53 protein-coding genes and 1 pseudogene (1 of these 54 cut by a window edge) are annotated in these 55,714 nt (G+C 72.0%); 29 read left to right on the top strand and 25 right to left on the bottom strand.

The genetic code is table 11. From position 1 onward, the window contains the following. The coding region (locus tag IO36_RS44525; RefSeq protein WP_280923728.1) for a biotin carboxylase N-terminal domain-containing protein at nt 1-99 on the bottom strand (99 nt) is incomplete at its 3' end. Between the two features lie 351 nt (nt 100-450). On the opposite strand from IO36_RS44525, the gene IO36_RS49345 reads away from it, so the two are divergent. Further along, the gene (locus IO36_RS49345; protein WP_425535535.1) at nt 451-1,131 is read left to right on the top strand and encodes a hypothetical protein; all 681 of its coding nucleotides are present in this window, start codon (nt 451-453) and stop codon (nt 1,129-1,131) included. A gap of 141 nt (nt 1,132-1,272) precedes the next feature. On the opposite strand, the gene IO36_RS15725 is transcribed toward IO36_RS49345, so the two are convergent. The 5 genes from IO36_RS15725 to IO36_RS15740 form a co-directional block, all read right to left on the bottom strand. After that, entirely contained in the window at nt 1,273-1,893 is a 621-nt protein-coding gene (locus IO36_RS15725) for a Maf family protein (RefSeq protein WP_037620505.1), read from the bottom strand. A gap of 66 nt (nt 1,894-1,959) precedes the next feature. Continuing rightward, nucleotides 1,960-2,088, bottom strand: coding sequence for a morphogenic membrane protein MmpB (gene mmpB / locus IO36_RS48935; RefSeq protein ID WP_280923726.1), 129 nt, complete (start codon nt 2,086-2,088; stop codon nt 1,960-1,962). Nucleotides 2,089-2,175: 87 nt separating this feature from the next. Beyond that, the gene (locus tag IO36_RS43130) at nt 2,176-5,511 is read right to left on the bottom strand and encodes an AfsR/SARP family transcriptional regulator (protein WP_051900551.1); all 3,336 of its coding nucleotides are present in this window, start codon (nt 5,509-5,511) and stop codon (nt 2,176-2,178) included. A 205-nt stretch (nt 5,512-5,716) separates the two neighbouring features. Then, nucleotides 5,717-5,926, bottom strand: coding sequence for an acyl-CoA carboxylase epsilon subunit (locus IO36_RS15735; protein ID WP_037620507.1), 210 nt, complete (start codon nt 5,924-5,926; stop codon nt 5,717-5,719). A gap of 31 nt (nt 5,927-5,957) precedes the next feature. Then, entirely contained in the window at nt 5,958-7,550 is a 1,593-nt protein-coding gene (locus tag IO36_RS15740) for an acyl-CoA carboxylase subunit beta (protein WP_037620511.1), read from the bottom strand. A gap of 164 nt (nt 7,551-7,714) precedes the next feature. Between IO36_RS15740 and IO36_RS15745 the strand changes: the two genes are divergently transcribed. Together IO36_RS15745 and IO36_RS15750 are read left to right on the top strand one after the other, a co-directional pair. Further along, nucleotides 7,715-8,584, top strand: a complete 870-nt coding sequence (locus tag IO36_RS15745) for a biotin--[acetyl-CoA-carboxylase] ligase (RefSeq protein WP_037620513.1) — start codon at nt 7,715-7,717, stop codon at nt 8,582-8,584. A 185-nt stretch (nt 8,585-8,769) separates the two neighbouring features. Continuing rightward, a complete protein-coding gene (locus IO36_RS15750; protein ID WP_037620514.1) occupies nt 8,770-10,164 on the top strand; it encodes an adenylate/guanylate cyclase domain-containing protein in 1,395 nt (464 codons plus the stop codon). Nucleotides 10,165-10,195: 31 nt separating this feature from the next. On the opposite strand, the gene IO36_RS48170 is transcribed toward IO36_RS15750, so the two are convergent. Then, the gene (locus IO36_RS48170) at nt 10,196-12,451 is read right to left on the bottom strand and encodes a hypothetical protein (protein WP_051900554.1); all 2,256 of its coding nucleotides are present in this window, start codon (nt 12,449-12,451) and stop codon (nt 10,196-10,198) included. Nucleotides 12,452-12,922: 471 nt separating this feature from the next. Here IO36_RS48170 and IO36_RS15765 point away from each other — a divergent pair, with 471 nt between their 5' ends. The 5 genes from IO36_RS15765 to IO36_RS15785 all read left to right on the top strand — a co-directional run bounded on the left by IO36_RS15765 (nt 12,923) and on the right by IO36_RS15785 (nt 19,103). Further along, nucleotides 12,923-13,762 carry an enoyl-CoA hydratase/isomerase family protein gene (locus tag IO36_RS15765; protein ID WP_051900556.1) on the top strand — a complete coding sequence of 280 codons (840 nt, stop codon included), beginning with the start codon at nt 12,923-12,925 and terminating at the stop codon, nt 13,760-13,762. An 85-nt stretch (nt 13,763-13,847) separates the two neighbouring features. After that, the gene (locus IO36_RS15770; protein WP_037620518.1) at nt 13,848-15,002 is read left to right on the top strand and encodes a GGDEF domain-containing protein; all 1,155 of its coding nucleotides are present in this window, start codon (nt 13,848-13,850) and stop codon (nt 15,000-15,002) included. A 210-nt stretch (nt 15,003-15,212) separates the two neighbouring features. Next, entirely contained in the window at nt 15,213-16,751 is a 1,539-nt protein-coding gene (gene hutH / locus IO36_RS15775; RefSeq protein WP_037620520.1) for a histidine ammonia-lyase, read from the top strand. Between the two features lie 221 nt (nt 16,752-16,972). Beyond that, nucleotides 16,973-17,176, top strand: coding sequence for a cold-shock protein (locus tag IO36_RS15780; RefSeq protein WP_037620522.1), 204 nt, complete (start codon nt 16,973-16,975; stop codon nt 17,174-17,176). 133 nt (nt 17,177-17,309) lie between these two features. Next, the gene (locus IO36_RS15785; protein ID WP_037620523.1) at nt 17,310-19,103 is read left to right on the top strand and encodes a DEAD/DEAH box helicase; all 1,794 of its coding nucleotides are present in this window, start codon (nt 17,310-17,312) and stop codon (nt 19,101-19,103) included. 82 nt (nt 19,104-19,185) lie between these two features. Here IO36_RS15785 and IO36_RS15790 read toward each other — a convergent pair whose 3' ends face one another. After that, nucleotides 19,186-19,938, bottom strand: a complete 753-nt coding sequence (locus IO36_RS15790) for a DUF2625 family protein (protein ID WP_037620525.1) — start codon at nt 19,936-19,938, stop codon at nt 19,186-19,188. Nucleotides 19,939-19,987: 49 nt separating this feature from the next. Then, nucleotides 19,988-20,398, bottom strand: coding sequence for a hypothetical protein (locus IO36_RS15795; RefSeq protein ID WP_078943232.1), 411 nt, complete (start codon nt 20,396-20,398; stop codon nt 19,988-19,990). 110 nt (nt 20,399-20,508) lie between these two features. Between IO36_RS15795 and IO36_RS15800 the strand changes: the two genes are divergently transcribed. From IO36_RS15800 to IO36_RS15820, 5 genes are all read left to right on the top strand, one after another. Then, on the top strand, nt 20,509-20,853 hold the full coding sequence (locus tag IO36_RS15800) for a hypothetical protein (RefSeq protein ID WP_037620529.1): 345 nt from the start codon (nt 20,509-20,511) through the stop codon (nt 20,851-20,853). 234 nt (nt 20,854-21,087) lie between these two features. Beyond that, nucleotides 21,088-22,356: a L,D-transpeptidase gene (locus IO36_RS15805; protein ID WP_037620531.1), complete on the top strand. Its 1,269-nt coding sequence runs from the start codon at nt 21,088-21,090 to the stop codon at nt 22,354-22,356. A gap of 245 nt (nt 22,357-22,601) precedes the next feature. After that, on the top strand, nt 22,602-24,056 hold the full coding sequence (locus IO36_RS15810; protein ID WP_037620532.1) for an ABC transporter permease: 1,455 nt from the start codon (nt 22,602-22,604) through the stop codon (nt 24,054-24,056). Between the two features lie 41 nt (nt 24,057-24,097). Continuing rightward, nucleotides 24,098-24,781 (top strand): ABC transporter ATP-binding protein, encoded by a 684-nt coding sequence (locus IO36_RS15815; protein WP_037620535.1) that lies wholly within the window; start codon nt 24,098-24,100, stop codon nt 24,779-24,781. Between the two features lie 121 nt (nt 24,782-24,902). Next, complete coding sequence (locus tag IO36_RS15820; RefSeq protein WP_037620538.1) at nt 24,903-25,673, top strand: group II truncated hemoglobin; 771 nt, start codon at nt 24,903-24,905, stop codon at nt 25,671-25,673. A 108-nt stretch (nt 25,674-25,781) separates the two neighbouring features. Here IO36_RS15820 and IO36_RS15825 read toward each other — a convergent pair whose 3' ends face one another. Continuing rightward, nucleotides 25,782-26,696, bottom strand: a complete 915-nt coding sequence (locus IO36_RS15825) for a helix-turn-helix domain-containing protein (RefSeq protein WP_037620540.1) — start codon at nt 26,694-26,696, stop codon at nt 25,782-25,784. Nucleotides 26,697-26,869: 173 nt separating this feature from the next. On the opposite strand from IO36_RS15825, the gene IO36_RS15830 reads away from it, so the two are divergent. Beyond that, complete coding sequence (locus tag IO36_RS15830) at nt 26,870-27,910, top strand: NAD(P)-dependent alcohol dehydrogenase (protein ID WP_037620542.1); 1,041 nt, start codon at nt 26,870-26,872, stop codon at nt 27,908-27,910. 105 nt (nt 27,911-28,015) lie between these two features. On the opposite strand, the gene IO36_RS15835 is transcribed toward IO36_RS15830, so the two are convergent. Then, nucleotides 28,016-29,248 (bottom strand): serine hydrolase domain-containing protein, encoded by a 1,233-nt coding sequence (locus tag IO36_RS15835; RefSeq protein WP_037620545.1) that lies wholly within the window; start codon nt 29,246-29,248, stop codon nt 28,016-28,018. A gap of 424 nt (nt 29,249-29,672) precedes the next feature. On the opposite strand from IO36_RS15835, the gene IO36_RS15840 reads away from it, so the two are divergent. Then, a complete protein-coding gene (locus IO36_RS15840) occupies nt 29,673-30,173 on the top strand; it encodes a hypothetical protein (RefSeq protein ID WP_037620546.1) in 501 nt (166 codons plus the stop codon). A gap of 142 nt (nt 30,174-30,315) precedes the next feature. Here the strand turns inward: IO36_RS15840 and IO36_RS15845 are convergent, their stop codons facing one another. Both IO36_RS15845 and IO36_RS15850 read right to left on the bottom strand, forming a co-directional pair. Continuing rightward, the gene (locus IO36_RS15845; RefSeq protein ID WP_037620548.1) at nt 30,316-30,885 is read right to left on the bottom strand and encodes a DUF4232 domain-containing protein; all 570 of its coding nucleotides are present in this window, start codon (nt 30,883-30,885) and stop codon (nt 30,316-30,318) included. A gap of 514 nt (nt 30,886-31,399) precedes the next feature. Continuing rightward, nucleotides 31,400-32,872 (bottom strand): hypothetical protein, encoded by a 1,473-nt coding sequence (locus IO36_RS15850; RefSeq protein WP_037620726.1) that lies wholly within the window; start codon nt 32,870-32,872, stop codon nt 31,400-31,402. A 197-nt stretch (nt 32,873-33,069) separates the two neighbouring features. Here IO36_RS15850 and IO36_RS43140 point away from each other — a divergent pair, with 197 nt between their 5' ends. The 3 genes from IO36_RS43140 (at nt 33,070) to IO36_RS15870 (ending at nt 34,966) form a co-directional block, all read left to right on the top strand. After that, nucleotides 33,070-33,918 carry a tetratricopeptide repeat protein gene (locus IO36_RS43140; protein WP_051900557.1) on the top strand — a complete coding sequence of 283 codons (849 nt, stop codon included), beginning with the start codon at nt 33,070-33,072 and terminating at the stop codon, nt 33,916-33,918. A 147-nt stretch (nt 33,919-34,065) separates the two neighbouring features. Then, a complete protein-coding gene (locus IO36_RS15865) occupies nt 34,066-34,371 on the top strand; it encodes a hypothetical protein (protein ID WP_245173312.1) in 306 nt (101 codons plus the stop codon). A gap of 310 nt (nt 34,372-34,681) precedes the next feature. After that, nucleotides 34,682-34,966: a hypothetical protein gene (locus IO36_RS15870; RefSeq protein ID WP_037620550.1), complete on the top strand. Its 285-nt coding sequence runs from the start codon at nt 34,682-34,684 to the stop codon at nt 34,964-34,966. 193 nt (nt 34,967-35,159) lie between these two features. Here the strand turns inward: IO36_RS15870 and IO36_RS15875 are convergent, their stop codons facing one another. Both IO36_RS15875 and IO36_RS15880 read right to left on the bottom strand, forming a co-directional pair. Beyond that, nucleotides 35,160-35,801 carry a DUF3885 domain-containing protein gene (locus IO36_RS15875; RefSeq protein WP_425535536.1) on the bottom strand — a complete coding sequence of 214 codons (642 nt, stop codon included), beginning with the start codon at nt 35,799-35,801 and terminating at the stop codon, nt 35,160-35,162. Nucleotides 35,802-35,949: 148 nt separating this feature from the next. Then, nucleotides 35,950-36,543 (bottom strand): DUF4291 domain-containing protein, encoded by a 594-nt coding sequence (locus IO36_RS15880; RefSeq protein ID WP_037620556.1) that lies wholly within the window; start codon nt 36,541-36,543, stop codon nt 35,950-35,952. Nucleotides 36,544-36,668: 125 nt separating this feature from the next. On the opposite strand from IO36_RS15880, the gene IO36_RS15885 reads away from it, so the two are divergent. From IO36_RS15885 to IO36_RS15890, 3 genes are read left to right on the top strand one after another with little or no spacing between them, the layout of a single operon-like run. Continuing rightward, nucleotides 36,669-37,370 carry a hypothetical protein gene (locus tag IO36_RS15885; protein ID WP_037620558.1) on the top strand — a complete coding sequence of 234 codons (702 nt, stop codon included), beginning with the start codon at nt 36,669-36,671 and terminating at the stop codon, nt 37,368-37,370. Then, complete coding sequence (locus tag IO36_RS48175) at nt 37,301-37,480, top strand: DUF4291 family protein (RefSeq protein ID WP_245173316.1); 180 nt, start codon at nt 37,301-37,303, stop codon at nt 37,478-37,480. The genes IO36_RS15885 and IO36_RS48175 overlap by 70 nt, the downstream gene beginning before the upstream one ends. After that, entirely contained in the window at nt 37,462-37,605 is a 144-nt protein-coding gene (locus IO36_RS15890; protein ID WP_425535537.1) for a hypothetical protein, read from the top strand. The genes IO36_RS48175 and IO36_RS15890 overlap by 19 nt, the downstream gene beginning before the upstream one ends. A 60-nt stretch (nt 37,606-37,665) precedes the next feature. Here IO36_RS15890 and IO36_RS15895 read toward each other — a convergent pair whose 3' ends face one another. From IO36_RS15895 to IO36_RS15905, 4 genes and pseudogenes are all read right to left on the bottom strand, one after another. After that, on the bottom strand, nt 37,666-38,070 hold the full coding sequence (locus IO36_RS15895; protein ID WP_037620559.1) for an Imm50 family immunity protein: 405 nt from the start codon (nt 38,068-38,070) through the stop codon (nt 37,666-37,668). Beyond that, nucleotides 38,060-38,185 (bottom strand): hypothetical protein, encoded by a 126-nt coding sequence (locus tag IO36_RS48940; protein ID WP_280923729.1) that lies wholly within the window; start codon nt 38,183-38,185, stop codon nt 38,060-38,062. The genes IO36_RS15895 and IO36_RS48940 overlap by 11 nt, the downstream gene beginning before the upstream one ends. Nucleotides 38,186-38,251: 66 nt before the next feature. Then, nucleotides 38,252-38,557 (bottom strand): annotated as a pseudogene (locus tag IO36_RS48180) (Imm50 family immunity protein); the annotation flags it as partial. An 11-nt stretch (nt 38,558-38,568) separates the two neighbouring features. Then, nucleotides 38,569-39,687, bottom strand: coding sequence for a hypothetical protein (locus tag IO36_RS15905; protein ID WP_037620564.1), 1,119 nt, complete (start codon nt 39,685-39,687; stop codon nt 38,569-38,571). Nucleotides 39,688-40,196: 509 nt separating this feature from the next. Between IO36_RS15905 and IO36_RS15910 the strand changes: the two genes are divergently transcribed. Continuing rightward, a complete protein-coding gene (locus tag IO36_RS15910) occupies nt 40,197-41,351 on the top strand; it encodes a cystathionine gamma-synthase (protein WP_037620566.1) in 1,155 nt (384 codons plus the stop codon). A 157-nt stretch (nt 41,352-41,508) separates the two neighbouring features. On the opposite strand, the gene IO36_RS48185 is transcribed toward IO36_RS15910, so the two are convergent. The 3 genes from IO36_RS48185 to IO36_RS15925 all read right to left on the bottom strand — a co-directional run bounded on the left by IO36_RS48185 (nt 41,509) and on the right by IO36_RS15925 (nt 42,997). After that, the gene (locus IO36_RS48185; RefSeq protein WP_037620568.1) at nt 41,509-41,760 is read right to left on the bottom strand and encodes a hypothetical protein; all 252 of its coding nucleotides are present in this window, start codon (nt 41,758-41,760) and stop codon (nt 41,509-41,511) included. Next, nucleotides 41,757-42,254 carry a sigma factor-like helix-turn-helix DNA-binding protein gene (locus IO36_RS48190; RefSeq protein WP_037620569.1) on the bottom strand — a complete coding sequence of 166 codons (498 nt, stop codon included), beginning with the start codon at nt 42,252-42,254 and terminating at the stop codon, nt 41,757-41,759. Before IO36_RS48190 ends, IO36_RS48185 begins: the two co-directional genes overlap by 4 nt. 236 nt (nt 42,255-42,490) lie before the next feature. After that, nucleotides 42,491-42,997, bottom strand: a complete 507-nt coding sequence (locus IO36_RS15925) for a MarR family winged helix-turn-helix transcriptional regulator (RefSeq protein ID WP_209441217.1) — start codon at nt 42,995-42,997, stop codon at nt 42,491-42,493. A 165-nt stretch (nt 42,998-43,162) separates the two neighbouring features. On the opposite strand from IO36_RS15925, the gene ilvA reads away from it, so the two are divergent. The 3 genes from ilvA to IO36_RS15940 all read left to right on the top strand — a co-directional run bounded on the left by ilvA (nt 43,163) and on the right by IO36_RS15940 (nt 46,512). Continuing rightward, nucleotides 43,163-44,392, top strand: a complete 1,230-nt coding sequence (gene ilvA, locus IO36_RS15930) for a threonine ammonia-lyase (RefSeq protein WP_037620737.1) — start codon at nt 43,163-43,165, stop codon at nt 44,390-44,392. 261 nt (nt 44,393-44,653) lie between these two features. Next, nucleotides 44,654-45,658, top strand: coding sequence for a daunorubicin resistance protein DrrA family ABC transporter ATP-binding protein (locus IO36_RS15935; RefSeq protein WP_037620571.1), 1,005 nt, complete (start codon nt 44,654-44,656; stop codon nt 45,656-45,658). Then, the gene (locus IO36_RS15940) at nt 45,655-46,512 is read left to right on the top strand and encodes an ABC transporter permease (RefSeq protein WP_037620573.1); all 858 of its coding nucleotides are present in this window, start codon (nt 45,655-45,657) and stop codon (nt 46,510-46,512) included. Before IO36_RS15935 ends, IO36_RS15940 begins: the two co-directional genes overlap by 4 nt. A 114-nt stretch (nt 46,513-46,626) precedes the next feature. Here IO36_RS15940 and greA read toward each other — a convergent pair whose 3' ends face one another. Continuing rightward, the gene (greA, locus tag IO36_RS15945) at nt 46,627-47,124 is read right to left on the bottom strand and encodes a transcription elongation factor GreA (protein ID WP_037620575.1); all 498 of its coding nucleotides are present in this window, start codon (nt 47,122-47,124) and stop codon (nt 46,627-46,629) included. 210 nt (nt 47,125-47,334) lie between these two features. Further along, nucleotides 47,335-47,736, bottom strand: coding sequence for a DUF4307 domain-containing protein (locus IO36_RS15950; protein WP_037620577.1), 402 nt, complete (start codon nt 47,734-47,736; stop codon nt 47,335-47,337). A 173-nt stretch (nt 47,737-47,909) separates the two neighbouring features. Between IO36_RS15950 and mca the strand changes: the two genes are divergently transcribed. Continuing rightward, on the top strand, nt 47,910-48,770 hold the full coding sequence (mca, locus tag IO36_RS15955; RefSeq protein WP_037620578.1) for a mycothiol conjugate amidase Mca: 861 nt from the start codon (nt 47,910-47,912) through the stop codon (nt 48,768-48,770). After that, nucleotides 48,763-49,020: a hypothetical protein gene (locus IO36_RS15960; RefSeq protein WP_209441211.1), complete on the top strand. Its 258-nt coding sequence runs from the start codon at nt 48,763-48,765 to the stop codon at nt 49,018-49,020. Before mca ends, IO36_RS15960 begins: the two co-directional genes overlap by 8 nt. Nucleotides 49,021-49,285: 265 nt before the next feature. Here IO36_RS15960 and IO36_RS15965 read toward each other — a convergent pair whose 3' ends face one another. Beyond that, nucleotides 49,286-52,480: a tetratricopeptide repeat protein gene (locus IO36_RS15965; protein ID WP_037620582.1), complete on the bottom strand. Its 3,195-nt coding sequence runs from the start codon at nt 52,478-52,480 to the stop codon at nt 49,286-49,288. 203 nt (nt 52,481-52,683) lie between these two features. On the opposite strand from IO36_RS15965, the gene IO36_RS15970 reads away from it, so the two are divergent. Both IO36_RS15970 and IO36_RS15975 read left to right on the top strand, forming a co-directional pair. After that, entirely contained in the window at nt 52,684-54,720 is a 2,037-nt protein-coding gene (locus IO36_RS15970) for a thioredoxin domain-containing protein (RefSeq protein WP_037620584.1), read from the top strand. 183 nt (nt 54,721-54,903) lie between these two features. Beyond that, nucleotides 54,904-55,714: the 5' portion of a glycosyltransferase gene (locus IO36_RS15975; RefSeq protein ID WP_037620586.1), read on the top strand. The gene runs 452 nt beyond the window's last position; the window shows 811 of its 1,263 coding nt (coding positions 1-811); it begins with the start codon at nt 54,904-54,906; the stop codon falls past the right edge of the window.

A 55,714-nucleotide genomic window follows, 5' to 3' on the forward strand; every position in this document is an offset into this window, starting at 1 on the left:
TTCCGCATACACGGCAACGCTCGCGATCCCGGCATCCCGACATGCTCGGGCCACGCGGACAGCGATTTCGCCACGGTTGGCGATGAGCACCTTGCGCACGATGGCTCCCTCCTTGAAAACAAGCCGAGTTTAGGGACAGCCAACACGACGTTTCGAGCTGTCCCCAGTGGTGAGCTTGCCCACACGGAGCGTGATACGAGGCTCGCCCTACCCGCGAAAACCCTTGTCGTGCCAAGGCACGCGGGAATCCTTCCCTGAACCCTAGCCCTCCTGTGTGGCCAAGGTCTCTGTGACTCCGTGCTGCGGCCCACAACGATTCTTTGTTGAGTCCCTACGAATGGCCCAACGATTCTTTGCCCTCGACGGAACCCTTGTCCCGGGGTTTACCCGTTAGTAGCGTTCGGGATGTCTGGAACGTACTAGGGGTAACAGGGGAAGTGGGTGGGGCCGGTGGTGCGCAGACCGCTGGTGTGGGTGGCGGCGATCGTGCTCTTCGTGGAGGCGATCGGTATCGCCCTCCTCAACTGGTTCCTCGGCATGGTCGTCGACCGCCAGGACATGTCGATGGCGGGGCTCGACTCCGACATGATGGCGCGGTCGTCGAAGATCGGCGGGCTGGTTTTCGGCCTCTATTTCCTGGCCTGCGCCGTGTCGGCCCTGCTGGTCGCGATCCGGCAGCGTCCCCCGGGGCTCCTCGGGCGTGTCGTGCTGATCAGCGCAGCCGTGGTCCACGCCCTGCTCGGCGCGTTCACGGTGGGCCTGGTGGGCTGGAAGGCCTTCGCGTTCATGATGGTCGTCTTCGCGCTCATCGTGTTCACCCTCCTGGCGTACGACCGCAGGGAGACGGGCCCGGTCGACGCCGCGCCGGAGACCGGCGGGGCCGGTGACGGCGAGGGCGATGCCGTCGGCACGGGCGACCCGGCCGCGCCCGAAGACGGGGAGCGGATCGACTCCGACGCCGGTGTGCCCGCCGGGAGTGTCGACCTGGGGAAGGGCCCTGGCCCGCAGGAGGCCGGGGCGGGCGGCGTGGAGAGCGCGAACGCCGGGACGCCGAGCGCCGACGCGGAGGAGCGGGCGGCCGTCGCGGACGAGGGCGTGCCCGCGGGAGAGGCCGTCGTCGCGGTGTCGTAGTCCGCTGCCGATCAAGGGCCCCGCCGGCCGCTCGTGCGGCCGCGGGGCTCTTCGGCGCGCCGTCCGGGCGGTGTCGTACGGACGTTCCCCGAGTGGCCGGGTGGCGGGCGGACGTGACCCGGCGCCCCGGCCCGCGGTCGCTCATCCCTCCCGGGGTGTCCACAACTCCGTGATGCCGACGCCCAGTTCGGCGAGCAGTCGGCGCACCAGCGGCAGCGAGATGCCGATCACGTTGCCGTGGTCGCCCTCGATGCCCTCTATGAACGGGGCCGAACGGCCGTCCAGGGTGAACGCGCCCGCCACGTGCAGGGGTTCGCCCGAGGCGACGTACGCCGCGATCTCCGCGTCGGTCGGTTCGCCGAAGCGGACCACGGTCGAGGCGATCGCGGACTCCCAGCGCTTCTGGGCCGTGTCCCAGACGCAGTGACCCGTCTGGAGGGTGCCCGCGCGACCGCGCATCGCCTTCCAGCGCGCGGTGGCCTCCTCGGAGTCCGCGGGCTTGCCGAGGGCCTGGCCGTCCAGGTCCAGCACCGAGTCGCAGCCGATCACGATCGCGCCCTGGACCTCGGGCCGCGCCGCCACGACGGAGGCCTTGGCCTCGGCCAGCGCGAGGGCGAGCTCGGCGGGAGTGGGGGCGGTGACGGCGTCCTCGTCGACCCCGCTGACGATCACCTCGGGGGCGAGCCCGGCCTGCCGCAGCAGATTGAGCCGGGCGGGGGACTGCGAGGCGAGGACGAGACGGCGGCGCGGCTGATCGGTCATGGCATCAGGGTATCGGCGCCGATCGGCCCGTGCCTCGGCTGCCGTTCACCCGGCACCGGGTGCGGTTCAGCAGATCCACGCCAGGGTCATCGCGACCACCATGGCCAGCGCCAGGAGAACGCCCAGGCGTCGCAACATGTCCTGCATGTCACGCATGTCCTCGGGGGGTTCGTTCTCGGGGTCGGACCACAGCATGCTCCCGATCGTGCGACGGCCGGGAGCCGGGGCGCCTGAGTATGCGTACTCAACTTGCGGGCGTCCTGTGAAGACGGCCCTGAGGGATCACCGTGCGCCGTCCAGGACGGCGACGCCGTCGAGGCCCTCCCGGACCCGCCGGGGCAGCGCGTGGGCCCGTACGAGGGCGAGGCAGGCCTCCCGGCAGCGCCGGGCGGCCTCTGTGTCCCCGAAGTGGTGGTGGGCCCGGGCGGCCGCCGCCAGACAGTCGGCCTCGCCCCCGTGGTCGCCGACCCCGCGCCGCAGGGCCAGGGCCTCGTCCAGCGCGGCGAAGGCCTGCTCCCGCAGGCCCAGTTCCCTCAGCGCGGCACCGTACCGCGTCAGGGCCGTGGCGAGGGCCGTCGGGCGGGCCAGGCTCCGCAGCAACGGGATGCGCCGGCGGTGCCGTTCGGCCGCGCCCGCGAAGTCCCCGGCCAGGTGCAGCGCGTCGGCGATCCTGCCGTGCACGAGCGCCACGCTGCCCGCGCTGTCCGTCCCCCGGTAGAGCTCCATGGACCGCAGCGCGTACGACAGGCCCTCGGCCGCCCGGCCGGCCTGGACGTGCAGCGCGCTCAGATTGCCGGTGATGGACGCCTGCGCGGCGACGTCCCCGGCCCGTTCGAACAGGGCGAGGGCCGTGTGCAGGTCCGCCAGACACGCCTCGTCGCGGTGCGCCAAGCCGTGCGCCACGGCGGTGCGGCGGTACAGCCAGGCCTGGCCCGGCGCGTCGCCGTGCTCCACGGCGATGTCCAGGGCCGCCCGCAGGCATGTGTCCCACTCGCCGGTCCACCAGTAGGTCTCCGCGTAGCCGAACAGCCCGACGGCCAGCCGCCAGGCCACGTCGGACCGGCCGAGGTCCCCGGCCCGGGTGATCGCGTGCGCGACGGCGGGCAGCTCCCGTACGTACCAGGCAAGCGCCTGACGGGCGTCCGTGAACTCCGGTACGGGGGAGGCCGGCGGCTCGTCCGGCGGCGGAGGCGGCTGGGTCTCGGCGACGGCCGCCCGCGACGCCGCCCCGACCGCCGCCGCGTACCAGGAGAGCAACCGGGCCGTCGCGTCCGCCCGTTCCGCCTCGCCGACCTCCGCCCGGGCCCGCTCGGCCGCGTACGCGCCCAGCAGGTCGTGGAAGCCGTACCGCTCGGGCGCCGTCGTGCGGACGAGGGCGGCGTCGGCCAGCAGGTCGAGGAGCCGGGCGGCCTCCGGCACGGGCGTGCCGAGCAGCGCGGCCGCCGCCGACGGGCCCAGCTCGTGCCCCGGCCACAGGCCCAGCAGCCGGAAGGCACGCGCCGCCGCGCGCTCCTCGGCCCCTTCGCCGTCCCGCAGGGCCACGTAGCTCGCCGCGAGGACGGCGCGCACGTCCAGGGCGCCCACGCTCAGTTCGCCGAGCCGGTCCGCGCCGGAGGCGAGCCTCCCGGCGAGCAGGGACAGCGGCCACTCCGGGCGGGAGGCCAGCCTGCCGCCGACGACCCGCAGGGCCAGCGGCAGCCCTCCGCAGTGGTCCAGGATCCCGGCGGCCGCGGCCGGTTCCTCCAGCACCCGCCGGGCGCCGCACAGCGCGGTCAGGAGCGCCTCCTGGTCGGCGCGGCCGAGGGGCGACAGCGGGACGAACGCCGCGTCCGGCAGGTCCGCGAGCACGTGGCGGCTCGTGACCAGGACGGCGCAGCCGCCGCTGCCCGGCAGCAGCGGGGTCACCTGGGCGGCGTCCCGGGCGTTGTCGAGCACCAGCAGCATCCGGCGGCCGGCGACGACCGTACGGAACAGGGCGGCGCGGTCGTCCGTGTCCTCGGGCAGCGCCTCACCGGGCACCCCGAGGTCGGCCAGGAAGCGGGCCAGGAGGTCCCGGGGCGTGCGCTCCGGACCCGCGCCGAAGCCCCGCAGGTCGGCGTGCAGCTGCCCGTCCGGGAAGTCCTGGCGCAGCCGGTGCGCCACATGGACGGCCAGCGCCGTCTTGCCGACACCACCCATCCCGGACACGACGACGAGCCGGGGCGGCCGGGGGGCGTCCGGATGGCCGGTGCCGGTGCCGGCTCCGGTGTCGTGCCCGGTACCGGCGCCTGTGCCGTGCCCGGCGTCCGCTCCGGCGTCGTGCCCAGCACGGGCGTTCGTGGGGGCGCCTGTGGCGTGGCGGGTGTCGGCTGCGGTGTCGTGTCCAGTACCGGCGTTCGTGGGGGCGCCTGTGGCGTGGCGGGTGTCGGCTGCGGTGTCATGCCGGGTGTCGGTTCTCGTGTCGTGCGACGTGTCGGCTCCAGTGTTGCGCCGGGTGTCGGCGCCCGTTCTGTGCCTGGTGTCGGTTCTCGTGTCGTGCGACGTGTCGGCTCCATTGCTGCGCAGGGTGTCGGCGCCCGTTCCGTGCCCGGTGCCGGATCCCGTGCCGTGCCCGGAGCCGACGTTCGTGCACTGCCCTGCGCTGTGCCCCGCGCCGCGCCTCGCGTCGCTCCCCCCACCGTTTCCCGGCCCGCCGGCCGCCCCGTTTCCCGGCCCGTCGGCCGTGCCGTTTCCCGCCCCGCTCGTCGGGCGGAGCAGGGTCGTGAGTGTGGCGATCTCCCGGGTGCGGCCGGTGAAGTTCTGGGTGTCCGTCGGGAGTTGGCGCGGCGGCGGGGGGCCGGGGCGGGGTGCGGTGATCGGCGCGGGCCGGGGGTCGGGGGCGGCGCAGGTACCGGCGAGCACCTCCCGGTGCGCGGTCCGCACGGCGGCCGAGGGCTCGACGCCCAGTTCCTCCACGAGGTCGCGGCGCAGTCGCGCGTACACCCGCAGGGCCTCCGCCTGACGGTCCGAGCGGTACAGGGCGAGCATCAGCTGCCGGTGGAAGGCCTCGCGCAGCGGATGCTCGGAGGCGAGCGCCGTCAGCCGCGGGAGTACCTCGTGGTGCCGCCCGAGGGCGAGCGCCGCGTCGACCTCCCACTCCGTCAGCAGCAGCCGGTTCTCGCAGAGTTCCCGGACGGTCCGGGCCTGTTCCTCGGCCTCCGCGAAGCCGGCGAGGTCCTCCAGCGGGCGTCCGCGCCAGAGCCCCGCCGCCTCGGTGCCCCGCCGTACCACCCGCTCCCAGTCCCGGTCCGCACGCGCCCGGTGCGCGGCGCCGACATGGGCGTCGAAGACCTCGACGTCGAACTCGCCCTCGGCGACCCGCAGCCGGTAGCCGGAGGGGACCGTGCCGAGCCGGGGCTCCCCGGTGTCCAGGGGTGCCAACTGCCGCCGCAGCCGCGTCACATGGTTGAACAGGGAGGACGGGGCGGTCGCCGGGGGACGGGGGCCCCACAGCGCCTCGACGAGGGCGTCCTTCGACACCGTCCGGTTCGCCTGTAACAGCAGCGCGGTCAGCAGGACCCGGACCTTGGGGCCTCCCACCGCGATCTCCCGTGTCCCGTCCCGCACCACGAGCGGACCGAGCAGCCCGAACGTCGGCATGGCACCCCCTGCGGTCGTCCCGGGCGGCGCGGTTCGCCGCCCTCAGGGGATAGACGCCTGGGACGGCGGTTCGGACGAGGCGAATGCCGGAAATCAGGGCTCTCCCGGAAATCCCCCGGAAAACGGAGATCCCCCGGGGACGGGGTCCCTGGGGGATCTCGGGGCTCACGTCCCGGGGCCTGTCGGACAGGCCCCGGCCGCGGACCTAACCGGGCCAGTAGCTGCGGCCCCATGTCGTCGGGCCCGGCCGCGGCAGCCGGTGCGCGGCGATACGGGCGGGGTCGGACCACGCGTCGCGGGGCCCGGACGCGCCGGACGGGGCGGACGCCACCGCCGCGGCGCGCGCGCGGACCACCGCCAGTGCGGCGGCCAGCTCCTCCGGGGTCGGATTCCCCCGTACGACCTTGATCGTCATGTCTGCTCCCAGGATTCCGGGTCTGCGGGGTCTAGAGCGGGATGTTGCCGTGCTTCTTCGGAGGCAGTGATGCCCGCTTCGTCCGCAGCTGACGCAGACCGCGCACGACGTGGGAGCGGGTCTGGGACGGCATGATCACGCCGTCGATGTAGCCGCGCTCGGCCGCCGTGTACGGGTTCAGCAGCGTGTCCTCGTACTCCTGGATCAGCCGGGCCCGGGTGGCGTCCTGGTCCTCGGCGGCCGCGATGGTGCGGCGGTGCAGGATGTTCACCGCGCCCTGCGCGCCCATGACCGCGATCTGCGCGGTGGGCCAGGCGAGGTTGAGGTCGGCGCCCAGGTGCTTGGAGCCCATGACGTCGTACGCGCCGCCGAAGGCCTTGCGGGTGATGATCGTGATCAGCGGGACGGTCGCCTCGGCGTACGCGTAGATCAGCTTGGCGCCGCGGCGGATGATGCCCGTGTGCTCCTGGTCGACGCCCGGGAGGAAGCCGGGCACGTCCACGAAGGTCAGCACCGGCACGTTGAACGCGTCGCAGGTCCGCACGAACCGCGCGGCCTTCTCGCTCGCGTCGATGTCCAGGCAGCCGGCGAACTGCATCGGCTGGTTGGCGACGATGCCCACCGGGTGGCCCTCGACCCGGCCGAAGCCGGTCAGGATGTTCGGCGCGAACAGCGGCTGCGTCTCGAAGAACTCGGCGTCGTCCAGGACGTGTTCGATCACCGCGTGCATGTCGTACGGCTGGTTCGCGCTGTCCGGCACGATCGTGTCCAGCTCGCGGTCCTCGTCGGTGAGGGCGAGGTCCGCCTCCTCCGGGAACACCGGGGGCTCGCTGAGGTTGTTGGACGGCAGGTACGACAGCAGCTGCTTGACGTACTCGATGGCGTCCTTCTCGTCGCCCGCCATGTGATGGGCCACGCCCGACACGGCGTTGTGGGTGCGGGCGCCGCCCAGCTCCTCGAAGCCGACGTCCTCGCCCGTCACCGTCTTGATGACGTCGGGACCCGTGATGAACATGTGCGAGGTCTGGTCGACCATCACCGTGAAGTCGGTGATGGCGGGGGAGTACACCGCGCCGCCCGCGCACGGGCCGACGACCAGGCTGATCTGGGGGATGACACCCGACGCGTGCGTGTTGCGGCGGAAGATCTCGCCGTACATGCCGAGGGCGCTCACGCCCTCCTGGATCCGGGCGCCGCCCGAGTCGTTGATGCCGATGACCGGGCAGCCGGTCTTCAGCGCGAAGTCCATCACCTTCATGATCTTCTGACCGAAGACCTCGCCGAGGGCACCGCCGAACACGGTGAAGTCCTGGGAGAACACGGCGACCGGGCGGCCGTCGACCGTGCCGTAGCCGGTGACCACGCCGTCGCCGTACGGGCGGTTCTTCTCCAGTCCGAAGTCCGTCGAACGATGCCGCGCGAACTCGTCGAACTCGACGAAGGAACCGTCGTCCATCAGCAGTTCGATGCGCTCACGAGCCGTCAACTTGCCCTTGGCGTGCTGCTTTTCGACGGCGCGCTCCGAGCCGGCGTGCGTCGCTTCGTTGATGCGGCGCTGCAGATCCGCGAGCTTGCCCGCGGTGGTGTGGATGTCGGGGTGGTGCAGCTCTTCCGGCTCGGACATCGGGTTGCGGCTCCCTGCCTGATCTAAGGGGACGTGAGGGTGACTGCTCGGAATACGCGGTGCTCAGAAGCGGTGCTCAGAAGGGGGGCTTGCTACTCATCCGTAGCGTAGTGGCGTGCCTACCGATCGGCAGTGCGGCGTTTACCACACCTAGGCTGGGTTGCATGACGCCGCGAGATGCAGCAGACGCGAACGACAACCGTTGGTCCGACCTGGGCCGTCCGCCGCTGAACGGGACCGCCCTGCGCCGGGCGCTGGTCCGTGACGGCGGCCTGTGGTGCGACGTGGAGGTGGTGGAGCGGACCGGGTCGACCAACACCGACCTGGCCGCCGTCGTCACCGGTGAGAAGGGGGCGGACGAGGGCGCGGTCCTCGTCGCCGAGGAGCAGAACGCCGGGCGCGGGCGCCTGGACCGCCAGTGGACCGCGCCGGCCCGCTCCGGCCTCTTCTTCTCCGTGGTGCTCAAGCCCGGCCCGGTCCCGGTCGAGCGCTGGGGCTGGCTGCCGTTGCTCACCGGCGTCGCCGTCGTGACGGCGCTCTCGGCCTCCGCCGGCGTCGACACGGCACTCAAGTGGCCCAACGACCTGCTGGTCACCGTCGACGGCGAGGAACGCAAGGCCGGCGGCATCCTCGCCGAACGCGCGGGCAGTGACGCCGTCGTGGTCGGCATCGGCATCAACGTCTCCCTGCGCGCCGACGAACTGCCCGTGCCGGGCGCCGGATCGCTGGAGCTCGCGGGAGCGACGACCACCGACCGCGACACCGTGCTGCGGGCCGTGCTGCGCTCGCTGGAGCAGTGGTACCTGCGCTGGCGGGACGCGGGCGGCGACCCCGTCGCCTCCGGCCTCCAGGAGACGTACGCGGCCGGCTGCGCGACGCTCGGCCGCACGGTACGGGCCGAGCTGCCCGGCGGCCGGACGGTCGTCGGGGAGGCGGTGGCCCTGGACGGTGACGGCCGCCTCGTCATCGCGACGGCGGACGGCGTCCAGGAACCCGTGGGAGCGGGGGACGTGATCCATCTGCGCCCGGCCTGATGCGGCGGGGCGCCTGAGACACCAGGGTGGGGGACGGGTTCCGTGGGGCGGTGCGGGTCCCAGTGGTCCAGTCCTTCGGCGACGACTCCGTCCCAGGTCCCGCCATCGGGAGTGAGCCAGCGCACACCTGCCGTAGAGTTGAGCGCGGTCGAACCTGACCACGGCAGATCGGAAGGGCAGCAGGAGTGACCGTCGACGACACCGGCTCCGGCACGGGTGCCCACCCCGCCCCCGGCGGCGAGCCCGGCCGCACCGCCGGGCCGGTCACGGACGCGACCCCCGCACGGGCCGCCGCGCACGGCGAGGCCCGGCAGGACGCCCGTCCGGGCGCCGGGCCGGGCACCCGCCAGGATCACCCCGGCCACCGCGCCGACGCGGGAGGCGGCCCCCAGGGGGACGACCGTTTCGCCGCCGGGGGCGACCACCGCGGCGACGGCCACGGCGGCGACGCACGGCCGGACGTCCGTGCCGACGCACGGCACGAGGCGAACGGCCGCGTGGACCCCCAGGCCGAGCCGGAGTCCGAGGAGGACCCGCTGGCGCTGCGCCTGGAGGGGCTGATCCTCGGCGCCGAACGCCGGTACACCCCCTTCCAGGCCGCCCGCAGCGCGGGCGTCTCCATGGAACTGGCCTCCCGCTTCTGGCGGGCGATGGGCTTCGCGGACATCGGCCAGGCCAAGGCGCTGACCGAGGCGGACGTCCTCGCCCTGCGCCGCCTCGCCGGTCTCGTCGAGGCGGGCCTGCTGAGCGAGGCCATGGCCGTCCAGGTCGCCCGCTCCACCGGGCAGACCACCGCCCGTCTGGCCGAATGGCAGATCGATTCCTTCCTGGAGGGTCTGACCGAGCCCCCGGAGCCGGGCATGACCCGCACCGAGGTCACGTACCCGTTGATCGAACTGCTCCTGCCCGAGCTGGAGGAGTTCCTCGTCTACGTCTGGCGCCGCCAGCTCGCCGCGGCCACCGGCCGGGTCGTGCAGGCCGCCGACGACGAGGAGATGGTCGACCGCCGGCTCGCCGTCGGCTTCGCCGACCTGGTCGGCTTCACCCGGCTCACGCGCCGCATGGAGGAGGAGGAACTCGGCGAGCTCGTCGAGGCCTTCGAGACCACCGCGGCGGACCTGGTGGCGGCCCACGGGGGCCGCCTCATCAAGACCCTCGGCGACGAGGTGCTCTACTCCGCGGACGACGCCGGTGTCGCCGCCGAGATCGCGCTGCGGCTCATCGAGACGATGGCCAACGACGAGACCATGCCGGAGCTGCGCGTCGGCATCGCGTTCGGCACGGTGACCACCCGGATGGGCGATGTGTTCGGTACGACCGTGAACCTGGCGAGCCGGCTCACGTCGATAGCGCCGCGCGACGCCGTCCTCGTCGACGGTGCCTTCGCCGAGGAGCTGACCCGCACCGGTGCGTCGCCCGCCTCCGAGGCGGAGGCCGCCGAGGCCGCGGCCGCCGCGGAGAAGGAGGGCGAGGAACCCCCCTCGTACCGCTTCGCGCTCCAGCCGATGTGGCAGCGGCCCGTCCGCGGCCTCGGCGTCATCGAGCCCTGGCTGCTGGCCCGCCGCGCCGACGAGTCGTAGCACTCCCCGCCCCTGTTGACCCCTGTTCGCCTCACTGTTCGTCCTGGCCGGGCGACAGCAGGCCGTCCACGCAGATCCCGACGATCGGTACGCACACGTCCGGCGGCCGGTGGGACGGCGTCGTGGCGCTCGGGGTCGGCGACGGGGTGTGCCGCGGCACCTCGGCGGACGGCGTGGCCGCCGGTGTCGGCCGTGCGGCGGGTGCCGTGGTCACGGGGGCCGTGGGGATGCCGGTGGTGCCCGGCGCCGGGGCGACGGGGCCCCTGCCGTGTGCGGCCGGGGACGTGACGCCCGGTGTCGGGACCGGTCCCGGGAAGCGGCTGGTGTCCGAGGTGGGCGCGGGGCTCGTCCCGCCCATCGCGGGGCTCGCCGGGGCGGCTCCGGCCCGCGTGGGCGAGGGCATCGCCGCGACGGTGGGGACGGCGTCGCCCGCCGAGTCGTTGTCGGTGGCCGTCGCGACGGGTTCGGCCTCCGCGTTCCCGCCGGCCGTGCCTCCGGTGCCCGCGTCCGGCGTCATCCGGGCGAGGCTCAGGACGCCCGCGGCGAGCGCGAGTCCGCCCATGGCGAAGAGCACCCGGCGCTGACGCGGCTTGCGGTGCCGGCCCCGGACGGCACGAAGCCGGACGGGCACGGTCTCATCGCCCCAGGGCAGCTCCCCGCCCCCGGCCCGCCCCGCCGGAACGATCCCGCACGCGCCGCCCCCGGCACCCGACTCCCGGCCCGCCGCCCCCGGCTTCCCGGTTCCCGTCTCCGGCTCCCCGGTTCCCTCGCTCGACTCCTGGCCCGCAGTCCCCGGCTTCCGGCCTGTCGCCCGCGGCTTCCCGGTTCCCGCATCCGGCTTCCGGCCTGCCGCCCCCGGCTCCCGGCTTCCCGCCCCGGGCTCCCCGGCCCTCAGCCGAGGCCCGCCGACTCCGCCTGCGGCGTCCACCGCGCGTCCACCGGTGGCCGTGGCGAGGGTCGGCGAGTCCCCGCGCGCCCTCGTGCTCCGCACGCTCGCCGTGTCCTGGGCGCCGAGTGTCGCGCCTCGGGCCTCGGCGACCCGCTCACCGGCGGGGACGGCGAGGGTCGGCGTGTCGTCCGCCGACCTCACGCCGCGCGCCGCGGCTCCGGCCGCGAGGGCGTCGGTCGCAGCGGGGTCGGCGGACTTGCCGCTCCGCGCCGTCGCGGTTCGCCCGCTCAGCATGTCCAGGGCACTGCGCCCTGCGCCTCCAGCTCCGGCTTCGGTCGCCCGCTCGCCGGCCGGCACGGCAAGGGTGGGCGTGTCGTCCCCCGCCTCGGCGCCGCGCGCGTGGTCCGCATCCCAGGCGCCTCGCGCCGCGGCTCCGGTTTCCGCCGCGCGGGCTCCGGCCGCGGCGGGGTCGGTCGGCCAGTTCCCCTGCGCCTTCGCGTTGCGCACGCTCGCCGCGTCCACGGGGCCGCGGGACGCGCCTCGGGCTGCGGTGGCCCGGTTGTCGGCCGGCACGGCAAGGGTGGGCGTGTCGTCCCCCGCCTCGGAGCGGCGCGCGTCGGCCGTGTCCTGGGTGCCGCGCGACGCGCCTCGGGCTGCGGTGGCCACGTCGTCGGCCGGGACGGTGAGGGGCGGTGCGTCGGTCCACGCCTTCGCGCCGCGCGTGGCGGCCGTGACTTGGGCGGCCTGCGCCGCCGTTGCGGCTTCCGTCGTCCGGGTCCCGGTCGCGGTGGGGTCGGTCGGCCCCTCGCTCTGCGTTTTCGCGGTCCGCGCGGTCAGCGTGTCCGGGGCGCCGCGCCCTGCGGCTCCCGCTTCGGTCGCCCAGGCGTCGGCCGGGTCGGCGAAGGCCGGTGTGTCCGCCCTTGGTCCCGCGTCCCGCGTGTCGGCCGCGTTTCCGCTCTCCGCCGCGCGGTTGGACGCCGTGTTCCGGTCGGGGCCCGGCGCGGCCCCGGTTGCCGCCTCGGTGTTCGTCGGGGCATCGGCTTCCTGAGCCCGGGTGTCCGAAGTGTTCCCGGAGGCCGGCTTCGTGGCGAGGGACGTGTTCTCGGGGTCCGTCGCTCGGGGCGCGGGCGGCGAGGCGTCAACTCCCGTCCGGGTGACGTGGGTGCTCGGCGGGTTGCCGGGTTCCTGGGCATCGCGCTGACCGGAGACCGCGCCGTGGGTGGTTCCGGCTGCCCCGGGCCTCGTCGGAGCCGGTCCCGTCGCTCCAGGGGCCCAGGCCTTCGCGGCCCGGTCGCAGGAGGTCTCCGCCGACGGGGTACGGGCCTCCGCGGCGTCGGCCTTCGCGGCAGCCGTGTCGGCGTCGGCCCTCTTCCTGGCGGCCGCCAGGATCGCGGCCATGCGGGCGCTGGGCGTCCTTGCGGCGGGGGTGTCGGATGCGGCTGCCGGGGGCGGCACGGCGGCCGGCATCGCCCTGTTGAGCGGCCTGACGCGACCCCACCGGGTGTCGGCGGGACCGGCGCCGGCCGCCGCGGCGGAGGCCCGCCGGTCCGGCGACGCGTCCGGTCCGGCCGCCTCGGAGGCCCCCCGCTGGGCCGGCGGTCGCGTGAGTGCGGTTCGCTGACCCGGCCGGGTGCCCGCGGCCTGCGGTGTCTCGCGGTTCGTCATGATCGTCCCTCCCCGGCGGGCCGGTGTCCCTGATGCGCTCTGGCGGTGCGCAGGTTATGCACGGTCTGAATGCGCGGAAACGAAGTTCGTCGACATGTCACTCGAACGAGGAGGTGCGGCCCGAGGGCACGGGTTTCGCCGGACGGCCCCGGCTGCGATGATCGGGGCGTCGATTTGTTAACCCGCGTTAACCGGGAGGGTGTCATGGCGCAGCAAGAGGCGGATCGGGCGACGGACCAGGTGACGGAGCCGGGCGAGCGCAGGTTCGGGGAGTTCGTGGCCGTACGCCGGCACGGGTACGTCGCCGAGCTCGTCCTCGACCGGCCCAAGGCCATGAACGCCGTGTCCACGGACATGGCCCGCTCCGTCGCGGGCGCCTGCGACGCGCTCGCGGCGGACCGGGACGTGCGCGTGGTCGTCCTGACCTCCACCCATGAGCGGGCCTTCTGCGTCGGCGCCGACCTGAAGGAGCGCAACTCCTTCACCGACGCCGAGCTGGTACGGCAGCGCCCGATCGCCCGGGCCGCGTACACCGGCGTCCTGGAACTGCCGATGCCGACCGTCGCCGCCGTCCACGGCTTCGCGCTGGGCGGCGGGTTCGAGCTGGCGCTGTCCTGCGACCTGATCGTGGCCGACCGTACGGCGGTCGTGGGACTGCCCGAGGTGTCCGTCGGCGTGATCCCCGGCGGCGGTGGCACGCAGCTGCTTCCGCGCCGGGTCGGTGCCGCGCGCGCGGCCGAGCTCATCTTCTCGGCGCGCCGTCTGGAAGCCGCGGAGGCACGCGAGTTGGGCCTGGTGGACGAGCTGGTGGAGGCCGGACAGGACCGGGCGGAAGCGCTCGCGCTGGCCGCCCGCATCGCCGCGAACTCGCCGGTCGGACTGCGCGCCGCCAAGCGTGCGCTGCGCCTCGGTCATGGCCTCGACCTGCGGGCCGGCCTGGACGTCGAGGACGCCGCCTGGCGGTCCGTCGCCTTCTCCGGCGACCGGGCGGAAGGCGTAGCCGCGTTCAACGAGAAGCGCAAGCCGGAGTGGCCGGGAGAGTAGTCCTCGCCGTCCGCGGCCGCGCGGCCGTACCCCTGTTCGCCCCACCGATGTCCCAATTATGGGCAAATATACATAGCCTGGGACGATGGGTGAGGAGAGTCGGCTCAGGGCCGTGGTGACCCTGGCGCAGGGGATGGCGGCGGCGCACACCCCGCGGGAGTCGTGGCGGGCCGCGGCGCTCGGCGCGTGTCACGCGCTGACCGGGAGTTTCGCCGCGCTCTCCGTCTGGGAGCGCGAACTCGGCAGGCTGCGGGTGCTGGTCAACGTCGGCGACCGGGCCCCGGACGAGGACGAGTTCCCCGACGGGGAGGCCTACCCGGTGCACCAGTTCCCGGAGATCACCGAGTTCCTGCACGAACGCTGGGCGGGCGGCGGCGAGCCCAACGCCTGGGTCGAGACCGCCGACGGCCCGGCGGCCGGCCCCGCCGGGTACTGCCACCAGCGGGTGGCCGCGCTGCGCAGGCGCGGCCGCGGCTGCTGCGTCGTCGCCCCCGTCGTCCTGAACGGCAGGGCCTGGGGCGAGCTCTACGTGGCCCGCCCGGCCGGAGTGGCCGTCTTCGGCCCGGCCGACGCCGACTTCGCGACCGTCCTCGCCTCCGTCGTCGCCGCCGGGATCGCCCAGACCGAGCGACTGGAGGAGGCCCGGCGCCTCGCCTACACGGACTCCCTGACCGGACTCGCCAACCGTCGCGCCGTGGACGTACGGCTCGACGAGGCCGTCGAACGGCACCGGGAGGAGGGCGCCGTGGTCAGTCTCGTCGTCTGCGACCTGAACGGGCTCAAGCGCGTCAACGACACCCTGGGGCACGCCGTCGGTGACCGGCTCCTCGAACGGTTCGGGTCGGTGCTCTCGCTGTGCGGGGCCATGCTCCCGGGCACCCTCGCCGCCCGGCTCGGCGGCGACGAGTTCTGTCTGCTGGCGGTGGGCCCGCCGGCGGACGACGTGGTCCGGATCGCCGGTGAACTCTGCTGCCGCGCGGCCGAGTTGGAACTCGGTGAGGGCGTGGCGTGCGGGGTCGCCTCGACCGGGGACCCGATCGGCCCGGTGCGGTCGGCGCGCCGGCTGTTCCGGCTGGCGGACGCGGCCCAGTACCGGGCCAAGGCCGTACGGGCCGCGAAGCCGGTGGTCGCCGGGCGCGAGGGCCCCGACGATCCCGTCGTACGCCTCGCGGACGCACCCTCGCCCACGGCGGGCGAACGCCGCAGGTTCCGAGGCCGCCACGACCGGCCCCGCACATGACCGGAGCGGCAGGACCGGCCCCGCACGTCACCGTGGAGCCACGACCGGCCCCGAACGGGGCGACGGCGGCCCGCGCCCGACCGCGGCCCCCGCGGCCCCGCCCCCGGTGCGTCGCGGCACCCGCGTTGTGACGTACGCCGGGGTAAGGGGTCAACCGGCCGTCCACTAGTGACATCATCGAATTCACTGCGTACGCTCCTGAATATGGATATGCACACTGTGGTGGTGGGGACGTCCGGCGTGACCGCGTCCGACGTTCTCGCCGTGGCGCGCGAAGGCGCCCGGATCGAGCTCTCCGCCGAGGCGGTCGCGGCGCTCGCCGCCGCCCGCGAGATCGTGGACGCGCTGGCCGCGAAGCCGGAGCCCGTCTACGGCGTCTCCACCGGTTTCGGCGCCCTGGCGACCCGGCACATCAGCCCGGAACTGCGCGCCCAGCTGCAGCGCAACATCGTCCGCTCGCACGCCGCCGGCATGGGCCCGCGCGTCGAGCGCGAGGTCGTCCGCGCGCTGATGTTCCTGCGGCTCAAGACCGTCTGCTCCGGGCACACCGGTGTGCGCCCCGAGGTCGCGCAGACCATGGCGGACATCCTGAACGCCGGCATCACCCCGGTCGTCCACGAGTACGGCTCCCTCGGCTGCTCCGGCGACCTCGCGCCGCTGTCCCACTGCGCCCTGACCCTGATGGGCGAGGGCGACGCCGAGGGTCCCGACGGAGTCGTGCGCCCCGCGGGCGAACTGCTCGCCGAGGCCGGCATCACCCCCGTCGAGCTGCGCGAGAAGGAGGGCCTCGCCCTCCTCAACGGCACCGACGGCATGCTCGGCATGCTGGTCATGGCCCTCGCCGACCTGGAGAAGCTGTACAAGTCGGCCGACGTCTCCGCCGCGCTCTCCCTCGAGGCGCTCCTCGGCACGGACAAGGTCCTCGCCCCCGAACTGCACGCCATCCGCCCGCACCCCGGCCAGAGCGCCAGCGCCGCCAACATGCTGGCCGTGCTGAAGGGTTCGGAGCTCACCGGCCACCACCAGGACGACGCCCCGCGCGTCCAGGACGCCTACTCCGTGCGCTGCGCCCCGCAGGTCGCGGGCGCCGGCCGGGACACCCTCGCGCACGCCCGTACGGTCGCCGAGCGCGAGCTGGCCTCCGCCGTGGACAACCCGGTCGTGCTGCCCGACGGCCGCGTCGAGTCGAACGGCAACTTCCACGGCGCCCCGGTCGCCTACGTCCTGGACTTCCTCGCCATCGCCGCCGCCGACCTCGGCTCGATCGCCGAGCGCCGCACCGACCGGCTGCTCGACAAGAACCGCAGCCACGGCCTGCCGCCGTTCCTCGCGGACGACGCCGGCGTCGACTCCGGTCTGATGATCGCCCAGTACACGCAGGCCGCCCTGGTCAGCGAGATGAAGCGGCTCGCCGTACCGGCCTCCGCGGACTCCATCCCCTCCTCCGCCATGCAGGAGGACCACGTCTCCATGGGCTGGTCGGCCGCGCGCAAGCTGCGCACCTCGGTGGACAACCTGACCCGCATCGTGGCGATCGAGCTGTACGCCGCCACCCGCGCGATCGAACTCCGCGAGGGCCTCACCCCCGCCCCGGCCTCGCGCGCGGTCATCGACGCGGTCCGCGCGGCCGGTGTCCAGGGCCCCGGCCCGGACCGCTTCCTCGCCCCCGACCTGGAGGCGGCGGACGCGTTCGTGCGCACGGGCGGCGTGGTGGCGGCGGTGGAGCCGCTGACCGGTCCGCTCGCCTGACGGGAGCAGCCGTCCTGTGGGCCCGGCCTGTGCCGCGGCCCACAGGGCTCGCCTCGCCCTCTGGGGCCAGGGTGTGCTACTGTCTCATTGATACGTTTTTGGTACCCATTTACTTTGTGCGCCTGATCGGAATCCTCCGCAGGCGCGTTTTGTTTTACCGGCATCTCCGGCGTTACCCGGTGCATCTCCGGATGGGACCCCTACCTGTTCAGGAGAACAACATGGCTACTGGCACCGTGAAGTGGTTCAACTCGGAAAAGGGCTTCGGCTTCATCGAGCAGGACGGCGGCGGCCCCGACGTCTTCGCCCACTACTCGAACATCGCGAGCTCCGGCTTCCGTGAGCTCCTCGAGGGTCAGAAGGTCACCTTCGACGTCACGCAGGGCCAGAAGGGCCTGCAGGCGGAGAACATCGTTCCCGCCTAGTTCGAGCGCGCTTTTCCAGAGCCGGGTCCCGCGCCTTCGGGTGCGGGTCCCGGCTCAGCGCTGTGACAGCTCATGCAGTCGGTGAGCGCTGTGTGTGCAGTCCGTGGGCCCAGGAAGGAAAACCAGATCCAGCATGACTCGATCCGAACGTCCCGTCCGTAAGCGGCCGGCGAACGCCCGTGCCGCACAGTCCGGCGGCTCCGCGCGGAACGCGGGCCGGGGAGCCGGCCGCGCCGGCGCCCGCAAGGTCGCGCCTCCGCAGGAGTTCTCCCTGCCCGAGACGATCACACCGGCACTGCCCGCGGTCGAGTCGTTCGACGCGCTGGACATGCCGGCCGCCCTGACCAAGACCCTCGCGGCCCAGGGTGTCACCGAGCCCTTCCCGATCCAGGGCGCCACCCTGCCGAACTCCCTCGCCGGGCGCGACGTGCTCGGCCGCGGACGCACCGGCTCCGGCAAGACCCTCGCCTTCGGGCTCGCGCTCCTCGCCCGTACGTCGGGCCGCCGCGCCGAGCCGCGCAGCCCGCTGGCGCTCGTCCTCGTCCCCACCCGCGAACTCGCCCAGCAGGTCGACGACGCCATCACCCCGTACGCCACCGCCGTCAACCTGCGCGTGGCCACGGCCGTGGGCGGGATGTCGATAGGCCGTCAGGCCGGCACGCTGCGCCGCGGTGTCGAGGTGCTGGTGGCCACCCCCGGGCGGCTCAAGGACCTCATCGAGCGGGGCGACTGCGACCTCGGGCAGGTCGCGATCACCGTGCTGGACGAGGCCGACCAGATGGCCGACATGGGCTTCATGCCCCAGGTCACCGCGCTGCTCAAGCAGGTCGAGCCGGACGGCCAGCGGCTGCTCTTCTCGGCCACGCTCGACAAGAACATCGACCGGCTGGTCAAGATGTTCCTCACCGACCCCGTGGTGCACTCCGTCGACCCGTCCGCGGGCGCGGTGACGACCATGGAGCACCACGTGCTGCACGTCGCCGACGAGACCGACAAGAAGGCGGTCGCGCTGCGGATCGCCGCCCGCGACGGCCGCGTGATCCTCTTCGTCGACACCAAGCGCGGCGCCGACCGCTTCACCAAGCGGCTGCTCGCCAGCGGTGTCCGGGCCTCGGCCCTGCACGGCGGGCGCAGCCAGCCGCAGCGCAACCGCACCCTCGACCAGTTCAAGAACGGTCAGGTCACCGCGCTCGTCGCCACGAACGTGGCGGCCCGCGGCATCCACATCGACGACCTCGACCTCGTGGTCAACGTCGACCCGCCGACCGACCACAAGGACTACCTCCACCGCGGCGGCCGGACCGCCCGCGCCGGAGAGTCCGGCAGCGTCGTCACCCTGGTGCTCCCCGAGCAGAAGCGGGAGATGACCCGGCTGATGTCGGACGCCGGCATCACCCCGCGCACCACCCGCGTGTCCTCGAGCGACGAGGAGCTCGCGCGGCTCACCGGCGCCCGCGAGCCCTCCGGCGTCCCGGTCGTCATCGAGGTCCCGCAGCCCGTGGCCGAGGCGCCGAAGGCGCGGACCAGGACGCGGCGCGCCACCGGCGGCGGGGCCAGGCGCCCCGCCGCGACCGGCGGCGACACGGCCGCACGCACGGGCAACGGCGACGGCCAGGCCCGCCGTCAGCGGTCCGGACGACCGGCCGCGGACGCGGGTGGCACCGCCACCGGACGCCGTACGGGCTCCGGGGGAGCGGGCGCGGGCCGGCGCGGCGAGACGGGCGGCGCTGCCGGCCGTCGTACGGACGCCGGAGGCGCGGCCACGGGCCGGCGTGGCGAGGGACGTCGTACGGACGCCTCGGCCGGCGCCGGCCGACGTGGCGAGGCCGGCGGCGGCGCGGGTGCGGGCCGCTCCGGCGGCCGTGGGCGCGCTCCGCAGCGCGGCGGCCAGAACGGCGGCCAGGGCGGCGGCCGCAGGGCCGCCTGACCGGATCGTTCCGCTCGGCTTTCACGGCCCCGCGTCCCCTGGGCAGTCGCCCACGGGACGCGGGGCCGTTCGCCGTGAGGGGTCAGACGTCGCCGAGGAAGCCCGGGTCCACGCCGTCCAGCTTCAGGGCGAAGTCCCGGTGCAGGGAGAGCAGTTCGGTGAGCGGCACCGCGCGCCGGCTGGTCGACTGGATATCGCGGCGCGCCTCGGCCGACCACAGGAACGGCACCACGGACAGCCCCTGCGTGCCCGTCAGGGCGCCGGACTCGGCCCGCCAGCCGGGCCAGCGCAGCGTGTCGTAGAAGGTGTCCGTTCCCTCGGTCAGGAGCCACTGGAGCCAGGCCCCGTGGCCGACTTCGAGGGTCTCCCACCTCAGTGAGTCCGGTGCGAAGTACACGATCTCGCCGGGGTGGCCGGGCCGCCCCGCGGACTTCGGGTCGGCGCCGTTGAGGACGAACACCCCGCCCAGTACGTCGTGGCCGACGACGAGCCCGTTGTCCCGTGGGCGCCAGTCGGGATCGAAGCGCTCGGGGAAGCCGTTGACCTCGGCCAGCGAGGGCAGGTCCGTGGTGCCGCTCGGCAGACCCGTCGCCGGTTCGTCGGCCGGACTGCCGTAGATCCGCAGCCAGCCGCTGTCCAGCACCACACCGCCGCAGTTGAGCACCAGGCCGCCGAGCCAGGACCGCGCGGTGACCTGGAGCTGGTGCAGGCTCGCGCGGCCGAGTCCGGGGTCCGCCGGTGCGACCTCCATGGAGACCCCGCTGGCGGCGAGCGCCTTGGAGAGCAGCGGCCAGGCCGGTTCCTCGACGTCGGTCAGCTCGCTCGGCTCTCGCATGGCTTCCCCGGGAGTTGTCGGGCGGGCGGTCGGTGACGCGGCGGGTGATTCAGTAGGCAATCATGCGCTCCCGGCGCACGGAATACGTCACGAATCCGGCACCCAGTGCGAGGAAGAGCGTGCCGCCGACGAGGTAGGGCGTGGTGTCCACGGCGCCGGTGTCGGCGAGCCGGGTCCCGTCGTCGCCCGAGAGCGTGCGCGGTCCGGCGTCACCGGAGAGCGGCTGCCGTCCGTCGTCGCCGGAGAGCGTGTGCGGTCCGTCGCCCTCGGTGCTCCGCGCGGTGTCGCCCGATCCGGCGGACATGCGTGTCGTCGCGGTGACGGTCGGTGCGGACGCAGGCGCCGTCGTGTCCGATCTGGGAACGTCCTGGGTCGCGTTGGCGGACGGGACGAACCACAGGGCACCCAGGAGGGTCCCCGCTGCGGTGGCGGTCAGCAACGATCGACGTGCGGCGGACACGAAATATCGATCCCCTTGTGGCGCTTGCGAATTGGCCGTGTGGGGCGATGCTAATGAAAGGCGCGGGTCGTGGGAAAGTCGCGCATGCCACGGGCCGTACGCTCCCTCCCATGAGCACCCCTGAGACTTCACGGTTTGTCCGGCTTCGGGTCGAACTCGTGCTGGAGATCGACGACGAGGACGCCGTCACACGGGCCGCGCTGGCCCGGATCGGCGAGGACGCGGAGATGCCGGCCGACGAAAGAGCCCATGCCGAGGGCGCAGTGACGGAAGACACGGCGGAGGCCCTCGCGTATCTCGTCGATCCGTTCGACCTGGTCAGCGAGGTGCCCGGGGTCGAACTCGCGCAAGCCTCCTGGAGCAGCGAGCCCGTTGAGTACGATCCCGATTCGCCGGATTGGGACATGGACGAGGATGATGCTGACGAGGACGACGAGGAAGACGTGCGCGGCTGACCGTTCCGGGAGTGACCTGACCCCGGCCGGCGACAGCCGTCCGGGGCTCGTGGTCCCGGGCAGGGCACGAGCCGCCTCCGCAGCACCCCTTCGCATCGCACCCGGGTTTCTGTCGGCCGGGCGTGGTGGACGTGGCATGGGCCACACTTCCACGTGAAGTGGAACGGGGTGGACCGGTTGCGGCGTTGACATTGGTTACGGGACTGCCGTGGTCCTTTTCGGGAATCGGCGACGATGGAGAAGCGTGTGATGACGATCAGTAAGCGGCGCAAGCGTCTGATGACCGCGTCCGCACTGCTCGGCGGGGTGCTGGTGCTCTCTGCGTGCAGCGGGGGCGGCGGCAAGACCGATGCCACGGACGGTGGCGACCCCACGTCGCAGGCCAAGGTCGACGAGGCGGCGGCCAAGAAGACGTCCGAGGCCCAGATCAAGATCACGCCCAAGGACGGCTCCGACAACGCCTCGATCAACAACGGCACCGCCGTCACGGTCACCAAGGGCTCGCTCACGTCCGTCACGATGAAGACCGCGACCGGCACGGCCGTCGCCGGTCAGATATCGGCGGACAAGAAGAGCTGGAAGCCGCTGAACCGGCTGGAGCGCGCCACCACGTACAAGATCGCCGCCGAGGCCGCCGACTCCGACGGCCGCACGGCCCACGAGAACGCGTCCTTCACCACGGTCTCCCCGGCCAACAGCTTCATCGGCAACTTCACGCCCGAGGACGGTTCCACCGTCGGCGTCGGCATGCCGGTCTCGATCAACTTCGACAAGGCGATCACGAACAAGGCCGCGGTGCAGAAGGGGATCACCGTCTCCTCCAGCAGCGGCCAGGAGGTCGTCGGCCACTGGTTCAACGCCAACCGCCTGGACTTCCGCCCGGAGAACTACTGGACCGGCGGCTCCACCGTCACCCTCAAGCTGAACCTCGACGGGGTCCAGGGCGCGAGCGGTGTCTACGGCGTCCAGCAGAAGACGGTCACCTTCAAGATCGGCCGCAACCAGGTCTCCACCGTCGACGCCAAGACCAAGACGATGACGGTCACCCAGGACGGCAAGGTCGTCAAGACCATCCCGATCTCCGCGGGCGCTCCGGACCACACCACGTACCAGGGCCAGATGGTGATCTCCGAGAAGTTCAAGGAGACCCGGATGGACGGCTCGACCGTCGGCTTCACGAACGACGACGGCAAGGGCGAGTACGACATCAAGGACGTGCCGCACGCGATGCGTCTGTCGAACTCCGGCACCTTCATCCACGGCAACTACTGGGGCGCGAAGTCCATCTTCGGCTCCGTCAACACCAGCCACGGCTGTGTCGGTCTGTCCGACACGAAGGGCGCCGACGACCCCAACACGCCCGCCGCGTGGTTCTTCGCCCACTCGCTGATCGGTGACGTGGTGGTCGTCAAGAACACCGGCGACAAGACCATCGCCCCGGACAACGGCCTCAACGGCTGGAACCTGGACTGGGCGGCGTGGAAGGCCGGTTCGGCCGTCTGATCCCGAAGCCGGGGCCCTCGGGCCCGGTACGGAGAACCAACACCGATGCGGCGGTGGCCCCCACGGGCCACCGCCGCATCGCCCGTTCCCAAGCCCTTGAGGGCCCGTTCCCAAGCCCTTGAGGGCCCGTTCCCAAGCCCCTGAGGGCCCGCTGCCAAGCCCTTGAGGGCCCGGCCACAGCCTTCTCATGCTTCTCTTATTTTGGCCTTATTCCTTCATCACACGCCGCAACTAGCTTGCGGCCCATGTTCTTCACCTACCTGAGGCGCGAACTGCGCCGCCGCAGAAAGGCGGCCCTCGTCGTCGCCTCCGGGCTCGCCCTGGGCATCGCCCTGGTCATCGTGGTCAGTTCCGTGTCCTCGGGCATGGAGAAGGCCCAGGGCAAGGTGCTCCAGTCGCTGTACGGGCTGGGCACCGACATGACGGTCACCAAGGCCGCCGCCGCGCAGAGCACCAGCGACCGCCCCCGCTTCAACTTCGACGCGAAGGACAGCGATTCCGACAAGGAACAGAGCAGCGACCGCGTCATGGTCCAGGGCTTCCAGACCCTGGCCTCCTCGACCGTCTCCAAGGTCGACGCGCAGAAGGGCGTCGCGGACTCCGTCGGCGGACTGAGCCTCCAGGTCATCCGCATCAACGGCCAGTTCACGCGCGGCCAGTTCAAGCAGGACCCGAACAGCGGCGGCGGCAACCGGCAGGGCGGCCCCGGCGCCCAGCAGTCCCCGCAGGGCCGCGTCGAGGGCGGCGGCGCCAACTTCGACGTCAACAACTACTCGGTCTACGGCACCGACGTCACCAAGCCGGCCCTGGGCCCGCTGACCTCGTCGAAGATCACCAGCGGTCGTACGTTCAAGACCTCCGAGACGAACGCCAAGGTCGTCGTCGCGGACAAGTCGTACGCCAAGGAGAAGAAGCTCAAGCTCGGTGGCACCGTCACCGTCAAGGGCGTCAAGTTCAAGATCATCGGCATCGCGACCCCCGACAGCGGCGACGCGGCGGCCAACCTCTACATCCCGCTGCAGCAGGCGCAGACGCTCAGCGACTCCAAGAACAAGGTCACGACGATCTACGTCAAGGCCTCGGACTCGCAGCAGATCGCCAGCGTCAAGAGCACCATCCAGAAGAACATCTCGGGCACGACGGTCACCACCTCCGCCGACCTCGCGGACACGGTCTCCGGCTCCCTGTCCACCGCCTCCAACCTCGCCTCGAACGTAGGCAAGTGGCTGTCGATCGCGGTGCTCGTGGCCGCGTTCCTGGTCGCCGGTCTGCTGACCTCCTCCGCCGTCTCCCGCCGCGTGCGCGAGTTCGGCACCCTCAAGGCGCTCGGCTGGAAGTCGGGCCGGGTGACCCGCCAGGTGGTCGGCGAGGCCATCGTCAACGGTCTGGTCGGCGGCGTCCTCGGTATCGCCCTCGGCCTCGCGGGCGCCTACGTCGTCACCGAGATCAGCCCCAGCCTCACGGCAGAGGTGGCGAGCGCGGGCCGTGGCGGCCCGGGCGGCGGCGGTGGCGGCTTCGGCGGCCCGGCGCGCCAGAGCGCCTCCAAGGCCCTCGACGTCGCGCTCACCGCGCCCGTCAGCGTCAACACCATCGTCATCGCGGTGGGCCTGGCCGTGGCCGGCGGTCTGATCGCCGGTGCCTTCGGCGGCTGGCGCGCCTCCCGGCTGCGTCCCGCCGACGCCCTGCGCCGCGTCGAATAAGCCCCGCCCCTTACGTACTTACGTATCCCAGGAGTAACACCATGTACGAACTCAGAGGCGTCACCAAGCGCTATATGCGGGGCAAGGAATCGATCAACGCGCTCGCCGGGATCGACCTGACGATCGGCGACGGCGACCGGCTCGTCATCCAGGGTCCCACCGGCGGCGGCAAGTCCACCCTGCTCCAGATGCTCGGCGGGCTCGACCGTCCCACCGCGGGCAGCGTCGAACTCGACGGTGTCGACATGGCGAAGCTGTCCGAGGCGAAGCTCACCAAGGTGCGCAGCGAGAACATCGGCTTCGTCTTCCAGAGCTTCAACCTGATCCCCACGCTCACCGCCCAGGAGAACGTCGAGACCGCGCTCGTACCCCTGCGGGTCAAGGCGAAGGAACGACGTGAGCGGGCCGCCGCGGCCCTGGAGTCCGTGGGGCTCGCCGAACGGCTCGGGCATCTGCCCGCCGAGCTGTCGGGCGGCCAGCAGCAGCGCGTCGCGATCGCCCGGGCCCTGGTCAAGCAGCCCAAGGTGCTGCTCGCCGACGAGCCCACCGGCAACCTCGACGAGTCCATGCGCGACGAGATCATGGACGTGCTCGAAGCCATGTGGAAGGAGCACGGGCTGACCTTCATCATGGTCACCCACGACTCCGCGATCGCGAAGAAGGCCCCGCGCCTCGCGACGATTCGCAAGGGGAAGATCACCGTCAAGGAGAACGCGGGGGCGTAGTACCCCTCTCCCGCGGCGAGCGCACGGCAGCGGGCCCGGGTGACGGCACGGGAATGAGCCCGCAGCGAAAGGGCCACCGGAGAGCGAGCCTCCGGTGGCCCTTCCGTGTTTGTGTGGGGTCATGACCGTCTCGACAGTCGAATACATCCGGTACCGCATCCCCGAGGAACGGTCGGCCGAGTTCCTGGCCGCCTACACCCGCGCGTCCGTCCAGCTCGCCGCCGCCCCGCAGTGCGTCGACTACGAACTCGCGCGCTGCGAGGAGGACTTCGAGCACTACGTCCTGAGGATCACCTGGACCTCGACCGAGGACCACATCGAGGGCTTCCGCACCTCCGAGCTCTTCCCGGACTTCCTCGCCGAGATCCGCCCGTACATCCCGAACATCGAGGAGATGCGCCACTACAAGCCCACGTCGGTGCGGGGCCAGGGCGCCTCCGTCCCCACCCTCTACGCCTGGGCGGGCGGCGCCGAGGCCTTCGCCCGCCTCACCGAGGCGTTCTACGACAAGGTCCTCAAGGACGACCTCCTCGCGCCGCTGTTCGCCGGCCTCGCGCCCGAACACGCGGCCCATGTCGCCCTCTGGCTCGGCGAGGTCTTCGGCGGCCCGCCCGCGTACTCCGAGACCCAGGGCGGCCACGGCCACATGGTCGCCAAACACCTGGGCAAGGGCATCACCGAACCGCAGCGCCGCCGCTGGGTCAATCTGCTCCAGGACTCCGCCGACGACGCGGGACTGCCCACCGACGCCGAGTTCCGCTCCGCCTTCCTCGCCTACGCGGAGTGGGGCACGCGGCTCGCCGTGCACTTCTCCGGCCCGGACGCGACACCCCCGGCCGAGCAGCCCGTACCGAAGTGGACGTGGGGAGCGGCACCGCCCTACCAGCCGTGAGCCGGGGTCCGGGGACGAATGGTCACCGGGGTGCGGACGAGCCCGCGGGGCGGGGGATCCGAGGTCACCGGGCTGCGGACCGGCCCGCGCGGGCGGGGGCCCGAGGGGTCACCGGGGTGCGGACGAGCCCGCGCGGGTCGCGTCCGTGCCCCACGACGCCAGCAGCCGCAGCGCCTCGGCCGAGGCCGACCCCGGCTCCGCGTGGTACGTGACCAGCGCCAGTTCACTGTCGCCGATCAGCCGGAACGACTCGAACTGCAGCGCCAGGTCGCCCACCAGCGGGTGCCGCAGCTGCTTCACCCCGTGGCTCTTCTCCTTCACGTCGTGCGTCGCCCACAGCCGCCGGAAGTCCTCGCTCTTCACCGACAGCTCCCCGACCAGCGCGGACAGCCGCGGATCGTCCGGATGGCAGCCCGCGTCCATGCGCAGCAGGCACACGATGTCGATCGCCTTCTGCTCCCACTCCACGAACAGGTCCCGGTACTCCGGCCGCAGGAAGACCATCCGCGCCCAGTTCCGCTCCTGCGGCGGCAGCTCCGACCAGTCCCCGAAGACGGCCGCGGCCATCCGGTTCCAGACGAGCACGTCGGAGCGCCGCCCGGTGATGTACGCCGGGACGCCGTCGAGCGTGTCGAGCAGCTGGCGCAGCGAACCGCGCACCTGCTGCGGCCGGCCCGCCTGCTTCTTCTTGTGCTGCTTGGGCTTCGCGAGGTGCGTGAGGTGGTTGTGCTCGGCGTCCGTCAGTCGCAGCGCCCGCGCGATCGCGTCCAGCACCTCCGCCGACACATTGCGTCCGTGCCCCTGCTCCAGGCGCGTGTAGTACGCGACCGACACCCCGGCCAGCTGGGCCAGCTCCTCGCGGCGCAGCCCGGGCACCCGCCGGTGCCGCCCGAAATCGGGCATCCCGACGTCCTCCGGCTTCAGCCGGGCGCGGCGGCTGCGCAGGAACTCGCTCAGCTCGGCGCGCCGGTCGAGGGGGTGGGCCGCCTCACCGGCGGGCCCTGCGGAGGTCTGCTCGTCCATACCTCCAGTATCAACGGGTCGTACGCCGGTGAGCCTGACCCCGTCAGTGGTAGGACCGGCGAACGTACGCAGAACCGTGGTCTGGGTGAACCGCGGGGGATCGGGCAGGCTGGACGCCGTGCCCGGGAAACACGGCCGGGCACGGACACCACCCTCCCGAGGAGAACCCCGGCATGACCACTGTCGTTGCGTACGCCGCGCCCGCCGCCAAGGCTCCGCTGGAGCGCACCACCATCGAGCGGCGCGAGGTCAGGGAGCACGACGTCCTGATCGACATCAAGTTCGCGGGCATCTGCCACTCCGACATCCACCAGGCCCGCGAGGGCTGGGGGAAGGCCGCCTTCCCGATGGTGCCGGGCCACGAGATCGCCGGCATCGTCTCCGCGGTCGGCTCGGCCGTCACCAAGTTCAAGGTCGGCGACCGCGTGGGCGTCGGCTGCCTGGTCGACTCCTGCCGCGAGTGCGACAACTGCCGCGCCGGCCTGGAGCAGTACTGCACCGGCGGCGGCGTCGGCACGTACAACTCCGTCGGCAAGGACGGCGAGCCCACCTACGGCGGCTACTCCGAGAAGATCGTCGTCGACGAGAACTACACCCTGCGCATCCCCGACGGCCTCTCCCTCGACGTGGCCGCCCCGCTGCTCTGCGCCGGCATCACCACGTACTCCCCGCTCAAGCACTGGAACGCCGGCCCCGGCAAGAAGGTCGCGGTCCTCGGCATGGGCGGCCTCGGCCACATGGCCGTCAAGATCGCCCACGCGCTCGGCGCCGAGGTCACGGTCCTCTCCCAGTCGCTGCGCAAGCAGGACGACGGCCTGAAGCTGGGCGCCGACCACTACCACGCCACCAGCGACCCGGAGACCTTCAAGGCGCTGCGCGGCACGTTCGACCTGATCCTGTCCACCGTCTCCGCGCCGCTCGACCTGGACGCCTACCTCGCCCTGCTGCGCACGGACGGCGCGTTCGTGAACGTGGGCGCGCCCGAGGAGCCGGTCCGCCTGAACCTGTTCTCGGTGATCGGCGGCCGCAAGACCCTCGCGGGCTCCGGCATCGGCGGCATCCGCGAGACCCAGGAGATGCTGGACTTCTGCGCCGAGCACGGCTTCGGCGCCGAGATCGAGCTGATCGAGGCCTCCCAGATCAACGAGGCGTACGAGCGGGTGCTGGCCAGCGACGTCCGCTACCGCTTCGTGATCGACACGGCCACGCTGTAGCCGGCCGGCCGGCCGGCCGGCCGGTCGCCCCGTCCGGTCCGGTTTTCCGTGACACACAGGACATGAGGGTGCCCCGCGGTCCTACGACCGCGGGGCACCCTCATGTCAGCGACCGACCTCGGCCCCGGCGTAGACGTTGTCCGGGGTGACGATCTTGGTGACGGCGTTGGCGACCAGCGTGGACGGCTCCTGGCCCTGCACCGTGATGTCGGTGTTGATCATGATGACCAGGGTGGCCTTCTTCGAGGGCAGATAGACGGTGACGGTCTCGTACCCCGGCAGGGAGCCGTTGTGCCCGATCCAGCCGTTGGCGTCGAAGATCCCGAGGCCGTACGACAGCCCCGGGAAGCCGGTCGGCAGCGTCTTCAGCCGCTGCGCCTGGGTCCCGGGGCTGAGCAGGGTGCCGGTGGCGACGGTCTTCGCCCAGTGCCGCAGGTCGCGCAGGTTCGAGATCATCGCCCCGGCCGCCCAGGCCCAGCTCGGGTTCCAGTTCGTGGCGTCCGCGACGGCGCCGGTCAGGGTCTGGTCGGTGTAGCCGTGCGGGTGCGGCTGCGGGAACTCGGCCCCCTTCGGGAACAGCGTGTGCCGCAGCCCGGCGGGACGCAGGACCCGCCGGTGGATGAAGTCCCGGAGCCCCTGCCCGCCGGCCTTCTCGACGACCAGGCCCAGCAGGACGAGATTGGAGTTGCAGTACTCGAACTGCGCGCCGGGCGCGAAGGTGTTCCGGTGCTTGAAGCCGTACGCGAGCAGTTCCCGCGGGGTGAAGGACCGCTGCGGGTCGCTCAGCAGGTCGTGCTGGAAGTCCGCGTCGGAGGTGTACGGGAACAGTCCGCTGCGCATCTCGGCGAGCTGGCGCAGGGTGATGTTCCGGCCGTTCGGTACGCCGGGGACGTAGCGGGAGATCGGGTCGTCCAGCCGGACCCGGTGCCGGTCCACGAGTTCGAGCAGCGCGGTGACCGTGAACGTCTTGGTCTCGCTGCCGATCCGTACGTAGGAGTCGACGGCCATCGGCTTGTGGGTGGCGGTGTTCGCGACACCGGTCGCCCGGACGTAGTTCCCCTTGCCGGGCATCCACAGCCCGACGACGACCCCGGGGATGTTCGCCTGCCGGCGGACGTCCGCGATCGCCTTGTCCAGCCGGGCGCTCAGCCGGGGGTCCAGACTGTCGCGCGCGTCGCCGTCCTTGGTGTCCTTGCCGTATCCGCCCGTGTCCGTGACCCGGGCGCGGCCCGCGCCATCCACGGGGACGGCTCCGGCGGGGACCGCCGTGATCGGGGCCAGCACGGACGCCGCGAGCAGCGCCGCGGCGAACGGACGGCGGGAGGGGGTACGTCGCATGGAGGGCGCCTCTTCCAGATCAGGTCCAGGTCCGGGCCCGGATGATGGGGACGCGGGAACACGGGACGAGGGGAACAGACGGCAAGACCACCATCCGCGTCCGCGACGGGGACGCCGGTCCGATCAGCGTTCCGGCAAGTCCACTCGATCGGAGCCATGGGCCGGGGCCGTCCGCGCGATCCCGGGACCGCACCGGCGGCAACCGCCCGGCGCACGGGGACCCGGGTTCCGTCCGCCGTACCCGGACCCCGTACGGCCCCGGCGGCAACCTTCCGGTGCGCTCGGGTGTCTGCTGTACGTCGGGGGACCGGAAGCGGTGTGGTGCCGTGCTGCGGAGCGGTGCCGTGCCGTGCTGGGACGCGGGGGACGGATGAGCGGACGGACGAGCGGACGGACGAGCCGGCGGGAACGGCTCCGGGCACGGATGCCGACCGGGAGCCGGCTCCTGGTCGTCGCCGGGCTGTTCGCCGCGGGCGTCGCCGTCACCTGGCTCGGGGTGACGCATCTCGCGTACACCACGGGCCTGGCGGGCACGTCCGGGCACCTGGAGGTCTCGTCCTGCACCTGGAGCACCACCGGAGGCCACCGCTATCCGCACTGTCACGGGGTCTTCCGCTCGAACGACGGAACGGTGGTGCGCCCCGACGCCACCGTCGACCACCGCCTGACCGTCGGCGACACGGTCGCGGTCCGGCGTACGGCCTCCGGCAGCTACGAGCTGACGGGCCCGGGCGCCGTGTCGGGATGGCTGGCGGTGTGCCTGTTCGGTCTGGCGGTGCTGGTCCTCGGCGCGACGGTCGCGAGCGCCGAGGGCGGCTCGAGCGACCTGTCCCGGAAGCTGCTGCTCCTGCTCGGCGCGCTGTTCGCCGCGATGCTGGTCAGCGCACTGGTCGGTGGGGTGGTGGGGGTCGCGGGGGCGCTCTGATCCCGGTCCGTGGGGTTCTGGTCGTCCGCCCCGTACGGCCGGGGTTCTCGTGCGCGATGGGGCGCTGGAGTGGCGGCGGGACGGGTCGGTCGTGCGAGCGGGCCGGCGCGGGTGGCCGGGACGCTCGCACGACCGTGGTCCGTCACTTCGACATGATGAAGTCCAGCGCGTAGCCGGACGCGGTCGTCCAGTAGGTGACGAGCTGACCGTCGTTCGCGTACAGGGTGCTGACGGGCAGGGGCACGTCGATCGGGCCGCCCGCGGTGCTGCCGGCCGTGCTGCCCTGGAGCTTGAGCGTGACGTTCTTCGCCTTGTACTCGTCGGTGCCGCCGCTGTTGACGAGCAGCGCGGCGTACGCCTCCTGGCCCGGGGCGAGGGTGACGGGCTCACCCGGGGTCCCGTTGCTGTCCTTGATCACGGGAGTGTTCCGGGTGCCGGCGCCGATCCGCACGAGCGGGTAGCGGTAGAGGTTGCACTTCTTGTCGCTGGCGTTCTGGACGGTGAGGAGGAGGTGGCGGGCGTCCCGCTCCTTCACGGAGGACACACCGAGCTCCGTCTGGGAGCAGGTGGCGATGGCGGCCTTGGCCTTGGCCTTCCCGCCGAGGGCACCCGTTCCGGCGGCCGAGGCCTGGGCCGAGACACCGCCGGCGAGGGCCAGGACGAGACCGGCGGCGACGGCCGCACGACGGCCCATGAGGGACTTCACGTTCATCTGTGTGTTCCTTTTCTGACTGATCGGCATGAGGTCGTACGCGCATCCCGGGTGCCCGAAACGGCGGGTGTCCGAGGGACGGGTGAGCCGGTGCGCCGCGGTGGTGCGGCGCGGTCGACGGCTCCAACCGGTGCGACACCCAGAGCATCGGCCGCATGACGGGCCCGGGACAACACCCACCGCCCGACCCGGGACGCTGGAACGATCCCACCCCCGACGACCTGCGAAGACGGGCGTGCCTGGGACGCCCTTGGGACGCGCGAGGCCGCGTGAATCGCCGTGTGAAGCCCCGTGAAGCGCGATGAGGAGCTCTGTGAAGCGCCGTGCGGGGCTCCGTGAGGCGCCCTGTGGGGCTCCGTGAGGCGCCCTGGGGAGCTCCGTGTGAACCACCTCGACCCGTCGCCCGGGTATCCGGAGATCTGTCTCCTCCCCTGCACCGCCGCCCCCGGCGAGAACTTCCTCTAAAAGGCGGGTCGCCCCGTCCGGTCCGTCGCTCCGGGCGCGCGGGCCGGTGTCACAGGTCCGCCAGGGCGAGGATCCTGTGCATGTCCCGGGGCGGCAGGCCGGGGTTGGCGGCCGCGGCGTTCGCGACCCATTCCGCCGGGTCGGCCAGCAAGCGGGTCAACTCATCGGCCGGGAGCCGGGGATGGGCCGCGATCGCGCGGCGCACCCCTTCATCGGGATCGGCGGCCAGGCGACGGACGAGTTCCGCCGGCAGGTCCGGGTCGCGCGGGGCGAGCTGCCGCATCCTCGGGTCGGGATCGGTCGCCAGACGCCGGAGGACGTCCGCCGGGAGGGGGAGGTCGTCGGCGGGGCGCCAGTGGGTCCGCTTCACCGGGCGGTAGCCGCGGTCGATGCGCTCGGCGGTGGCGGGGTCGACCCGGCCGGGGGCATGCCGGGCCATCGTCGTGCCGACGGTGCTCTCGGCGTCGTCGAGCAGCCGGGCCACGACCGGCGCGGGGAGGCTGTCGGACATCGCGGCCGAGGCGCGGAAGCAGGTGTAGGGGGAGTCCGCGTACGGCAAGGGATCGGCGGTCACCCACGGGAGCCGCAGCATCCGGAGCTCCATGCGCGCGAGCACCCTCGTGAGTTCCGGTTCCAGGATGTCGTCGTCCTCGACGCCCAGGTCGGCGAGCGGGTCGGCCAGGGGCGCGTCGGAGACGATCCGTGCGTGGATCGCGGCGCGGGCCGGCTCGGGAGTGTCCTCGCGGGCGAAGACGTGGAGCGCGACGCGCAGGTCGGGATCCGCGGCGAGCAGGTCGCGCAGCGGCGGCGGGAGGTCGGGGTGTCCGGCGAGTTCCTTGCGCACCTCGGGGTCCGGATCGTCGGCCAGCCGACTTGCGGTGTCGGCGTCCAGCGCGCAGTGGCGTACCGCGCCGGCGCGCGTGACCGGGTCGGCGAGCAGCGCCGGGAGCAGGTCGGCGGGCGGAACGGGATGGGGAAGCCGCCGGTAGTAGGTCGCGCAGGCCGCCGCGCGCACCGCGTCCTCGGGATCCGTCAGCAGCGGCCGCCGCACGGCTTCCGGGGCCCCCGCCCACCACTGGGCGAGCGCCACCCGCACCTTCGGGTCCGGGTCGGTGGCCAGCCGGCCACGCAGATCCGCCGGCACCTGCTCTTTCTGCGCCAAGTGCTCCCGCACCCCCGCGTCGCCGTCGCCCATCAGCCGCTCGAACAGCTCCCGCGCTCCGTCGTCCGCACCGACCACCAGGGCCGCGCGCACCCCCGGGTCGGGGTGGTCCGCGAGCGTCATCCGGAAGGCGTGCGGGAGGCGGGGATTGAGCGCGAGGGAATGCGTGAGCCAGTGATCGTCGATGCCGATGATCTCGGCGATCATGTCGTCGGTGAGATCCGCCCGCCTGGCGACGTCACCGAACCCCCCGCGCCACCCGAAGAGCCGCCGAACGAGCTCAGGCGGCAGCCCAGGATTCCCCGCGAGCCCCTCCACCACCTTGTCGAGATGAACCGGCACGGGCGCAAGGTCCGACACGACGAACACACCTTTCCACGGGGCGGGTTGACCGCAGAGTCTCCCATGCAGGGCCGCGGCGGAAGGAACGAAGCCCGGCGGCATCCGTCGACCTGCGGAAGGGCTCCCGGTCCTGAGGTCTGGCAACTTCACTGTCCTTGACCGCGGTTGTTACGGTTCCTCTTCGCTGTCGCTGTCACCGCTCGTGGGGGAAGTAGATGTCTTCGGAATCCGTGCCTTCGATCGACGTCATCAGCCGTGCTCAACGAGCCTTGGGCGCCGCTCAGCTGGGGGATCGTGACGCGAAGGCGCGGCTCGAGGAGCTGCGAGGGCCACTTGCCGCGCTGGCGGACGCGGGGGAGCTGGAAGCGCGAAGCGTGTTGGGCGTCATCGCGCTGGAGTACGACGGAGACGCTGTGGTGGCGTTCCGGCACTTCAGCCTCGCGGCCGAGCAGGGGCATCCCACGGGGCGGCGCGCTCTGGCCCACCTCTTGATGACGGGGCGCGGTACGAAGGCCGATCCGGAGCGCGCGGAGCGGCTCCTCGCCTCGGCGGCCGAGGCAGGTGACAGCCACGCATTGTTCAACCTGGCGATGATGCACCTCACGGGCAGGGCGGTGGATCGCATGGGTGCGCAAGAGGTGATGTCGTTGCTGATGACGGCAGCGGAGGACGGCGTGCCGGAGGCCGCCGGCGTACTCGGGGACTGGTTCAGCGAGATCGGCCGTGAGGCCGATGCACTGACCTGGTACGAGCGGGCGGCAGAAGGCGGACACGGCCCCTCGATGCTCGCCACCGGTGTCCGTTACCGGGACGCGATCGGTACGGACAAGGACGCGGTTCGCTCCCTGATGTGGTTCTTGACGATGCTCCAGGTCGGCAACGGAGACGGCATGCACGAGTCGCATCAGCTCGTCTCAGTCATGAGCGAGGAGCAGATCAGGGAAGCGGCACACCGCGCCCATTCACCCGAGTGGGCCGAAGCACTGATCACTTCGCGGCGCTCCAGGCACGACGGCACGGTGAGCACGGCAACTGACAACGCGTCTGCCGACCCGGCCACGTGAACCACGGGGACGAGCCTGGTGCCCCGACGGATCGGCCCGCACACTGAGGCTTCCGAGGGCTGTGAACGCTGCACGACGATCCATGCCAAGCCGTGTTCGTTGGACCTGCACCGACCTTCAACCGTCCTGTGCCAAGGGGGAGGCAGCGTGACGACGTGGTGGCTCATGCGCGGAGACGTTCGGGTCGGTGAGCTTCGTCAGTACGGGGTCGACCAGCCGACCTTCCTGTGCCACTTCGTGTCCGGACCTGGCTGGGAGGCGGTCAGGGAACTGTTCGAGGCGTGGGCGGCCGTACAAGGACCTGACCCTGACGGGAGCAGGAACGCGGAGGCAATCCGTCCTCTGATGGACCTCGGGCTGACCCTGCATCCTTCGGACGGGGGTTCGCCTCTGACCTGCTTCAAGGGCTGCATCCTGCGCATCTACGGGGACAGGGCACGCCTTCGCTACTGACGTGCGCTTCGAGCACCAGCCGCAGCTCTGCCTCAAGACCGGCGAGAACCGCCCCACGTTTTTCCACCGGCCGTTCGCCGCTGAGCGGGCGAAAATCGTTGGTCATCCGGGTTGGCAGACTCACGCTGTACGCCGATGCCGTCTCGTGGCAGACATGCGCAGGGTCGTGTGTCCGGGCCGGCGGCCGCCGTTCGGATCACCCGAGGCGGCCCTTCAGGTGACTGCCGGACGTCTCATGAGCCAGGCAGCCGCCGCAGGGGTACGACGTCTCCGCAGAGAACGAACCCGGAACGCCGTGAGGAGCTTGTCGATGTACGCAGCAGTCCGGCGGTACGAAGGGGTGACCGATTCGGCCGAGGCGGCACGTCTCGTGAACGAGGGGTTCGTGGCACTCATGCGCCGGGTCCCCGGCTTCGTGGCCTACTACTGGATCGATGCCGGGGACGGAGTGATGGTCTCGACCAGCGTCTTCCAGGACCAGGCCGGTGCCGAGGAATCGATCTTTAGGGCCGCGGACTTCGTGCGGGACAACCTTGCGTCACTGCTCCCCAACCCTCCCCAGGTCATGGCCGGCGAGGTGGTGGCTTCCGCATGACGGCGTGCGGACCGGCCGCATGAAGCCTCCAGGGCCGTACCGGCCGGCAGTGCCACGCGGTCACCCATCACATCATTGATCCCGCGAGGCGCGTCGGCAGCAGACACGACTGTGACCGCTGCTTGACGTGAGTCATCAAGCAGCGGTCACCGACTCCTGCGCGGCCGAACGGGGAAAGGGGGTCGCCCGGCTCTCAGAGACCGGCCGGGTGGCTGGAAAGCCAGTCCGCGTGTTGGGCCCGCACACCATCACGTTCCGGAGACGTGGCGAGGATGACGTCTGCGCCGCCGTCGTAGGGGTGGTGGATGCGTCGCAGTTCCGTGTCGGCGATGAAGACTTCGACGAGCGCCTCGTCCGCGACGGCTCGCAACAGTCCGTCGATGCAGCCGCGGCTCCACCGGCGCCGATCGGCGTACAGCCGTGTGTGGGAATGGAACTCCGGGTCGGGGTCGTCCTGGTCCGACTCGGTCCACCAGTGGATGCCGTCCGGGTGCAGCATCGGTCGTGGGGTCGGGTAGCCCGCGGGCCCGGTCGGTGTGTCCGACCAGTCCATGGTCACCACGAACACGTCCGTGCCCGTGAACAACTTGTCCAGGATCGCGTTGTACCGGTCCAGCACGATCGCGTACTCGTCCTCGGACTCCGGGTAGCGCTTCGAACCGGGGAGGCTGTGGAAACGAACCCAGCGATCCGCGTACCTGGTGCGGAACGTGTGAGCGACGGGAGGGCCTGACGGATGTCGTTCCCTCCACAGAGCCGCCAGGAGAGCAGGGTCGATGGCGAAACTCACCCCTTGGTTGGAGCCACGCTGATCAGCCCGGAAATGCAGGTTCACCGTGGTCCTTGATGTTGCGGTCAAGATACTGCTGGTGGCAGCCGCCCGTCTGTGAACGCGGCTTGACTCGGATCATCAAGCAGTGTTCGCAGACCTTTGCCGCGATGCGGCCCGTGGGTGGTCCCGGCGGTTGTGCCCCTGTTGCCCGTCAGGAACTCAGGTGGGCCAGGAGCTCTTCGCCGGCGGGGTACTCCTGCTCCTGGGGGAGCAGTCGGGTCGCTGCGTCCAGTTCGCCGTCCCTGACAAGCGCGTGGATCTCGTGGGCGAGCGGGGTCACGTCGCTGATGGACACGATCCACTCGTTCGCGTAGCGCGCCGACGCCTCACCTGAGAGCCCCAGTTGCAGCGATCGGTACGGCAGGGGACGCAGGTGCAGATCGCGTTCGGGGTCCCACTGGACGCGGGCTGGCGCGCGCTTGAGGTCACGCTGCCAGCTGGCGCGGTCGGGATGCAGTCCCCGGACGTAGTGCGACAGGCACGCGTTGCGCAGCGCCCAGTCGAAGCCGTCGCGAGTGATCTCGACGGCGAGGACGGTCTCCTGCCCCTCCTTCATGCCCCAGCCGCAGCGGTACATCATCCACAGAAAACTGGGCTTGATCCACGTCATGCGGTCAGGCTTCCACGCGGCGGGGAAACGGCCCTTGCGGGCGGCTGGTCCGCCGATCTCCGGGCGGTACGCCTGGTAGACGGTGATCGTGGAGTCCGTGTGGAGCGCGCGGATCTGACGGTGCGGTTCTTCCATGGCGTACAGCGTGGGCTCGGCCGGCTCAGGTGACCACCGATTTTCGCCTCGCTGCCCGATCCAGCGAAGCAAGCCGGCCGCGGGCGGCAGGCAGTTGTCCTTGCGGGGCAAGTAGCGTTCGACACATGGAGCGACGTCTCAGCAATGCCGTACTCGATGGACTGACGCGTCGGGCGCGGTCGTTCGTCACCGCGCACGGCGTCAGAGTCGATGTGTCGCCGGTCGGCCCGCTTGCGGAGCAGTGGCGTGCGCTCGGCGTCCCGTCGGTGGAGATCGACCGTGTGGAGGAGTACCAGGAGCGTTGGGGAGGTCTCGTACTGCCTCCGGCTCCGCACTACGACGGTGGACCCAAGTATCTGGACTCCGACCTTCCAGAGGGTTCGCCGGAGGAGGGGTGGCTACACCCGGCAGGAACCCACCGGACGGCAATCCCCTACTCGTTCATGATCGGACCGGGTGGGGAGTTCGGGCTGTACGGCTATCGCTGGACGCCCCTGCACCGAACCGTCGAGGGATGGGTGGAGTCCGTCGCGCTCGCCCACCATGCGTCGATGTCGGCGCAGCAGATCACCAGAATTACCGGCGATCGCGTCGATGAGGTCGCTCTGGACGGCTTCGAGCCGGTCGAAGAGGTCAAGGGAATGACAGACACCTGGTGGAGGGGCAACGATTCCTTGGTCGCCCTGTACGCGGGAGAAGCCGAGTCTCTCTCGGCCCCCTCCTGCCGCACCATGTTGATCTACTCCGGCCTGGATGAGTGGGGACTCTACGGAGGCGTACGGAGCCCTGGACGCCATCACGCGAAAAGGTCTGTGAACACGCCTTGACGTGGATCAAGCCCAGTTGTCTGTGGATGATGTACTGCTGCGGCTGGGTCTCTCGGGCGAGGCGTCGGCGCGTTACGCGAACGAGTGGATCGTGTCCATCAGCGATGTGACGCCGCTCGCCCACGAGATCCACTCCCTGGTCCGGGCCGATGAACTCGGGCGGGTCGTCGCGCTGTTGACAGAAGAGCGGCCGTACCCGCTGGCATCGGACCGGTTGGAGCATTTGGCGGCCTGAGTGAGGGCTCTGCTGGGCGTTCACGAAGCCGGACGTTCACGACGCCGAACGCGCGAAGCCTCAGACGCTGTCCGAGGCGAGGTATGCGCGGGCCCTGGCCAGTCGAGCCGTGGAGGCGCGGAACGCGATTCCCGACTCGGTCGGTCCGAGGGCGATCTCGAAGGCTCCCTCGCGGGTGGTCATACCGATGTCTTTGGCGGCAGCGGAGTCCCAGCCGGTCACCCGGAGCCCTTCCACTCCTTCGAAGACGAGGTGGAACTCGAAGGCGTTGAACCCCTTCTCGTGCCATTCCACGGGGGCGTTCACCGGCAGGATCCGCGTGTCGAACCCGAGGGTCACCGACGTTCCGCGTTCGTCGATGTGCACGTAGAAGGGATCGCATGAGCCGGCCGGCGGTGGGGTGCCGTCGTACAGGGCCCCCAGGTATCCGGGGGATGCGAGGAGGCGCGTCCAGTCAGCGCTCATAGAACGTCCTGTCCTCGGTGCAGGGCAGAGAGCTGTGCCGTCGGGCGTCGAGCCTGCTCATGAACAGATGGGCGCCGTCGTCGGATCCGTTCTCCGTGATCCTGAAGGCGCTCACGTGGGCGACGCGTACGGAATCGCTGCAGGTGAAGGCCAGTGACAGTCCTTCGCCCCCAGCGGTTACCCGGATATGTCGTTCTGTCCGCCACGGAAGGGCCTCGATGCTGCCGAACGCCGGTGGACTCCAATCAGAGAGGGAGATTCCCTCCACCGCCGTGAACCGGAGTTGGCACTGCACGGTGTCCAGGCCCGCGTCGGTCCATTCCTGAGGAGCCCTTGCGGGAAAGGACGGCAGGTCTACCCGTAGCGTCACCGCGGGACCCCGCCCATTCAGATTGACCGATCGGATCCGAACACCGATCAGTTCCGGGACGCGGCCGTAGAGGGACCGCAGCGGCCCCGGCTCGACGAGGAATCTCTCAACGGACACAGTGGCGGGCGTCAGTGCGACAGGGTCGCCGGGCTTCCGCCGTTCGCCTCGTAGCCCGCGACCGCGAGGGCGCGGTATATCGCGTAGTCGGAGGCCGGGTCGGCGCTCAGGGTCCAGGGCAGGGCGCCGACGTGGCCGTCCACGTGGACGAGCTGGTTCATCGCCTCGGACCAGCGCTCGCCGCGGACCAGGAAGCAGACCAGCAGATGGCGGACGTGGGCGAGCATCGGGTCGTCGGGGCGGGCCGCGTGGACCGCGTACAGCGCGCCGTGGACCGCCTTGGTGACGACCTCGCTCTGGTAGAAGCTGCGGACCAGGTTCACCTCGGGAAGGTGCTCGAAGACCGCGAAGAGCGGCATCGCCGCGAGGAGGGACCCCTGCGGCGCGCGGGCCGCCGCGGCCTCCGCGAACGCCTGCGCCGTCTCCCGCGAGCCGTGCCACTTCTCGCACCAGTAGTGCAGCGCCGCGAGGTGCGCGCCCATGTGGGACGGCGCGCGGTCCAGGATCTTCAGCCAGAGCTTCTCGAACTCCGGCTGGTCGTAACCGAGTCCGCGGGCCACCGACAGCTCGATGATGTACGGGATCGGGTCGCCCGGGGACAGCAGCGCCGCGTCACCGCACGCGGACCGCGCCTCCTCCATGATGATCCGGAAGTCGTCCGTCCCCGGAGTCGACGTCCGCCAGGCCTGCTGCACCAGGAACTCGGCGTGCACCGCGGCGCCGCCCGCGTCCTTGGGGGCCTCGGCCCGCCACACGCGCAGCCACTGGCCGCCCGGCGTCTCGCTGACCCCGCCGGGGCGCTGCTGGAGCTCGAGCGACGCGGCGCCCGCGAAGGCCTGCACCCGCTGCCAGCGGGTCTCGCCCTCGGTCTCGGTGCCGGCCAGCAGCTGCGAGGCCGCGCGGTAGTCCTGGGTCCGCTGCACCACGTCCAGGACGTTCAGCAGGTCGTCGTCCGGGCCCGGCATGCGGATGTCCAGCTCCTCCTGGCGCAGGAAGCCGTAGTCCGCCGGGTCCGCGGCGTCCGGGTCCTCCGGCGTGACGAGCTGTATACCGGTGCTCCTGCGCCGGAACACCGGAAGCAGGACCATGCTGAACATGGCCAGCGCCATCAGGACCCAGAGAATCACCATGGGTCAAGCGAACCAGACGGGTCCGACAATTGGCCAACCCGGTCCCGAACGGAACTGTACGGACCCGCGCGAAACCCGCGCGGACTCGTACGAACCCGTGCGGTCCGCTTCGGCGAAGCCCCACTCCAGGTCCCACCCAGGTCCCACCTGGGCCCGCCCGGTCCCGCCCGGTTCCGCCCGGCGCACCGAGGCCCCGCCCCCGGTGTCCCGCCCGGTCCCACCCAGGTCCCACCCAGGTCCCACCTGGTCCCGCCCGGTCCCGCCCGGTCCCGCCCGGCGCACCGAGGCCCCGCCCCCGGGGTCCCGCCCGGTCCCACCCAGGTCCCACCTGGTCCCGCCCGGCGCACCGAGGCCCGCTCCGGCCTCCCGCGCGGACCGGCCGCCCCGGCCTCCCGAGGGGACCGTCCCGCTGCGGTCCGGTTCCTTCCGGTCACGCTCTGCGCGAAGCGCCCCCCGCCGCCCCCGCGTACGCCGTCATCCGCTCCCGGGGAGCACTACGCTCGGGACTCATGAGCGACAGGCACATCAGTCAGCATTTCGAGACGATCGCGATCCACGCGGGCAACACCGCCGACCCCCTCACCGGAGCGGTCGTCCCGCCGATCTACCAGGTCTCGACCTACAAGCAGGACGGCGTCGGCGGTCTGCGCGGCGGCTACGAGTACAGCCGCAGCGCCAATCCCACCAGGACCGCCCTGGAAGAGAACCTCGCGGCCCTCGAGGGCGGTCGCCGCGGCCTCGCGTTCGCGTCGGGACTGGCGGCCGAGGACTGCCTGTTGCGTACGCTGCTCAGCCCCGGTGACCACGTGGTGATCCCCAACGACGCGTACGGCGGCACCTTCCGGCTCTTCGCCAAGGTCGTCTCCCGCTGGGGCGTGGAGTGGTCGGTGGCCGACACCAGCGACCCCGAGTCGGTACGGGCCGCGCTGACCCCGAAGACCAAGGTCGTCTGGGTCGAGACGCCCTCCAACCCCCTCCTCGGCATCACGGACATCGCCGTGGTCGCGCAGATCGCGCGGGAGGCGGGCGCCCGGCTCGTCGTCGACAACACCTTCGCGACCCCCTACCTCCAGCAGCCGCTGGCGCTCGGCGCGGACGTCGTCGTGCACTCCCTGACCAAGTACATGGGCGGCCACTCGGACGTCGTGGGCGGTGCCCTGATCACCGGCGACCAGGAGCTCGGCGAGGAGCTGGCGTACCACCAGAACGCGATGGGCGCGGTCGCCGGGCCCTTCGACTCCTGGCTGGTGCTGCGCGGCACGAAGACGCTCTCCGTGCGCATGGACCGGCACAGCGAGAACGCGGGCCGGATCGCCGAGATGCTCACGCGGCACGCGCGCGTGACCCGCGTCCTGTACCCGGGCCTCCCGGAGCACCCCGGTCACGAGATCGCCGCCAAGCAGATGCGGGCGTTCGGCGGCATGGTCTCCTTCCAGGTCGAGGGCGGCGAGGAGGCGGCCGTCGAGGTCTGCAACCGCGCCAAGGTGTTCACGCTCGGTGAGTCGCTGGGCGGCGTGGAGTCCCTGATCGAGCACCCGGGACGGATGACGCACGCCTCGGTCGCCGGTTCGGCGCTGGAGGTCCCCGCCGACCTGGTCCGCATCTCCGTGGGCATCGAGAACATCGACGACCTCCTCGAGGACCTGCAGCAGGCCCTGGGCTAGCCAGGAGAGCAGTCAGGAGCGCGGCCGGAGGAACGGCCGGTAGTACGGAGAGCCGCCCCGTCCATGGGCCGGGCCCACGGGCCCACGGGCCTACGGACCGGGCGGCGGTCTCCGTCCCCACGGGCACTGCGCGACCGCGGTCACACGCCGCGGCCGTTCACCAGCCCGTCAGCGGGGGAGTCGTCTCCGACGGCGGCTCCACCCACGGCCGGGCCGTCGCCGCCCAGACGGTGAACACCACGACCGCGCCGAGCAGGACCAGCCACAGCAGCCGCCGCACCGCCTTCCCGCGCCGCAGCATGCCCTTCCCGCGGCGGACGACCTCGGCGTACAGGTCGGGCGGGACCACGGGTGCCGGCTCCTGCTCCAGGAGGCGCCGTACGGCCGCCTCGCGCTCGTGCAGGTTCATGACGGCGCCACCTCCAACGGGGCCGGAGCGGGCCCCCGCGGCGGATGCAGCAGGGTCGCCATCGCGCGGGCGCAGATCGAGCGCACCCGTTCCGCGGGCAGCCCGAGCAGCGCCGCCGTCTGCTCCTCGGCGACCCCCTCGTACAGCCGCAGCACGAGGATCAGCCGTTCCTGGGGCGTGAGCCGGGCCAGGACGTGGTCCGGGGAGGTGCGCCGGCGCCCGAAGCTGCCGTACTGGTGCCAGGCGGAACGCTGGAAGCGCGCGGCCAGTTCCCGGCGCGCGCAGTCGTACGGATCCTCGCCGTGCAGCCGGTCCCAGGAGGCGTACGTACGGGCGAGGGTCAGGGTCAGCAGCCGCCGCGCGCGCGGGCTGGCGTCCCGGGGCTCCGCGGTGAGCAGCGTGGCGGTGTGCAGCAGCCGTCCCGCCGCGCCCGCCACGAACGCCTCGAACTCCCGGGCCCGGCGGACGCCTTGGGAGGCACGCCGTTCTCGCACCTTGCCTCCCGCCTGAGGGCGACCTGAGAACGGGCCCGCGGTCGCGTGCGACCCGTCGCACCCCGTACGACGAGGACCCGGTCTCATATGAGGCCAGAGGGCGCCTTCCGGTCAAGAGTCCGGAGCACATGCACGCGCACGTGAGGCCCACGCGGCCACGGAACGCGGGATGCGAACCGCCCGGAACGCCGGTCGCCGTCCGGCACCGCCACCCCGCGCCGGGCCGGGGCGCCGGATCAGGACGCCGGGTCGGACTCCGGTGCCGGCATGCCCCCCGTGGCCTGGCGGGCCGAGAGCGCGCCGTTGAAGCGCGTGAGGAGCGCGCAGAACACCTCGCGCTCCTCCGGTGCCCAATCGTGTGTCAGCTCGGCCATCAACTGACGCCGGGACGTGCGCACTTCGTCGAGCCGGGACTGGCCGCGCGGGGACAGCTGGAGCACCACGGCGCGTCCGTCCTCGGGGTGCGAGGTGCGCTTGACGAGTCCGGTGTCGACCAGCGGGGCGACCTGCCGGGTGACCGTCGAGGAGTCGATGCCCATGCTCGCCGCGAGCGCCTTGACGCCCATCGGGCCTTCCTTGTCCAGGCGGTTGAGCAGCAGGTAGGCGGCCCGGTCCATGGAGTTGCGCACCTGCCCCACCCCGCCGAGCCGGGTCTGTTCCGCGCGGCGCGCGAAGACCGCGACCTCGTGCTGAAGGGCTTCGAGAAGACCGGTGTCACCGACGGTCGTCATGTCCATCGACATCTCTGGTGTAGTGGGCATGGCCGGGGGCTCAATTCATGCGTGGGGAGCTGGGTTGGGGGACAGGGTACGCGGCCCGGGCGCGGGCCGTACCGGCGCTGCGCAAACCGAGTCTCGGAGGGTGGTCACCACCGGGGCGCGCCCGCCTGAACTGCGAGACTGGTGGTCATGAGCTACAGCACGGCTGACTCCTTTCCCAGTGTGACCCTGGACGACGTGCGCGGCGCGCAGAAGATGCTCTCGGGGGTCGCGCGGGTGACCGCGATGGAGGGCAGCAGGTATCTGTCCCGGCTGGTGGGCGCGCCGGTGCAGTTCAAGTGCGAGAACCTCCAGCGGACGGGTTCGTTCAAGCTGCGCGGCGCGTACGTGAGGATCGCGGGCCTGCTTCCGGAGGAGCGTGCCGCGGGTGTCGTCGCGGCGAGCGCGGGCAACCACGCGCAGGGCGTCGCGCTCGCGTCCTCGCTGCTCGGTGTGCGGTCCACCGTGTTCATGCCGAACGGCGCCCCGCTGCCGAAGGTCGCGGCCACCCGCGAGTACGGCGCCGAGGTGAGGCTGCACGGGCAGGTGGTCGACGAGACGCTGGCCGCCGCGCAGGAGTACGCGCGGCGCACGGGTGCCGTGTTCATCCACCCCTTCGACCACCCCGACATCATCGCGGGCCAGGGCACGGTGGGCCTGGAGATCCTGGAGCAGTGCCCCGAGGCGCGCACGATCGTCCTGGGGATCGGCGGCGGCGGGCTCGCGGCGGGCGTGGCCCTCGCGGTGAAGTCGCTGCGCCCGGACATCCGGATCATCGGGGTGCAGGCGGAGGGCGCGGCGGCGTACCCGCCCTCGCTCGCCGCCGGACGGCCGCTGTCGATCGACAACCCCGCCACGATGGCCGACGGCATCAGGGTCGGCCGTCCCGGCGACGTACCGTTCCGGCTGGTCGAGGAACTGGTCGACGAGGTCCGTACGGTCTCCGAGAACGACCTGTCCAGCGCGCTGCTGCTGTGCCTGGAGCGCGCCAAGCTGGTCGTCGAGCCGGCCGGCGCGAGCTCCGTCGCGGCGCTGCTGAGCGACCCGGGATCCTTCGAGGGCCCGGTGGTGGCGCTGCTGTCGGGCGGGAACGTGGACCCGCTCCTGATGCAGCGCATCCTGCGGCACGGCATGGCGGCGGGCGGCCGCTACCTGGCGGTCACGCTGCGGCTGACCGACCGGCCCGGCGCCCTGGCCACCCTGCTCGGGGTGCTGTCGGTGGCGGACGCCAACGTCCTCGACGTGAGCCATGTGCGCACCGACCCGCGGCTCGGGCTCACCGAGGTGGAGGTCGAACTGCACCTGGAGACGAAGGGCCACGAGCACTGCGCCGAGGTGAACCAGGCGCTGCGCGAGGCGGGGTACACGGTCATCGACTGAACCGCCGGGTCGTGGACCGAGCCGGTGGGCCATCGACCGAGTCGGCGGCCGCCCGGCCGGACCCGGCCGTGCCACTCCGGGAAAATCCGTTGAGTGACGCGATACATCGCGTTACGGTGGGGGCTCCGGACCGGTGTCGACGGGCCCCGCCGATGACTTTTCCGTCGTGTGCCAGTCCCCAGTACACGCACATCCGCAAGCATGCGCACATCCGCAGGCATGCGTACAACCGAAAAATCCCCAACGACGTGGAGAACACTCATGCCAGGCGCCATCTACGCCGAAGGCTTGGTGAAGACCTTCGGTGACGTAAGGGCTCTGGACGGCGTCGACCTCGATGTCCCGGAGGGCACCGTGCTCGGCCTGCTCGGGCCGAACGGCGCGGGCAAGACCACCGCGGTCCGCTGTCTGACGACCCTGTTGCGCCCCGACAGCGGCAAGGCCGTCGTCGCGGGCGTCGACGTGCTCAAGGACCCCGACGCGGTACGGCGCAGGGTCGGCCTCTCCGGGCAGTTCGCGGCGGTCGACGAATACCTGACCGGCCGCGAGAACCTCCAGATGGTCGGACAGCTGTACCAGATGAGGGCGAAGGCCGCGAAGGTCCGCGCCGACGAGCTGCTGGAGCAGTTCAACCTCACCGACGCCGCCGACCGCACCGCGAAGACGTACTCGGGCGGTATGCGACGCCGGCTCGACCTGGCCGCGGCCCTGGTCGTGTCGCCCCCGGTGATGTTCATGGACGAGCCGACCACCGGCCTCGACCCGCGCAACCGCCAGCAGCTGTGGGACGTGATCAAACAGCTCGTCTCCGGCGGTACGACGCTGCTGCTGACCACGCAGTATCTGGAGGAGGCCGACCACCTCGCGCACGACATCTGCGTGGTCGACCACGGCCGGGTCATCGCCCGCGGCACCGCCGACGAGCTCAAGGCGCAGACCGGCGGCGAGCGCGTCGAGGTCGTCGTGCACGAGCGCGAGCACATCGCGACCGCCTCCGAGGTGCTGCACGGCTTCGGCAAGGGCGAGACGACGGTCGAGGAGCACACCCGCAAGCTCACCGTGCCCGTCACCGGCGGCGCGAAGCTCCTCGCGGAGGTGATCCGCGAGCTGGACGCCCGCGGCATCGAGATCGACGACATCGGTCTGCGCCGTCCCACCCTCGACGACGTCTTCCTCTCGCTCACCGGCCATGTGGCCGAGGAGAAGCCCGAGGAGAACGGCGCGGCGGTGCAGCCGGGCAAGGGCAAGAAGGAGGCCGTGAAGTGAGCGCCGTCAGTGACGCCGTGCAGGTCACGGCACCCTCGAACCCGGTGTACCAGTCCATCCGGGACTCGTTGGTCATCGCCAAGCGGAACCTGATCAGAATGTCCCGGATCCCCGAGATGGTGATCTTCGGACTGATCCAGCCGATCATGTTCGTGGTGCTGTTCACCTACGTGTTCGGCGGATCCATGAAGATCGGCGGCAGTACCAGCCCCAGCGCCTACACCAACTTCCTGATGGCCGGCATCTTCGCCCAGACGGTCACGTTCGCCACCGCGGGCGCCGGCGCGGGCATCGCCGACGACATGCACAAGGGCCTCATCGACCGCTTCCGGTCGCTGCCCATGGCGCGGGGCGCGGTGCTCACCGGCCGCACCCTGGCCGACCTCGTGCAGACCGCGCTGACCCTGCTGGTCCTCGCGGCGGTCGCCCTGATGGTCGGCTGGCGGGTCGGCTCGGACGGCAGCACCAACGCGCTGCGTGTCATCGGCGCGTTCGGGCTGCTGCTCCTGCTCGGGTACGCGTTCACCTGGATCGGCGCGCTCATCGGTCTGTCCGTGCGGACGCCCGAGGCGGCCACCTCCGGCGGGCTGATCTGGCTCTTCCCGGTCACGTTCATCTCGAACGCGTTCGTGGACACCAGCAACATGACCCCCTGGCTGCGGCACGTCGCGGACTGGAACCCGTTCAGCGCCACTGTCCAGGCGTGCCGGGTGCTGTTCGCCAACCCGGGGGTGTCGACGTCCGACGCCTGGCCCATGCAGCACCCCGTGTGGGCCTCGGTGATCTACTCGGTCCTGATCGTGGTGATCTTCCGGACGCTCGCCGTCCGCAAGTACCGCTCGGCGACGGCGTGAGACGGGCGCGCCGGTCACCGCGACCGGCGCGCTCCACCCGGTCGACGCGATCCACGCGGACATGACGATGCCCCCGGCCAGAGGCCGGGGGCATCGTCGTCGCAGGTGCCGGGCTCAGCCCCGGTGCGGTTCGGCCTTGAGGATCTTCACCGAGGCGAGCTTGCCGTTCGGCAGCTCGTACTGGGCGTCCTCGCCGACCTTCTTGCCGTTCACTCCGGAGCCGAGCGGCGACTGCGGAGAGTACGTCTCGAGGTCCGAGCTCGCGTATTCGCGGGAGCCGAGCAGGAAGACCAGGGTGTCGTCCTCGTCGCCGTCGAAGGCGATGGTCACGACCATGCCCGGCGCGACCACGCCGTCCGCCGCCGGAGCCTCGCCGACCTTGGCGTTCTCCAGGAGCTGGGTCAGCTGGCGCACACGGAGCTCCTGCTTGCCCTGCTCTTCCTTGGCCGCGTGGTACCCGCCGTTCTCGCGCAGGTCGCCCTCCTCGCGCGCGGCCGCGATCTTGGCGGCGATCTCCGTGCGCGCAGGACCAGACAGGTACTCCAGCTCGGCCCTGAGCTGGTTGTACGCCTCCTGGGTCAGCCAGGTGACGTTCTCGCTGGTCTGGGTCACAGGTGCTCCTCGTAGGTACTGGGAATACAAAGCATCGCCCTACCCAGAAGCATGTTCTCTCACGGGTGGGCGAAACCACGAGCCTAACAATTCAGCGGCTCGGAGGGGAGGACATAAGTCACCAGAATTTCATCGGTGCAGGTCAGCCACGGGCCGTACGGAGTGATTCCGGCCGTGACGACGGCGCCGGGCCAGGTGCGGCGGTGCCGCTCAGCCCGCGTGACAGCCGAGGAGTTCCGCCGTGGTGCCCCGGGCCGTCGTACGCAGGGTGACCACCTTGTCGAGCCGGGACGAGTGCTGGTCGAAGCGGAAGTCCGCGCGGCCCACCTCGTTGCCGTCCGCGCCCTGCGAGCGCAGCGTGCAGTAACCCTTCGTACCCGCGTCCTTGTGCACCTCCAGGTGCACCTCGACCGCGCTGTCCGAGACGGCCTCGAAGGTGATCACCTGGGCGCTGATCTCGGCGCCGGCGATGTAGTCGTAGCCGAACCAGCCGACCACGCCGATCAGGGCGACCCCGAGGACACCGCCGACGACTCTGAGCTTGCGGTCGGCGCGCTCGTCCGCGGAGCGGCCGTACCGGCCCTCGGGCAGCTGTGCGCGCGCCGTACTCATGATCGTCCTCTCGGCCGGGGTGCACGGGGAAGGACCCCGGAATTATTCGCCCCCCGATTCCGTCACTATAGAAGCCGCCCAGAACGCGGAATGACGCCGGGCGCCGACAGCCGACCCACTCAGGCGACAGCCGACCGACCGAGGATTGAGTCTTGACTGACCAGCTGCGACTGATGGCCGTGCACGCCCACCCCGACGACGAGTCGAGCAAGGGTGCGGCCACCATGGCGAAGTACGTGTCCGAGGGGGTGGACGTGCTGGTCGTGACCTGCACGGGCGGGGAGCGCGGCTCCATCCTCAACCCGAAGCTTCAGGGCGACACGTACATCGAGGAGAACATCCACGAGGTACGCAAGAAGGAGATGGACGAGGCCCGCGAGATCCTCGGCGTCAAGCAGGAGTGGCTCGGCTTCGTCGACTCGGGCCTGCCCGAGGGCGACCCGCTGCCCCCGCTGCCCGAGGGCTGCTTCGCCCTGGAGGACATCGACAAGGCGGCCGGTGAGCTGGTCAAGCAGATCCGTTCGTTCCGCCCGCAGGTGATCACCACCTACGACGAGAACGGCGGCTACCCGCACCCCGACCACATCATGACCCACAAGATCACGATGGTGGCCTTCGAGGGTGCGACGGACACCGAGAAGTACCCGGAGTCCGAGTTCGGGCCGGCGTTCGCGCCGCAGAAGCTGTACTACAACCAGGGCTTCAACCGCCCGCGCACCGAGGCGCTGCACAACGCGCTCCTGGACCGCGGCATGGAGTCGCCCTACGGGGACTGGCTCAAGCGCTGGAGCGAGTTCGAGCGCGTCGAGCGCACCCTGACCACGCACGTTCCGTGCGCGGACTTCTTCGAGATCCGTGACAAGGCGCTGATCGCGCACGCCACGCAGATCGACCCGGACGGCGGCTGGTTCAAGGTCCCCATGGACATCCAGCGGGAGGTCTGGCCGACGGAGGAGTACGAGCTCGCGAAGTCGCTCGTGGACACATCCCTCCCCGAGGACGACCTCTTTGCGGGCATCCGCGACAATGCCTGACATGAGCGCAAGCCTGGCACTGACGCACCTCGTCCCCCTCGCCAAGGAGGTCGACGAGAACAAGGTCACCCCCGGCGTCCTCGGCTTCATCGTCTTCGCGGTGATGGCCCTGGCCGTCTGGGGTCTGATGAAGTCCATGAACCGCCACATGGGCAAGGTCGACTTCGAGCAGGACCCCGAGGGCGAGCCGGCGTCCGCCGGCGGCTCCGGCTCCGGCTCCGGCGGGAAGACCGCCCCCGCGAAGGGCTGAGCGGACACCCGCGGGACCCCGGCCACGCGGAACGGCCGGGGCCCGGCCATGACCGGACCCCGATGTGAACCCGGTGTGAGGCCTTCCCGGCCCACGCCGGCCTTCGGCGTACGCCGACGAGACCGGCGAGACGCCCCGCCGCCCGGCCCGGTCCCGCCCGGAGGGTCCGTCGCCCGGCCCGGTCACGCCCGGACGGGCCGTCGTCCGGCGCGGTCACGCCCGGACGGGTGTCGTCCGGCGCGGTCACGCCTGGGGCCCCGTCCTCTCACGGAGCCACCGCCACGCCCATCACGTCCCGTGCGTGGCGGCCCGGGACCATGCCCAGGCGCCAGGCCTGCCAGCCGGCGTCCAGGTCCACGCCCCGCTCCAGCAGCAGCTGGTACGCCTCGATGAAGTCGGTCAGTCCCCCGTCGCGGGTGGCGTGGCCGGCCCGGGAGAGCTGCGCCAGCTCCTCGACGGCCACCGCGGCGCCCACCTCGTGGCCGCCCGGGGCCGCGTAGGGGAGCAGGGTGCAGCGCAGGAAGCGGGCCCAGTCCTCCCCGCGGCGGTCGCCGTACGAGGCGAACAGGCCGACGGCCTCGTCGCACAGGGACAGCGCCTGCTGGGTGCGTGCGTTCCCGGCGTCGACGACCGCGAGCTCCAGACAGGTCCACGCCTCGCCGTGGGCCACCCCGATGCGCTGGAAGTCCGCACGGGCGTCGACGAGCAGCTGGCGGGCGAAGCCGGAGTTGCGCAGCGAACCGGTCTGCGCGGCCCGCTGGTCGCGGGTGACCCGGGCCGAGTGGTGACGGGCGCAGGCCAGGCCGTAGACGTCCCGCATGCGGGAGAACATCGTCCGGGAGCGCTCCAGCTCCCGCACCGCCTGGTCCAGGTTCCCGGTCTCCTCCAGCGACTGGCCCAGGTAGTAGACGGTCCAGGCCTCGCCGCGCGCGTCCTCGTTCTCGCGGTGCCGGGAGGCCGCCTGGCGCAGCCCGTCGACCGCGGCGGACGGGTCGCCCCCGACGAGCCGGGCGCGGGCCAGCTGGGTGAGCGCCCACGCCTCGCCGCGGGCGTCGCGCGTACGGCCGTACAGGTCGAGGGCCTCGCGCAGCTCCCGCTCGGCGCGCGGTACGTCGCCCATCCGCAGGCCCAGCTGGCCGAGCTGGAAGTGGGCCCAGGCCTCGCCGTGCACCGAACCGCTCTCGCGGTGCAGGACCAGGGACTCGGTGAGCAGGGCGAGGGCCTGGCCGAGCCGGGACCGGTCGCGCTCCACCGCCGCGAGCGCGTGCATCGTCCAGGCGCGGTCGGCCGCGAGCTCGGGCGAGGCCTGGAGGTCCATGGCCTCCTGGAGCTTGGCCGCCGCCTCGACGAGCAGGCCCTGGTGGTGCAGCGTGATGCCGAGGGAGCACAGCGCCCGTGCGGCCCCCGCGTCGTGGTGGGCCTCGAAGTACAGGTCCACCACCGCGGCCAGGGTCGTGCGCGCCTTGTCCAGTTCGCCGAGCTGGCGGGCCGCGATACCGGTGCGCCACTGCACCGAGCGGACCAGCAGCCCCTGGTCGACGGCCTGGGTCAGTTCGCTGATCTCGCCCAGGCGGTACAGGTCGCCGCGCAGCAGGCAGTAGTCGCACAGGGCGCCCAGGAGGTGGAGCACCGCCGCCTGGTCCACCCCCTCCGCGTGCCGCAGGGCCGCGGTGATGAAGCTCGACTCGTCGTCCAGCCAGCGCAGCGCGGCGTCCAGTGAGGTGAAGCCGTGCGGCCCGAACTGGTCGGCCCGGGTCGACGTCTTGCCGTCGACCAGACGGATCACCGAGTCGGCCAGCTCGGCGTAGTTCACGATCAGCCGCTCCTGCGCCGCCGTGCGTTCGGCGGGCTCCTCCTCGTCGAGGAGACGGGCCGCGGCGAAGGACCGCACGAGATCGTGCAGGCGGTAGCGGCTGCCGCGGACGTGGTCGATCAGGCCCGCCCGGGACAGGGCGGTCAGATGGCGGACGGCCTCGGGTTCGTCCGTCGCGAGCAGGGACGCCGCGGCCCCCGCGCCCAGCGAGGCCCGGCCCGCCAGGGCAAGCCGCCGCAGCAGCCGGCGCGCCGCGTCCGACTGGTCGGTGTAGCGCAGCCACAGCACCCGCTCGACGGGTTCCACGGGCCCGTAGGCCGCCAGGTCGCCGGCGAGCGCCCGGGGCGTGCGGGGGCCGAGCGAGGAACCGGCGACCCGCAGGGCCAGCGGCAGTCCGCCGCACAACTCCCTTATCCGTTCGGAGGACTCGGCGTCGTACGGGCCGGACGTGTCCTGGGCGGCGGCGGTCAGCAGTTCCTCGGAGCCCGCCGCGTCCAGCGCCTCGACCGGCAGGTGGTGCACCCAGGCGGCGAGCCCGGCGGGCAGGCGGAGGGGTTCGCGCGCGGTGACCAGGACCAGGCTCTCGGAGCGCTCGGGGACCAGGGTGGCCACCTGCTCGGCGTCGCGCGCGTCGTCCAGCACGATCGTCACGGGCAGGCCCGTCAGATGCTGGTGGTACAGCTCGCCCAGTCTTTTGACCTGCTGGTCCTGCGAGGCGCGCTCGCGGAACAGGAGCTGTTCGCGCGGAGCGCCCAGCCGGTTCAGCAGATGCAGCAGCGCGTCGCGGGTGGTGAGCGGCGGGTCGTCCGGGCTGCCGCCGCGCAGGTCGACCACACAGGCGCCGCGGAACTGGTCCTTGAGGGCGTGCGCCGCCCGGACCGCGAGGGTGCTGCGGCCGGAGCCGGGCGCGCCGTGCAGCACCACGACCGTCGGTTTCGTCTCGGTGCTCGCCCGGGCCGCGTGCACCCACTGCGCGATCCGTGCCAGCTCGCTCCTGCGCCCGGTGAAGGGTCCTTCCTGTTCCGGGAGTTGGCCGAAGGACTGCTCCAGCACACTGCGCCGGCGGGCCGCGGCGCTCTTGTCGGTGCGGCGCAGCTGGGGGGCGCCCTTCTTGGCGCCGGTGGTGGCGCTGAGCACCCGCTGCTGGTCGAGGAACGGGCGGACACCGCGCACCTCCAGGGCCGTCAGCCACTGCAGACGCAGCTGTTCGGGACCGCCGGGCTGCCCGAGGGCTCCGGCCCGGCGGCTCGCGGCGGGCACGTGCGCGGCCGTCACCTTCAGGACGGTGGCGGTCGCGCCGGCCACCGCCACGGTCGCCCCGGTGCCCACGGCCGTGCCGGCGCCGGTGCCGAGGGCGAGGTCGGCGGCGACGGCCGCGAGCGCCCCGACGGCGGCCACCAGCAGGGGAGTTCCGGATCCCTCGCGCGCGAACCGCTGTCCGAAGGTCTGCCGTCCGGCTTCGGAGGCGTCCAGCGCCCGGGTGTAGGCGGTGTACTCCTCGGCGGCCGTCTCCGCCATCGCGTCGAGCGAGGTCCGCGCCCGCGTCAGGAGGGCGCCTCCGTCCGCGCGCCCTCCCGAGCGGCGCACCTCCTCCTCGACGGCCCGGACCAGTAGCCGCTCGGCCTCCGCCCGATGGCCGTCCCGCATGTCACGTCCCCCTTTGGCAGCAACTCCCTTGCCTACGAGTGTCCTTCGGCCGGGGCGTGAGCGCGAGGGGGCGTCGATCATTCACAGCGGTCGAGGGGGGGGCGAACTCCGGCGGAGCCGCTTCGGAGGGCAGAGGACCGAAGAGGCGCGCCCGGTGAAGCTGCGCTTCCACGCCGTCCCGGACGCCGTGGGAGAGTGGCAGGGTGAACCGACTGGCCCATGAGACGTCCCCGTATCTGCTCCAGCACGCCGACAACCCCGTCGACTGGTGGCCCTGGTCGGCCGAGGCCTTCGACGAGGCCCGCAGAAGCGGCCGGCCCGTCCTGCTGAGCGTCGGGTACAGCAGCTGCCACTGGTGCCATGTCATGGCGCACGAGTCCTTCGAGGACGAGACGACGGCCGCGTATCTGAACGAGCACTTCGTCAGCGTCAAGGTCGACCGCGAGGAGCGGCCCGACGTCGACGCCGTCTACATGGAGGCCGTGCAGGCCGCGACCGGCCAGGGCGGCTGGCCGATGACCGTGTTCCTCACCCCGGACGCCGAACCCTTCTACTTCGGCACCTACTTCCCGCCCGAGCCCCGGCACGGCATGGCCTCCTTCCGGCAGGTGCTGGAGGGCGTGGCGAGCGCCTGGAGCGAGCGGCGGGACGAGGTCGCCGAGGTCGCCGCGAAGATCACGCGGGATCTCGCCCAGCGGGAACTGTCGCTCGGCGAGGGCCGGGTGCCGGGCGAGGAGGAGATGGCCGGCGCGCTGCTCGGACTCACCCGGGACTACGACGCCGTGCGCGGCGGATTCGGCGGCGCGCCCAAGTTCCCGCCGTCCATGGTGATCGAGTTCCTGCTGCGCCATCACGCCCGGACCGGTTCCGAGGGCGCGCTGCAGATGGCCTCGGACACCTGCGAACGGATGGCGCGCGGCGGGCTCTACGACCAGCTGGGCGGCGGCTTCGCCCGCTACTCGGTCGACCGTGAGTGGGTCGTGCCGCACTTCGAGAAGATGCTCTACGACAACGCGCTGCTGTGCCGGGCCTACGCCCATCTGTGGCGTTCCACCGGGTCGGAGCTCGCCCGGCGGGTGGCGCTGGAGACCGCGGACTTCATGGTCCGCGAACTGCGCACCGGCGAGGGCGGGTTCGCCTCCGCGCTCGACGCCGACAGCGACGACGGCACCGGCCGCCACACCGAGGGCGCGTACTACGTCTGGACGCCGGCTCAGCTGCGCGAGGTGCTCGGGGAAGCGGACGCCGAGGTCGCCGCGCAGTACTTCGGGGTGACCGAGGAGGGCACCTTCGAGGAGGGCGCCTCCGTGCTCCAGCTCCCGCAGCAGGAGGGGGTCTTCGACGCCGGCAGGATCGCCTCCGTGCGGGAGCGGCTCCTCGCGGCGCGGGCCGGGCGGCCCGCCCCCGGGCGCGACGACAAGGTGGTCGCCGCCTGGAACGGACTCGCGGTGGCCGCGCTCGCCGAGACGGGCGCCTACTTCGACCGCCCCGACCTGGTGGAGGCCGCGATCGGCGCCGCCGACCTGCTCGTACGGCTGCACATGGACGACCGGGCCCGGCTGGTCCGTACGAGCAGGGACGGCCGGGCCGGCGCCCACGCGGGCGTCCTCGAGGACTACGCGGACGTCGCCGAGGGCTTCCTCGCGCTGACGTCCGTGACCGGGGAAGGGGTCTGGCTGGAGTTCGCCGGATTCCTGCTCGACCACGTCCTCGCCCAGTTCACCGACCCGGAGTCCGGCGCGCTGTACGACACGGCGGCCGACGCGGAGCGGCTGATCCGCCGCCCGCAGGACCCCACCGACAACGCCACGCCCTCGGGGTGGAGCGCGGCGGCCGGGGCACTGCTGTCGTACAGCGCGCAGACCGGCGCGGAGCCCCACCGCACCGCCGCCGAACGGGCGCTCGGCGTGGTGAAGGCGCTCGGCCCCCGGGTGCCCCGCTTCGTCGGCTGGGGGCTCGCGGTGGCCGAGGCGCTGCTCGACGGACCCCGGGAGGTCGCGGTGGTGGGCGAGGGAACCGATCCGGCCACGACCGCCCTCGCGCGGACGGCACTTCTGGGCACCGCGCCCGGCGCCGTGGTGGCGGTGGGGGCGCCGGGAAGCGACGAACTGCCGCTCCTGGCCGACCGTCCGCTCGTGGACGGGAAACCCGCCGCTTACGTCTGCCGTAACTTCGTCTGCGACGCCCCGACGACCGACCCCGACCGGCTTCGCACGGCTGTGAACGGCCGAAAAGCGTAGCCATCAAGCGGGCCAAACATCCCAAGATTACGGGTTGTTCAGCAATCTGACAGAGTGTGATGAAACACGCTCTTCATCGGATCAACCTGTGCGCTTCACAGATTCCCCATAGTCTCGGCCCGTGACGCGACGTCAGCTGACTGGCGTCGCGTGGGGGGCATTCGGGGGATCTGGGGGGATCTGTTGCTCACGTCGTTGTTCATCGCTGCCGTTTCACTTGCGCTCTTCTGGATGGCTGCTTTCACCCTGTGGTGGCAGATGCACGCGTGGCGTACGCCCGAGGTGCTGGCCTCCACCCGCTTCAGCCGTCCGGACGGGGGAGAGAGCCTGTCCTTCTCGCTGCTGCTGCCCGCGCGGCACGAGCAGGCGGTGCTCGACCACACCATCACGCGACTGCTGGAATCCAGCCACACCGACTTCGAGATCATCGTGATCGTGGGGCACGACGACCCCGAGACGGCCGAGGTGGCCCGGGCCGCCGAGGCGCGCGATCCGCGCGTGCGGGTGGTCGTCGACCACCACGAGAAGAAGAACAAACCGAAGGCCATGAACACGGCCCTGCCGCACTGCCGCGGCCGGGTGGTCGGGGTCTTCGACGCGGAGGACCAGGTCCACCCCGAGCTGCTCGCCCATGTCGACCACGCGTTCCGCACGACGGGCGCGGACGTCGTCCAGGGCGGGGTGCAGCTCATCAACTTCCACTCCAGCTGGTACAGCCTGCGCAACTGCCTGGAGTACTTCTTCTGGTTCCGCTCGCGGCTGCACCTCCACGCGCAGAAAGGGTTCATCCCGCTCGGCGGCAACACCGTCTTCGTACGGACCGAGGTCCTGCGGGAGGCCGGCGGCTGGGACCCCGACTGCCTCGCGGAGGACTGCGACCTCGGCGTCCGGCTGTCCAGCGCCGGCAAGAAGGTCGTCGTCGCCTACGACTCCGACATGGTGACCAAGGAGGAGACACCCGGCTCCCTGATGTCGCTGCTCAAGCAGCGCACCC

It is taken from the genome of Streptomyces aureus, from assembly GCF_000725495.1.
Taxonomy (GTDB): Bacteria; Actinomycetota; Actinomycetes; order Streptomycetales; family Streptomycetaceae; genus Streptomyces; species Streptomyces aureus_B.

Excerpts from the sequence above, each read along its gene's own strand:
- IO36_RS43140 (WP_051900557.1), top strand. The coding sequence starts at position 33,070 with ATGTCTTCGGAATCCGTGCCTTCGATCGACGTCATCAGCCGTGCTCAA.
- IO36_RS15780 (WP_037620522.1), top strand. The coding sequence starts at position 16,973 with ATGGCTACTGGCACCGTGAAGTGGTTCAACTCGGAAAAGGGCTTCGGC.
- IO36_RS15840 (WP_037620546.1), top strand. The coding sequence starts at position 29,673 with ATGCCGACCGGGAGCCGGCTCCTGGTCGTCGCCGGGCTGTTCGCCGCG.
- ilvA (WP_037620737.1), top strand. The coding sequence starts at position 43,163 with ATGAGCTACAGCACGGCTGACTCCTTTCCCAGTGTGACCCTGGACGAC.
- IO36_RS15800 (WP_037620529.1), top strand. The coding sequence starts at position 20,509 with ATGAGCACCCCTGAGACTTCACGGTTTGTCCGGCTTCGGGTCGAACTC.
- IO36_RS15765 (WP_051900556.1), top strand. The coding sequence starts at position 12,923 with ATGGCGCAGCAAGAGGCGGATCGGGCGACGGACCAGGTGACGGAGCCG.
- IO36_RS15785 (WP_037620523.1), top strand. The coding sequence starts at position 17,310 with ATGACTCGATCCGAACGTCCCGTCCGTAAGCGGCCGGCGAACGCCCGT.
- IO36_RS15870 (WP_037620550.1), top strand. The coding sequence starts at position 34,682 with ATGTACGCAGCAGTCCGGCGGTACGAAGGGGTGACCGATTCGGCCGAG.
- mmpB (WP_280923726.1), bottom strand. The coding sequence starts at position 2,088 with ATGCTGTGGTCCGACCCCGAGAACGAACCCCCCGAGGACATGCGTGAC.
- IO36_RS15805 (WP_037620531.1), top strand. The coding sequence starts at position 21,088 with ATGGAGAAGCGTGTGATGACGATCAGTAAGCGGCGCAAGCGTCTGATG.
- IO36_RS15925 (WP_209441217.1), bottom strand. The coding sequence starts at position 42,997 with ATGTCGATGGACATGACGACCGTCGGTGACACCGGTCTTCTCGAAGCC.
- IO36_RS15905 (WP_037620564.1), bottom strand. The coding sequence starts at position 39,687 with ATGGTGATTCTCTGGGTCCTGATGGCGCTGGCCATGTTCAGCATGGTC.
- IO36_RS15770 (WP_037620518.1), top strand. The coding sequence starts at position 13,848 with ATGGGTGAGGAGAGTCGGCTCAGGGCCGTGGTGACCCTGGCGCAGGGG.
- IO36_RS15740 (WP_037620511.1), bottom strand. The coding sequence starts at position 7,550 with ATGTCCGAGCCGGAAGAGCTGCACCACCCCGACATCCACACCACCGCG.
- IO36_RS15820 (WP_037620538.1), top strand. The coding sequence starts at position 24,903 with ATGACCGTCTCGACAGTCGAATACATCCGGTACCGCATCCCCGAGGAA.
- IO36_RS15885 (WP_037620558.1), top strand. The coding sequence starts at position 36,669 with ATGGAGCGACGTCTCAGCAATGCCGTACTCGATGGACTGACGCGTCGG.
- mca (WP_037620578.1), top strand. The coding sequence starts at position 47,910 with ATGGCCGTGCACGCCCACCCCGACGACGAGTCGAGCAAGGGTGCGGCC.
- IO36_RS15745 (WP_037620513.1), top strand. The coding sequence starts at position 7,715 with ATGACGCCGCGAGATGCAGCAGACGCGAACGACAACCGTTGGTCCGAC.
- IO36_RS15965 (WP_037620582.1), bottom strand. The coding sequence starts at position 52,480 with ATGCGGGACGGCCATCGGGCGGAGGCCGAGCGGCTACTGGTCCGGGCC.
- IO36_RS15825 (WP_037620540.1), bottom strand. The coding sequence starts at position 26,696 with ATGGACGAGCAGACCTCCGCAGGGCCCGCCGGTGAGGCGGCCCACCCC.
- IO36_RS15880 (WP_037620556.1), bottom strand. The coding sequence starts at position 36,543 with ATGGAAGAACCGCACCGTCAGATCCGCGCGCTCCACACGGACTCCACG.
- IO36_RS15835 (WP_037620545.1), bottom strand. The coding sequence starts at position 29,248 with ATGCGACGTACCCCCTCCCGCCGTCCGTTCGCCGCGGCGCTGCTCGCG.
- IO36_RS15960 (WP_209441211.1), top strand. The coding sequence starts at position 48,763 with ATGCCTGACATGAGCGCAAGCCTGGCACTGACGCACCTCGTCCCCCTC.
- IO36_RS15790 (WP_037620525.1), bottom strand. The coding sequence starts at position 19,938 with ATGCGAGAGCCGAGCGAGCTGACCGACGTCGAGGAACCGGCCTGGCCG.
- hutH (WP_037620520.1), top strand. The coding sequence starts at position 15,213 with ATGCACACTGTGGTGGTGGGGACGTCCGGCGTGACCGCGTCCGACGTT.
- IO36_RS43130 (WP_051900551.1), bottom strand. The coding sequence starts at position 5,511 with ATGCCGACGTTCGGGCTGCTCGGTCCGCTCGTGGTGCGGGACGGGACA.
- IO36_RS15830 (WP_037620542.1), top strand. The coding sequence starts at position 26,870 with ATGACCACTGTCGTTGCGTACGCCGCGCCCGCCGCCAAGGCTCCGCTG.
- IO36_RS15935 (WP_037620571.1), top strand. The coding sequence starts at position 44,654 with ATGCCAGGCGCCATCTACGCCGAAGGCTTGGTGAAGACCTTCGGTGAC.
- IO36_RS48170 (WP_051900554.1), bottom strand. The coding sequence starts at position 12,451 with ATGGCCGCGATCCTGGCGGCCGCCAGGAAGAGGGCCGACGCCGACACG.
- IO36_RS15895 (WP_037620559.1), bottom strand. The coding sequence starts at position 38,070 with ATGAGCGCTGACTGGACGCGCCTCCTCGCATCCCCCGGATACCTGGGG.
- IO36_RS15815 (WP_037620535.1), top strand. The coding sequence starts at position 24,098 with ATGTACGAACTCAGAGGCGTCACCAAGCGCTATATGCGGGGCAAGGAA.
- IO36_RS15735 (WP_037620507.1), bottom strand. The coding sequence starts at position 5,926 with ATGACGATCAAGGTCGTACGGGGGAATCCGACCCCGGAGGAGCTGGCC.
- IO36_RS15910 (WP_037620566.1), top strand. The coding sequence starts at position 40,197 with ATGAGCGACAGGCACATCAGTCAGCATTTCGAGACGATCGCGATCCAC.
- IO36_RS15845 (WP_037620548.1), bottom strand. The coding sequence starts at position 30,885 with ATGAACGTGAAGTCCCTCATGGGCCGTCGTGCGGCCGTCGCCGCCGGT.
- IO36_RS15950 (WP_037620577.1), bottom strand. The coding sequence starts at position 47,736 with ATGAGTACGGCGCGCGCACAGCTGCCCGAGGGCCGGTACGGCCGCTCC.
- IO36_RS48185 (WP_037620568.1), bottom strand. The coding sequence starts at position 41,760 with ATGAACCTGCACGAGCGCGAGGCGGCCGTACGGCGCCTCCTGGAGCAG.
- IO36_RS15725 (WP_037620505.1), bottom strand. The coding sequence starts at position 1,893 with ATGACCGATCAGCCGCGCCGCCGTCTCGTCCTCGCCTCGCAGTCCCCC.
- IO36_RS15810 (WP_037620532.1), top strand. The coding sequence starts at position 22,602 with ATGTTCTTCACCTACCTGAGGCGCGAACTGCGCCGCCGCAGAAAGGCG.